General features: G+C 50.6%; 40 protein-coding genes (1 of these 40 running past the window's edge). 34 read left to right on the plus strand and 6 right to left on the minus strand.

Features of this window, described 5'->3' with window-relative positions:
* Both FCN15_RS14560 and FCN15_RS14565 read right to left on the minus strand, forming a co-directional pair.
* On the minus strand, window positions 1–247 hold the 5' portion of the coding sequence (locus FCN15_RS14560; protein ID WP_138495717.1) for a KGG domain-containing protein. Its footprint begins 11 nt before the window's first position; only the first 247 of its 258 coding nucleotides appear in the window; the start codon lies at window positions 245–247; its stop codon lies off the left edge, out of view.
* A 123-nt stretch (window positions 248–370) separates the two neighbouring features.
* Window positions 371–1,423, minus strand: coding sequence for an acyltransferase family protein (locus FCN15_RS14565; protein WP_138495718.1), 1,053 nt, complete (start codon window positions 1,421–1,423; stop codon window positions 371–373).
* A gap of 234 nt (window positions 1,424–1,657) precedes the next feature.
* Here FCN15_RS14565 and FCN15_RS14570 point away from each other — a divergent pair, with 234 nt between their 5' ends.
* The 3 genes from FCN15_RS14570 to mgrA all read left to right on the plus strand — a co-directional run bounded on the left by FCN15_RS14570 (window position 1,658) and on the right by mgrA (window position 4,365).
* Window positions 1,658–2,458: an HAD family hydrolase gene (locus tag FCN15_RS14570; protein WP_138495719.1), complete on the plus strand. Its 801-nt coding sequence runs from the start codon at window positions 1,658–1,660 to the stop codon at window positions 2,456–2,458.
* Window positions 2,455–3,216, plus strand: coding sequence for an NAD-dependent protein deacylase (locus FCN15_RS14575; protein WP_138495720.1), 762 nt, complete (start codon window positions 2,455–2,457; stop codon window positions 3,214–3,216). Before FCN15_RS14570 ends, FCN15_RS14575 begins: the two co-directional genes overlap by 4 nt.
* 132 nt (window positions 3,217–3,348) lie before the next feature.
* Window positions 3,349–4,365, plus strand: a complete 1,017-nt coding sequence (gene mgrA / locus FCN15_RS14580) for an L-glyceraldehyde 3-phosphate reductase (RefSeq protein ID WP_138495721.1) — start codon at window positions 3,349–3,351, stop codon at window positions 4,363–4,365.
* Between the two features lie 73 nt (window positions 4,366–4,438).
* Here the strand turns inward: mgrA and FCN15_RS14585 are convergent, their stop codons facing one another.
* Window positions 4,439–5,287: an AraC family transcriptional regulator gene (locus FCN15_RS14585; RefSeq protein ID WP_238996697.1), complete on the minus strand. Its 849-nt coding sequence runs from the start codon at window positions 5,285–5,287 to the stop codon at window positions 4,439–4,441.
* A 188-nt stretch (window positions 5,288–5,475) separates the two neighbouring features.
* Between FCN15_RS14585 and FCN15_RS14590 the strand changes: the two genes are divergently transcribed.
* From FCN15_RS14590 to FCN15_RS14655, 14 genes are all read left to right on the plus strand, one after another.
* Window positions 5,476–6,654, plus strand: a complete 1,179-nt coding sequence (locus FCN15_RS14590; protein WP_138495757.1) for a galactokinase — start codon at window positions 5,476–5,478, stop codon at window positions 6,652–6,654.
* A 1-nt stretch (window position 6,655) separates the two neighbouring features.
* On the plus strand, window positions 6,656–7,645 hold the full coding sequence (gene galE, locus FCN15_RS14595) for a UDP-glucose 4-epimerase GalE (protein WP_138495722.1): 990 nt from the start codon (window positions 6,656–6,658) through the stop codon (window positions 7,643–7,645).
* An 11-nt stretch (window positions 7,646–7,656) separates the two neighbouring features.
* On the plus strand, window positions 7,657–9,243 hold the full coding sequence (locus FCN15_RS14600; protein ID WP_138495758.1) for a UDP-glucose--hexose-1-phosphate uridylyltransferase: 1,587 nt from the start codon (window positions 7,657–7,659) through the stop codon (window positions 9,241–9,243).
* A 176-nt stretch (window positions 9,244–9,419) separates the two neighbouring features.
* Complete coding sequence (locus FCN15_RS14605; protein WP_138495723.1) at window positions 9,420–10,583, plus strand: iron-containing alcohol dehydrogenase; 1,164 nt, start codon at window positions 9,420–9,422, stop codon at window positions 10,581–10,583.
* A 143-nt stretch (window positions 10,584–10,726) separates the two neighbouring features.
* Window positions 10,727–11,281 carry an NfeD family membrane protein gene (locus FCN15_RS14610; protein ID WP_138495724.1) on the plus strand — a complete coding sequence of 185 codons (555 nt, stop codon included), beginning with the start codon at window positions 10,727–10,729 and terminating at the stop codon, window positions 11,279–11,281.
* A complete protein-coding gene (locus FCN15_RS14615; protein WP_138495725.1) occupies window positions 11,268–12,800 on the plus strand; it encodes a flotillin family protein in 1,533 nt (510 codons plus the stop codon). The genes FCN15_RS14610 and FCN15_RS14615 overlap by 14 nt, the downstream gene beginning before the upstream one ends.
* 144 nt (window positions 12,801–12,944) lie before the next feature.
* The gene (gene glcT / locus FCN15_RS14620) at window positions 12,945–13,790 is read left to right on the plus strand and encodes a glucose PTS transporter transcription antiterminator GlcT (RefSeq protein ID WP_138495726.1); all 846 of its coding nucleotides are present in this window, start codon (window positions 12,945–12,947) and stop codon (window positions 13,788–13,790) included.
* Window positions 13,791–14,084: 294 nt separating this feature from the next.
* Window positions 14,085–16,148, plus strand: coding sequence for a glucose-specific PTS transporter subunit IIBC (ptsG, locus tag FCN15_RS14625; protein ID WP_138495727.1), 2,064 nt, complete (start codon window positions 14,085–14,087; stop codon window positions 16,146–16,148).
* A gap of 95 nt (window positions 16,149–16,243) precedes the next feature.
* Entirely contained in the window at window positions 16,244–16,516 is a 273-nt protein-coding gene (locus FCN15_RS14630; protein WP_138495728.1) for an HPr family phosphocarrier protein, read from the plus strand.
* Complete coding sequence (gene ptsP / locus FCN15_RS14635) at window positions 16,513–18,225, plus strand: phosphoenolpyruvate--protein phosphotransferase (protein ID WP_138495729.1); 1,713 nt, start codon at window positions 16,513–16,515, stop codon at window positions 18,223–18,225. Before FCN15_RS14630 ends, ptsP begins: the two co-directional genes overlap by 4 nt.
* A gap of 257 nt (window positions 18,226–18,482) precedes the next feature.
* Window positions 18,483–19,136 (plus strand): 50S ribosomal protein L25, encoded by a 654-nt coding sequence (locus tag FCN15_RS14640; protein WP_138495730.1) that lies wholly within the window; start codon window positions 18,483–18,485, stop codon window positions 19,134–19,136.
* 269 nt (window positions 19,137–19,405) lie between these two features.
* Window positions 19,406–23,836 carry a WIAG-tail domain gene (locus FCN15_RS14645; protein ID WP_162515370.1) on the plus strand — a complete coding sequence of 1,477 codons (4,431 nt, stop codon included), beginning with the start codon at window positions 19,406–19,408 and terminating at the stop codon, window positions 23,834–23,836.
* A gap of 272 nt (window positions 23,837–24,108) precedes the next feature.
* Window positions 24,109–24,723, plus strand: a complete 615-nt coding sequence (locus FCN15_RS14650; RefSeq protein ID WP_162515371.1) for a DsbA family protein — start codon at window positions 24,109–24,111, stop codon at window positions 24,721–24,723.
* Window positions 24,724–24,728: 5 nt separating this feature from the next.
* Window positions 24,729–25,214 carry a disulfide oxidoreductase gene (locus FCN15_RS14655; RefSeq protein ID WP_138495733.1) on the plus strand — a complete coding sequence of 162 codons (486 nt, stop codon included), beginning with the start codon at window positions 24,729–24,731 and terminating at the stop codon, window positions 25,212–25,214.
* Window positions 25,215–25,258: 44 nt separating this feature from the next.
* Here the strand turns inward: FCN15_RS14655 and FCN15_RS14660 are convergent, their stop codons facing one another.
* Window positions 25,259–25,561 (minus strand): hypothetical protein, encoded by a 303-nt coding sequence (locus FCN15_RS14660; RefSeq protein WP_138495734.1) that lies wholly within the window; start codon window positions 25,559–25,561, stop codon window positions 25,259–25,261.
* 151 nt (window positions 25,562–25,712) lie between these two features.
* Here FCN15_RS14660 and FCN15_RS14665 point away from each other — a divergent pair, with 151 nt between their 5' ends.
* Window positions 25,713–26,609 carry a hypothetical protein gene (locus tag FCN15_RS14665; RefSeq protein ID WP_138495735.1) on the plus strand — a complete coding sequence of 299 codons (897 nt, stop codon included), beginning with the start codon at window positions 25,713–25,715 and terminating at the stop codon, window positions 26,607–26,609.
* 127 nt (window positions 26,610–26,736) lie between these two features.
* Here the strand turns inward: FCN15_RS14665 and FCN15_RS14670 are convergent, their stop codons facing one another.
* A complete protein-coding gene (locus FCN15_RS14670; protein ID WP_138495736.1) occupies window positions 26,737–27,384 on the minus strand; it encodes a metal-dependent hydrolase in 648 nt (215 codons plus the stop codon).
* A 232-nt stretch (window positions 27,385–27,616) separates the two neighbouring features.
* Between FCN15_RS14670 and FCN15_RS14675 the strand changes: the two genes are divergently transcribed.
* The 6 genes from FCN15_RS14675 to FCN15_RS14700 all read left to right on the plus strand — a co-directional run bounded on the left by FCN15_RS14675 (window position 27,617) and on the right by FCN15_RS14700 (window position 33,820).
* Window positions 27,617–27,919, plus strand: a complete 303-nt coding sequence (locus tag FCN15_RS14675; RefSeq protein ID WP_138495737.1) for a hypothetical protein — start codon at window positions 27,617–27,619, stop codon at window positions 27,917–27,919.
* 359 nt (window positions 27,920–28,278) lie between these two features.
* Window positions 28,279–29,679 carry a transcriptional regulator gene (locus FCN15_RS14680; protein WP_138495738.1) on the plus strand — a complete coding sequence of 467 codons (1,401 nt, stop codon included), beginning with the start codon at window positions 28,279–28,281 and terminating at the stop codon, window positions 29,677–29,679.
* Window positions 29,680–29,936: 257 nt separating this feature from the next.
* Window positions 29,937–30,107, plus strand: coding sequence for an aspartyl-phosphate phosphatase Spo0E family protein (locus tag FCN15_RS14685; RefSeq protein WP_138495739.1), 171 nt, complete (start codon window positions 29,937–29,939; stop codon window positions 30,105–30,107).
* Between the two features lie 135 nt (window positions 30,108–30,242).
* Entirely contained in the window at window positions 30,243–31,511 is a 1,269-nt protein-coding gene (locus FCN15_RS14690; RefSeq protein ID WP_203232161.1) for a DUF445 domain-containing protein, read from the plus strand.
* A 2-nt stretch (window positions 31,512–31,513) separates the two neighbouring features.
* Window positions 31,514–32,842: a DUF445 domain-containing protein gene (locus tag FCN15_RS14695; RefSeq protein WP_138495741.1), complete on the plus strand. Its 1,329-nt coding sequence runs from the start codon at window positions 31,514–31,516 to the stop codon at window positions 32,840–32,842.
* Window positions 32,843–32,863: 21 nt separating this feature from the next.
* Window positions 32,864–33,820, plus strand: coding sequence for a 3'-5' exoribonuclease YhaM family protein (locus FCN15_RS14700; protein ID WP_138495742.1), 957 nt, complete (start codon window positions 32,864–32,866; stop codon window positions 33,818–33,820).
* A 126-nt stretch (window positions 33,821–33,946) separates the two neighbouring features.
* Here FCN15_RS14700 and FCN15_RS14705 read toward each other — a convergent pair whose 3' ends face one another.
* The gene (locus FCN15_RS14705; protein ID WP_138495759.1) at window positions 33,947–34,870 is read right to left on the minus strand and encodes an AEC family transporter; all 924 of its coding nucleotides are present in this window, start codon (window positions 34,868–34,870) and stop codon (window positions 33,947–33,949) included.
* A 406-nt stretch (window positions 34,871–35,276) separates the two neighbouring features.
* Here FCN15_RS14705 and FCN15_RS14710 point away from each other — a divergent pair, with 406 nt between their 5' ends.
* The 10 genes from FCN15_RS14710 (at window position 35,277) to FCN15_RS14755 (ending at window position 50,948) form a co-directional block, all read left to right on the plus strand.
* Window positions 35,277–36,518 carry a sugar ABC transporter substrate-binding protein gene (locus FCN15_RS14710; RefSeq protein ID WP_138495743.1) on the plus strand — a complete coding sequence of 414 codons (1,242 nt, stop codon included), beginning with the start codon at window positions 35,277–35,279 and terminating at the stop codon, window positions 36,516–36,518.
* A 187-nt stretch (window positions 36,519–36,705) separates the two neighbouring features.
* Complete coding sequence (locus tag FCN15_RS14715) at window positions 36,706–37,605, plus strand: carbohydrate ABC transporter permease (protein ID WP_138495744.1); 900 nt, start codon at window positions 36,706–36,708, stop codon at window positions 37,603–37,605.
* A gap of 17 nt (window positions 37,606–37,622) precedes the next feature.
* A complete protein-coding gene (locus tag FCN15_RS14720) occupies window positions 37,623–38,441 on the plus strand; it encodes a carbohydrate ABC transporter permease (RefSeq protein WP_138495745.1) in 819 nt (272 codons plus the stop codon).
* Window positions 38,442–38,481: 40 nt separating this feature from the next.
* On the plus strand, window positions 38,482–39,471 hold the full coding sequence (locus FCN15_RS14725; RefSeq protein WP_138495746.1) for a LacI family DNA-binding transcriptional regulator: 990 nt from the start codon (window positions 38,482–38,484) through the stop codon (window positions 39,469–39,471).
* 221 nt (window positions 39,472–39,692) lie between these two features.
* Window positions 39,693–41,858 carry a beta-glucosidase BglX gene (gene bglX, locus FCN15_RS14730; RefSeq protein WP_138495747.1) on the plus strand — a complete coding sequence of 722 codons (2,166 nt, stop codon included), beginning with the start codon at window positions 39,693–39,695 and terminating at the stop codon, window positions 41,856–41,858.
* Window positions 41,859–42,004: 146 nt separating this feature from the next.
* Window positions 42,005–45,421: a GH36-type glycosyl hydrolase domain-containing protein gene (locus FCN15_RS14735; protein WP_138495748.1), complete on the plus strand. Its 3,417-nt coding sequence runs from the start codon at window positions 42,005–42,007 to the stop codon at window positions 45,419–45,421.
* Between the two features lie 401 nt (window positions 45,422–45,822).
* On the plus strand, window positions 45,823–46,827 hold the full coding sequence (locus FCN15_RS14740) for a Gfo/Idh/MocA family protein (protein ID WP_138495749.1): 1,005 nt from the start codon (window positions 45,823–45,825) through the stop codon (window positions 46,825–46,827).
* A gap of 120 nt (window positions 46,828–46,947) precedes the next feature.
* A complete protein-coding gene (gene moaA / locus FCN15_RS14745; RefSeq protein WP_138495750.1) occupies window positions 46,948–47,967 on the plus strand; it encodes a GTP 3',8-cyclase MoaA in 1,020 nt (339 codons plus the stop codon).
* Window positions 47,968–48,102: 135 nt separating this feature from the next.
* Window positions 48,103–48,450, plus strand: coding sequence for a hypothetical protein (locus FCN15_RS14750; protein WP_138495751.1), 348 nt, complete (start codon window positions 48,103–48,105; stop codon window positions 48,448–48,450).
* Window positions 48,451–48,746: 296 nt separating this feature from the next.
* Window positions 48,747–50,948: a sensor domain-containing protein gene (locus FCN15_RS14755; RefSeq protein WP_238996698.1), complete on the plus strand. Its 2,202-nt coding sequence runs from the start codon at window positions 48,747–48,749 to the stop codon at window positions 50,946–50,948.
* Window positions 50,949–51,406: the final 458 nt, after the last annotated feature.

A 51,406-nucleotide genomic window follows, 5' to 3' on the forward strand; every position in this document is an offset into this window, starting at 1 on the left:
TGCCGCGGGCTTGTCCGCCCTTGCGGCCAATTTCGCGATAGAACTCTTTATCGTGGGACTCGGCAGTGGCAGAGCCGCCCTTCTGGCCAATTTCCTGGTAGAATTCACGGTCATGTGACTTGGAGGTCGCCATTCCGCCTTTAGAACCAATCTCCTGGTAAAATTCTTTACCATGGTTTTTGGCAGTTGCTTGTCCGCCAAGGCGGCCTGCTTCTTCACGGCTCATTTTTCCATTCTTACGTGCCATAAAAATCACTCCTTGGTAGTAATGGTTTTTAAATGCGCGTACTGTTATATACCACAGGTCACTTGGTTGAATCATAAAAAAATGGAAATAGAAATCCAGTTTAGTTCATGCACTAAATTTTTATCATTTGGAGATCCGGATCTCCGCCGATGTCCGGGTTTTACGGCCGGCAGCAAGCATCCAGTCCACCGGAGGCTCAATAACCGGGGAGGCCATTTTTCGCACGGCAGGCTGACACAGCATTACGGTGAGCAGAACGGCCGAGACGAGCAGAGCAAGCACGCCCCAGGCTCCGTGGATGCTGGCATACAGCGGGGAAGCGGCAGCCAAGCGGACAATGAAGCCGTGCAGCAGGAAGACGTAGAGCGTCCGGCGGCCATAGTCGGTCAAACGTCCGGTGAACAGCGGGACGAAGGACAGGAAGGCGGCAGATGACACCAGCTGCAGCGCGTACATGCCTAAACGGCCCAAGCCGTCATACCATAAATAAGAACCTAACTGGCTGTAAGTCATGCTGCCGTATAGCCAGCCTAATGGCAGGCGTTCTCCCCAAAGATAAGCGGCTGCCAATACCAGGATAGAGGCCGCTCCGGCTAGTAGGCGGATTTTTGGCGTGAACACTTTCACAATCCATTCCGCGCGAAAATGATAACCAGCCACAAAGAAGGGCAGATAAACAAACGTTCTCGATAAGCTGAACCAGGTGCCGTCTACGGCCAGATACCCGACAGCAACGCCAAGCAGCAGGGAGGCTGCAAGCTGGGCGGATTTTTTCCATTTCAGCAGGGCGGCAGTGAAGATTCTCCACAGAAAATGACTGGCCAGAAACCAGAGCAGCAGATAAGGCGCAAAGAAAGAGTGGTGGATGTTCTGCACTTTAAATACGGCAGCATCAAGCAGCGAATACAGGCTTTGGAAGATGACATACTGCAGCGCAATTTGCGCCAGCACTTTGCGGCCTGCCGGCCCGTGAAGATTCGGCTTCGCAAAATAACCGGTCACAAAGACAAACAGAGGCATATGAAAGGTGAAAATCCATACATAAAGGCCATGGAGCCCCGGCATCCGGCTGATCAGCGGCTCAATCGCATTGCCGGCAAACACGCACACAATCAGCAGAAAGCGCAGGTTAAGAAAGTAATGATCCCCGTTCCAGCTCTTCAAATTGTTCTCCATCCTAAGCGGCTCCTTTATTTCAAGCAGGCCAAAGGCAAGCTGCTGGCGATGCTTTAATTTTTAGGTAATTCTTTACAGCTAAAGCGTAAGGTATTACGAAAGCGGCACCTGTGACAATGATCACTATTGGAAGCGTTATCTGTCCTGTCAATTATGGCGAACTGTTGAATTGTGAAAATCAGGAAAGGTACAATATAGAAAATGCGATAGAAAATAGGCAAGGAGGAATGAGGCATGCCTGTCTGCAGGGTGAACGGGAAGCGGATCAACATCAGAGGAATCCTGTTTGACAAGGACGGAACGCTGCTTGATTTTGTAAGCATGTGGGGGGCCTGGGCTCACGACGTTACGGAGCTGGTTAAACAGCGGGTGGAAGAAGCGGGGGCTGAGCTGCTGGTCGAACCGGGCCGTCTGCTGGGACTTTTGCGTGATGCAAACGGTCACCTCACAGGCTATGACCCTGCCGGGCCTGCCGCAATGGCCACCGAAGAGCAGACAACCGGACTGCTGACCTGGCAGCTATATGCCGCGGGGATGCCGTGGAACGACGCTTTGCGTGAGGTGAAGGCGATCCTGCATACCGCCATGGAACAGGTAAAAAGCCGGCGGACAGCCGAGCCGATGCCGGGCCTCGTCCGTTTTGCCGAGCAGTGCCGGGAGCTAGGGATCTCCATGGGAGTCGTTACGGCTGACCGCACATCTGAAGCCTGGGAGCATTTAAGCTGGATGAAGCTGGATGCCCATTTCGGGACAGTCGTCGGAACGGACCGGGTGAAGAACGGCAAGCCGGAGCCGGATATGGTGCTGCTTGCCTGCTCAGAGCTGGACTTGGCGCCCGGTGAAGTTCTCGTCATCGGAGACAGCAACGCAGATATGCAGATGGGCAAGGCAGCCGGAGCGGCACTGGCCATCGGGTACTGCCCGGATGGAGAATCTCGCCATTTGCGGGACGCCGATATCGTGATCCGAAGCTACGAAGAGCTGAAGCTGGATGCCGGCAGCTCATTAATTATCCAAGGAGCTGAAAGAGATTGAACAATACAGCGGATTACCCGGTTAATAAACTGGCGGAATGGATTTCCGAAAGTGAAAGAATCGTATTTTTCGGCGGGGCAGGGATTTCTACAGAGAGCGGGATTCCCGACTTCCGTTCGGCAGCGGGCTTGTACCAGACGGAGACGAATTCTCCTTATTCGCCGGAGGAGATTTTGAGCCGCTCCTTTTTTGATAAACATCCGGAAGTGTTCTTTGACTTTTACCGCACAAAAATGCTCCATCCCTCTGCCCAGCCCAACGCGGCGCACCGCCTTCTGGCTAAGCTGGAGGATGCGGGGAAGCTGGATGCGATCGTGACCCAAAATATAGACGGCCTTCATCAATCCGCCGGCAGCCGGAACGTTCTGGAGCTGCACGGTTCAGTTCACCGCAACTACTGTATGAAATGCCGAACCTTCCATTCGCTTCAGGAAGTAATTGACGCACCGGGGCCCGTACCGCTGTGCAGAAACTGCGGCGGGATCGTAAAGCCCGATGTTGTCCTGTATGGGGAGAATCTGCACGACGAGACGATTGCCGGCTCCATTCAGGCGATCCGCGGGGCGGATCTGCTAATCATTGGGGGGACATCTCTGACCGTATATCCGGCGGCGCAATTCGTCGATTATTTCCGGGGAAATCGAACGGTGCTGATTAACATCGCTCAAACCGGCTATGACAGCCGTGCCGGACTGCTCATTACGGAACCGATCGGTCAGGTTTGCGAGACGGTTTCGCGCAGGTTAAGCCTTGGTTAAGGATATCCTGTGATATCCTGTGCTTGGAAGGAAAAGATTTTGCTAAAGGACCGTTAACCGTCTAATATAAAATACAAGCTCCAATGATTTTATCCAATACTTTAAAACTGTTTAGAGAGGCAGGATGACGAGATGGTATATTCACCGAACGAAGAAAGATATGAATCCATGATCTACAACCGGGTTGGCCGTTCAGGACTGAAGCTCCCGGCGATTTCGCTCGGTTTATGGCACAATTTCGGCGGCGTCAATACCTTTGAGAACGGACGTGAAATGATCCGGAGATCGTTTGATCTCGGAATTACGCATTTTGATCTGGCCAACAATTACGGTCCGCCGCCGGGCTCTGCCGAGGAAATGTTCGGGCAGGTGCTCGACAAGGATTTCAGGCCGTTTCGTGATGAACTCGTCATTTCTACTAAAGCTGGATATACGATGTGGCCCGGCCCATACGGCGACTGGGGCTCACGCAAATATTTGATTTCAAGCCTCGACCAGAGCCTCAAACGGATGGGGCTGGATTACGTGGACATCTTCTATTCCCACCGTCCGGATCCGGAGACGCCGATTGAGGAGACCATGATGGCGCTGGATCAAATTGTCCGATCCGGTAAAGCCCTTTACGTTGGCATTTCCAATTATCCGGCTGACAAGACCGCTGAGGCGGCAAAAATCCTGAAGCAGCTTGGAACACCGCTTCTAATTCATCAGCCCCGCTACTCCCTGCTGGACAGATGGATTGAGAACGGGCTTCAGGATGTGCTGGAGGAACACGGCGTTGGTACAATTGCCTTTACACCGCTTGCCCAGGGCATGCTGACAAGCAAATATTTGAATGGAATTCCGGAGGATTCCCGTGCCGCCAGTCCGACAGGCTTCCTGAAGGAATCGGCGATCACGCCGGCCGTGCAGCGCAAGATCCGGGCGCTCAATCAAATGGCTGCGGCCCGCGGACAAAGTCTGGCCCAGTTTGCTCTGGCTTGGGTTCTGCGAGAAGGGCGCGTTACTTCTGCTCTTATCGGTGCCAGCCGGCCGGGTCAAATCGAGGAAAATGTTGCAGCGCTGAACAATCTGGACTTCTCTGCAGAAGAGCTCAGCCGGATTGAAGCCATTTTAAAGACGGACGAAGAAGGCAAAGACGAGGTATAAGAGAATAGAAGGAACTGTCCGGCACGCTGTTTGCGCGGGACAGTTCCTTTTTTAAGTTCAGCGGGCTGTTCAGCTATTCATCTGTGCCACGTTTGCCCGTTAAGGAATGGCGGTAGAGGCTCGGTGCTTCTCCATAAAACCGCTTGAACTGTCTGGAGAAATAGAGCGGGTCAGTAAGGCCCACCGAGGATGCAACTTGTTCGATGGACAAGTCCGGACGGTCCCGCAGCAGATGGCGCGCCTTGTCAATCCGCAGCTTCAGCAGATAGGTGACCGGGGACATCCCGGTGCCTTTTTTAAATACCCTCGATAAATAAGCACGGTTGTACCCGAGCCCGGAACACATCTCCTCAATGGAGATCGGATAGGCATACTGGCTGGCCATATAGTGAATCATCTGTTTGACGATACGCTGGGTATGGGCTTCCCCTTCTGCGCTTCCTGCTCCGGACACAAGGGAATGCTTGGCTTCGGCCATGATCAGATACAGGTAACCGAGTGCGGCGAGTCCGGCTCCTTCGCGCTGTTCCCGGAAGGCGGACAGAATGGAGCTTAATGCGTCGGGAATCGGACCATTTTCCGTGGAGTGAATGACGGGTGAATCGTCTGAAAAACCCGCCTGCCGCGCAAGCTCCTTGGCTCCGGCCCCGCTGAAGGCGAGCCAGCGGTAGCGCCATGGGTTGCTGCCGTCGGATTCATAGCTGACGAGATGATCCGGCTCAATCATAAACCCGCTGCCGGCACGCAGGCGGTAGGTGCCTTTTTCCGTGCGGAAGACGCCCCGTCCTTCTTCAATGTAATGAAACAGGTAGAAGTCGTAGATTTTAGGCCCCAGCCGGTGCACGGGCGCGGTCTGGCTCTCTCCAGCAAACAAAACGCGGAGCACATCCTGGCCGGAAAAGTCGGGATTAGCTGCTGACATATACGTAGGCTGGTTCACGTCGTTCAATCCTTCCTTCCTAAAAAGAATCTCCCCATCTATCATACCTCCAAAAGTCACATTAATCCATGTTTAAAGCGCATTCATACATTATCTTTCTTTGTCACAATCCTTTATAATTGGTTTAGAAGTTAAGCTTAAAAAATGATGGTAAGGACGGGTGACTCATGATGAACATGCAAGAGATGAAGCAGAAATTCGAATCCGCTTTTGGAACAGACGACAAGAACATATTGGCATATCAGGCGCCGGGGCGGGTTAATCTGATCGGCGAGCACATTGACTATAACGGAGGGTACGTGCTTCCGGCGGCGCTGGAATTCGGCACAACCCTGCTGCTGCGTGAACGCGGCGATAACAAGCTGGTATTTAAATCCGCCAACTTCCCTTACTCTGCTGAAATATCCATCCAGGAGATCGGCGCTTCCAAGACCGGCGAATGGGTAGACTATCCAATCGGCGTGCTGGTGGAATTGGCCAAACTGGACTGTAAGGTGAGCAGGGGCTATGACCTCTATTTTATCGGTGAAATTCCTAACGGAGCGGGCCTTTCTTCCTCGGCATCCATTGAAGTTGTGACGGCATATGCTTTTGCATCCGTAGAAGGCAAAGACATCAATACTGTAGAAATCGCCAAGCTTTCGCAGCGTGCAGAGAATCAATACGTAGGCGTGAACAGCGGCATCATGGACCAGTTTGCGGTAGCGAACGGGGCGAAAGACCATGCCATCCTGCTCATGTGCGACACGCTTGAGTACAAGAAGGTGCCTTTCGCTATCGGCTCCTGCAAGCTGGTTATCGGCAATACGAACAAACGCAGAGGCCTGGTGGATTCCAAATATAACGAACGCCGCAGCGAATGCGACGAGGCGCTTGCCCTGCTGAAGCCGCACGTTCCGGGTCTAGACTATCTGGCCCAGCTGACACCTGCGCAGTTTGCGGAGCTGGAAGATAAGCTGCCAAGCGATGTGCTGCGCCGCCGCGCCAAACACGTAGTCGAAGAGAACGCACGCGTGCTGGCATCTGTCGAAGCCTTGCAGAAGAGCGATCTTGCCGGTTTTGGCAGCCTCATGAATCAATCCCACGATTCCCTGCGCGACTTATACGAAGTAACGGGCGCTGAGCTGGATGCCATGGTAGAGGAAGCGCGCAAGATTGAAGGAACCCTGGGCTCCCGGATGACCGGTGCGGGCTTTGGCGGCTGCACGGTTTCACTGGTACATGAAGATTCCGTAGCTTCGTTTGTCCACAATGTCGGGGAAGCTTACAAGCAGCGCACCGGGCTTGAAGCAGAGTTCTATGTTTGTGAAGTGGGAGACGGCGTACACCAATTAAAGGAGGAAGCGTAACATGGCGATTTTAGTTACCGGCGGTGCCGGATACATTGGATCTCATACGGTTGCTGAACTGCTTGATAAAGGTGAAGAGGTAGTTGTTCTCGACAATCTGCAGACAGGTCACAGAGAGGCGCTGCTCGGCGGCAAGCTGTATGAAGGCGACCTCCGTGACAAAGAGCTGCTGAAGAAGCTTTTTTCCGAGAACAAGATTGATGCGGTGATTCACTTTGCTGCGAATTCCCTGGTCGGCGAAAGCATGCAGAATCCGGTAAAATACTACGACAACAACGTTTACGGCACACTCTGTCTGCTGGAAGCGATGCAGCAGGCCGGCGTTTCCAAAATTGTCTTCTCCTCCACGGCAGCAACCTACGGCGAACCGGAGAAGGTGCCGATTGAAGAGACGGACCGCACGGCTCCTACGAATGTATACGGCGAAACCAAACTCAGCATGGAGACCATGATGAGCTGGTTCGACCGCGTGCTTGGCATCAAATATGTGGCGCTGCGTTATTTCAATGCGGCCGGCGCTCATGCCAGCGGCAAGATCGGTGAGGACCACCAGCCGGAAACGCACCTGATCCCGCTGATTCTCCAAACCGCACTTGGCCAGCGTCCATCGATCGCCGTATTCGGTGACGACTATTCGACAGAAGACGGCACCTGCGTGCGCGACTATATCCATGTCAGCGATTTGGCAGACGCGCATCTGCGCGCTGTGGACTATCTTCGCGGCGGCGGAGAGAGCAATGTGTTTAACCTGGGCAGCGGCAACGGCTTCTCGGTCAATCAGGTGATCTCCAAGGTGAAAGAAGTTACCGGCGTTGACTTTGCTGTTGAAGTGAAACCGCGCCGTGCAGGCGACCCTGCCGTACTGATCGCTTCTTCCGCTAAAGCGCGCAGCGTGCTGGGCTGGAGCCCGAAACGCGAGAACCTGGACGACATTATCGCGAGCGCCTGGCAGTGGCACCAAAATCATCCGAACGGTTATGCAGGAAAGTGAGTGTGAAAGAGATGCAGCAGAGAACAGCAGAAGCTGAACAATTGCGGCCGCAGGCGCTTGAAGCGGTTGAGCGGCTGGTGCAGTTTGCCCTTCAGCGTGAGCTGATCGGCCATTATGACATCGACTATACCCGTAACCGGCTCCTTGAACTGTTTAAGGAAGCTGAGCCTTATCTCGGCGAGCTTCGGCAGGAGACCCTGGAAGGACCGCAGGTTCTGCTGAACACCTTGATTGATTACGGGTTCGCCATCGGGCTTATTCCGGAAAATACAGACACTTACCGCGACCTGCTGGACGCGGAGATCATGGGACGCGTAACGCCCCGCCCATCCGAGGTTATTGCTTCGTTTAAGGCGGCTGAGCAGGAGCACGGCATCGAGGCGGCAACCAGCCGCTTCGTCAAGCTGTGTGAGGATGTCAACTACATCCGCATGGACCGCGTTGCCAGCAATCTTTATTGGGAGCAGTCCACGCCTTACGGCACGATGGAGATTACAATCAACCTGTCGAAGCCGGAAAAATCCCCCGCGGAGATCGCAGCCGCCAAGCTGCTTCCTCCGCCGGTCTATCCAAAGTGCCAGCTGTGCCGTGAGAACGTAGGCTACGCAGGCCGGATCAATCATCCGGCCCGCCAGAACCTGCGGGTCATTCCGCTGGCGCTGAACGGAGAGCCTTGGTTCTTCCAATACTCTCCGTACGTCTACTACAACGAGCACTGCATCGTGTTCCATCAAGATCACGTGCCGATGAAGCTGACCAAGGACACCTTCCGCAGACTGCTCGATTTTGTCCGCCAGTTCCCGCATTATTTCATCGGCTCCAATGCGGACCTGCCGATTGTCGGCGGCTCGATTCTGACGCACGACCACTTCCAGGGCGGGAAGCACAAATTCCCGCTGGAGAAATCGCCGCTTGACGCCGTGTTCCAGTCGGCGAACCATGAGGGCGTAACACTCGGCATCGTCAACTGGCCGATGAGCGTGCTCCGCCTGAACGGCCAGGATCCGGCCGTGCTGCTGGAGGCTGCTAACGACCTGTATGAGCTGTGGAAGGGCTACAGCGATGCGGAGCTTGGCATCTTTGCACACTCAGAGATTGACGGAGCAATGGTGCCGCACAATACCGTTACGCCGATCGTCAGACGGAGCGCGGACGGCGCTTACGAAATCGACGTCGTGCTGCGCAACAACCGGACCAGCGAAGAGCATCCGGAAGGCATTTACCATCCGCACCGGGAGATGCACCATATCAAGAAAGAGAATATCGGTCTGATCGAGGTTATGGGGCTTGCTATTCTGCCGGGCCGCCTGAAGCATGAGCTTGACAGCATCGCGCGCATTTTGTCCGGAGATGAGGAGCTGCGTACTGCGGCTTCTAATGGACAAGCGCCGGAGCTTGCCGCCCATGCGGAATGGATTCATTCTCTTCTGGAGCAGCATGGCTCAGCGATGAGCAAGGAGCAGGCGGATGCGCTGCTCAGAAACGAAGTCGGCACCAAATTTGCCGAAATTCTTGGCCATGCCGGCGTTTATAAGAGAACGCCAGAGGGCCAGCAGGGGCTCCGCCGCTTTGTGGAAGCCGCTGGCTACAAAGCATAGAAGCATAATTGGTATTTGATTTTGATTTTCTTTAAGGGGGACTCTCTTGACTCAAGAGGGTCCCCCTGCTTGATTTTTGCTGAGAAATGCCGCCTGATTTGTTTCTGGAATCCAGGAGCAGTATAATAGACGCGGATTTATCAAAGAACTTAGACGACAGGAGGCAGACAAAATCCATGGAAAATTTTGTGTTTAAGAATCCGACCAAACTGATTTTCGGTAAAGATACAACCGAGGCATTAAGAACAGAGCTGCCTAAATATGGTACAAAAGTGCTGCTCGTATACGGCGGCGGAAGCATCAAGCGGACAGGGCTTTATGATAAGGTCCTTGGCTGCCTTAAGGAAATCGGCGCAGAAGTAACGGAGCTGGCCGGCGTAGAGCCAAATCCCCGTTTGACTACGGTACATAAAGGTGTTGAGCTCTGCAGAACCAATCAGATCGACATCATTCTTGCGGTTGGCGGCGGCAGCGTCATCGACTGCTCCAAAGCCATTGCGGCCGGTTCGAAATATGACGGGGATGTGTGGGATATCCTGACCCGCAAAGCCTCCGTGCAGGCAGCTCTTCCGCTTGCCGTTGTCCTGACCATGGCTGCTACCGGCTCTGAAATGAACGGGGGCGCCGTGATTTCCAACATGGAGACAGAAGAGAAGCTGAGCTTCGGCAGTGAATTCACCTACCCGGTGTTCTCTATTCTGGACCCTCAAAATACGTTCTCCCTGCCTAAGGATCAAACCGTTTACGGCATGGTAGACATGATGTCCCACGTATTGGAGCACTACTTCCATCTTGAGGAGAACACCCCGGTGCAGGACGGCTTCTGTGAAACGCTGCTCCGCACGGTCATCGAGACGGCTCCTAAGCTGATCAATGACCTGGAAAATTACGAGCTGCGTGCAAGCATCATGTACGTAGGCACACTTGCCCTGAATGGCATGGTATCCATGGGCTTCCGCGGCGACTGGGCAACGCACAACATTGAGCATGCGGTTTCCGCTGTTTATGATATCCCGCACGGCGGCGGTCTGGCCATCCTGTTCCCGAACTGGATGAAGTACAATCTGAAGGTTAAACCAGAGCGGTTCAAGAAATTGGCGGTTAATGTCTTTGGTATCGATCCAGCTGGAAAAAGCGACCTCCAGGCCGGCGAGGAAGGCATCGCCGCGCTGCGCGCCTTCTGGTCCTCCATTGGAGCGCCAAGCCGCCTGGCCGATTACGACATTGACGACAGCAAGCTGGAACTGATGGCGGAGAAAACAGTCAAGTTTGGTCCGTTCGGCAATTTCGCCAAGCTGGACAAAGAGGACGTTCTCGAAATTTACCGCCTCTCTCTGTAATAGAAGCATCATCCGTTTTACTCCAAGTGTTCCGGAAATCCGGAGCACTTTTTTATTTTCCTATGCAGGAAAATATTGCAACCTTATATAAATTTAGGCGTATTACATAGTATGTAAGGCAGGCACTGCTGCAGGAGGGTGACATGGAAGGATTGTATCTGGGATGCTTGATCGGCGGTGTATTATTTACGCTTGTAAGCGTGCTGGTCGGGGATCTTCTCGGTCAATGGCTGGACGGTATGTTCGATTTCTTGTCCGTCGATTTTCTGAAGCCGGTCGTTTTGGCAGGAGGGGTTACAGGCTTTGGGGGAGCAGGTCTATTGCTGGACCGCTACACCGGGCTTGGGCAGGCCGCTGTATTGCTGCTCGCGGTGTGTATTGCTCTGGTTCTATGCTTTATGGTTTATTTTGCTTATGTGGCACCAGCGGAACGGAGCGAGAACTCAACAGCATTTTCCGAGAAGGAGCTCCCCGGGCGGATCGGGAAAGTGAGCATTCCGATTCCGGAGCAAGGATTTGGCGAGGTCATGGTAAGAGGGGCAGGAGGAAATTCCCTGCACATCGCAGCAAGCTGGGAACACAGGCCGATTCCGGCGGAGGTTCAGGTTGTGATCATTGAATCCCGTGACGGCATTGTCTATGTATCCGAGCTGGAGCTAGATGAACGAAGAGGAGAGGGTCTGAATGGATTTATCTAGTGTACCTGAGTATTTGGTCATTCCTGTTGTTGTAGTTGCCGTCCTCGTTATTCTGGGGATTGCCTTCTGGGCGCGCTACAAGACGGTCAGCCCCGACGAGGCAATGATTGTTACAGGCTCTTTTCTCGGCAGCAAGAACATTTCAGAGGACGATTCCGGACGTAAAATGAAAATTGTCCGCGGCGGCGGCGCGTTTATCTGGCCGGTTTTTCAGCAGAAGGAGATTTTATCGCTGCTGTCCCACAAGCTGGATGTCTCTACGCCGGAGGTCTATACAGAGCAGGGCGTGCCGGTTCTGGCTGACGGGGTAGCGATCATCAAGATCGGCGGTTCTGTAGAAGACGTTGCCACAGCGGCAGAGCAGTTTCTCGGCAAACCGGTCGAGGCGCTGAGAGGGGAAGCCCAGGAGGTGCTGGAAGGGCACCTGCGTTCCATCCTTGGCTCAATGACCGTGGAAGAGGTATACCGGAACCGGGACCGTTTTGCGCAAGAAGTGCAAAGTGTGGCCGCCCGGGATTTGAAGAAGATGGGTCTGCAGATCGTGTCCTTCACCATTAAAGATGTCCGTGACAAGCACGGGTACCTCGACGCGCTCGGTAAGCCGCGCATTGCAGCCGTTAAACGGGATGCGGACATTGCCGAAGCGGAAGCGATGCGGGATTCCCGGATTCAGAAAGCCCGCGCTGAGGAAGAAGGGCAAAAGGCAGAGCTCCTAAGGGATACGAACATTGCCGAAGCCAGCAAGGAGAAGGAATTGAAGGTCGCCTCGTTTAAAAGGGAACAGGATACGGCCAAAGCCGAAGCGGACCAGGCATATCACATTCAGGAAGCCCGCGCGAAGCAGACGATGGTGGAAGAGCAGATGAAGGTTGAGCTTGTGCGCAAGGAGCGGGAAATTGACCTGCAGGAGAAAGAGATTCTCGTCCGTCAGAAGCAGTATGACGCAGAAGTGAAGAAGAAAGCCGACGCCGACCGCTATGCGGTAGAGCAGGCGGCTGAAGCAGATAAAGCCCGCAAGATGCGGGAAGCCGATGCCCTGCAGTATTCCATCGAAACGCAGGCGCGGGCATCAGCGGAGCAGAAACGCCTTGAAGGCCAGGCGGTTGCCGATGCCGAACGGGCGAAAGGTACGGCTGATGCGGAAATTATCCGCCTGCGCGGTTTAGCAGAAGCCGAAGCCAAGGAGAAGCTGGCCGAAGCGTTCCAGAAGTTCGGTGAGGCTGCGATCCTCGATATCGTTGTGAAAATGCTGCCCGAACTGGCCGGGAAAGTTGCGGCGCCTCTGTCCAGCATAGATAAGCTTACCGTCGTTGATACCGGGAAAGGGGAAGGTGCGGCACGGGTCAGCAGCTACGTAACGGAGCTGATGGCAACTGCTCCTGAAATGCTGAAGGGCGTATCGGGAATTGACCTCAATTCTTTAATTCAGGGATTAACCCGCAAAAATAATGCGGCCGTATCAGCCCCTCACGTGCGTGAAGCTGCGGCTGCTGCCGATTCCTTACCAAAGGCTGATTAACTAAACTTGCTTGTAGCGCTTTAAGAAGAAGACGGTTATAATGGATTATCAGTGTATCCCGCTGAGCATCGGATGCCTGCAAGCGCATGCAGCCAATGCCGGCGGGATTTGACATGTATTTTTTTCACAGAATGAGGTGTTAAAGTGGACGGCCTTCAGGTGGCTAAAGTGCTGAACAATAATGTGATCATTGGCGAACATCCCGAGCACGGCGAGGTCGTAGTCATCGGCAAAGGCATCGGCTTTAATCGAAAGCCCAAAGAAATGATACCGCTTAAATCAGCCGAGAAGCTGTTCATTTTGAAGAATGCAGTCGAACAGGAGCAGTACAAGCAGCTGGCTCAGCAAGTCGATGAGAAGCTTATTGAGGTCTTGAATGAAATTTTGCTGTACGTCGCCAAACACAGCCAAGCTCCTCTAAATGAACATATCCATATAGCGCTTACGGACCATATCGCCTTTGCAATCAAACGGGCCGAGCAAGATATTGCCATTCATAATCCTTTTCTTTATGAGACGAAGGAAATTTATCCGGAAGAATACCATCTGGCGGAATATGCCATTAATATGATTCGTGAGAGAATGGGTGTGGATCTGGGTCAGGATGAGACCGGGTTTGTAGCCCTTCATATTCACAGCGCCTTGACGAACCAGCATATTACCGAGGTCAAGGCCCATTCCCAGCTTATTTCGGATATGATTGATATGATCGAGAATCAGCTTCATGTTTCAATAGCCCGCAATTCTTTGGATTATGCTCGGCTGCTGACGCATCTGCGGTTTGCGATTGAACGAATCCGGCGGGGCGAACGCGTCCAGGAGCTGGGCAAGCTGGAGGAAGTGCTGAAGGATGAATACCCGGAGCTCTATGATCTGGCCTGGAAGCTGACAAAAGTCATGGAGAAACGTCTGCATAAACCGGTCTATCAGGCGGAAATCAGTTATTTGACAATGCATCTTAACCGGGTTGCTCCTCATCAAGAAATTTAGATCTTGCACAATTGTGATGAGGGTGCTATACTTCAAAACGTGGCTTTAACAAGAACTTCATAACTAAGCGTGTTACTGATTCGATCAGGCATGAGTTTTACAAAGTTTGTTGGTTGTACTTTTACTTAACGGGGTAAGATAACCTTGTAAAGGTACATAAGGCATAAACTTTGTTGGCTCATGCCTTTTTTGCTGTTCTTGAAGGCCCTTTCTTCGCACGCAGAACCTTCCGGCTGGAGATATTAAAACCTGGTCGGTGGCGGGATGCTTCATCACATTTTTAGGAGGATTTTTATGTTCAAACGTTTCTTTGGCGTCTTGCAAAGAGTCGGTAAAGCGCTTATGCTTCCGGTTGCGATTCTGCCTGCAGCAGGTTTGCTGCTCGGGATCGGGAACATGCTTGTTAACCCCGATTTCCTTAAATATGTGCCTGCTCTTGACGCACATTGGATTCAAACCCTTGCTAATATCCTGATGAACTCGGGTCAGGTTGTATTTGATAATCTTTCCCTTCTGTTCGCGGTAGGGGTAGCAGTCGGCTTGGCCGGCGGCGAGGGTGTAGCAGGACTTGCGGCAATCGTAGGTTTCCTTGTTATGAACATTACGATGGGTACAGTTATGGGCGTCAACGATTATGTACTGTCGCTGAATGATCCGGCTTATGCCCGCGTGCTTGGTATCCCTACCTTGGTTACCGGGGTATTCGGCGGTATCATCATCGGTGTGCTTGCGGCAAGCATGTACAACAAATACTTTAAGATCGAGCTTCCATCATACCTCGGTTTCTTTGCCGGCAAACGTTTTGTGCCGATTATGACCGCTGTATGGGCTCTGGTGGTCGGGATCATCATGTCCTTTGTTTGGCCGCCGATCCAAGATGGCTTGAACTATGTTTCGCACAGTATGATCGATACGAACCTGACGCTGTCAGCGTTTATCTTCGGGGTAATCGAACGTTCCCTGATTCCTTTCGGTCTGCACCATATTTTCTACTCGCCGTTCTGGTTCGAGTTTGGCGAATACACAAACAAAGCGGGCGAAATTATCCGCGGCGACCAGCACATCTTTATGGCTCAGCTGCGTGACGGCGTACCATTTACTGCAGGTACCTTCCAGGTTGGTAAGTTCCCGTTCATGATGTTTGGTCTTCCAGCAGCCGCTTTGGCAATGTATCACGAAGCCAAGCCGGAGAACAAAAGAATTGTCGGCGGTCTGATGCTGTCCGGTGCGCTGACTGCGTTCCTTACAGGGATTACCGAACCGCTTGAATTCTCATTCTTGTTCGTAGCTCCGCTTCTGTTCGCGGTGCATGCGATTTTTGCCGGTTTGTCCTTTATGATCATGGAAATTCTGAATGTCAAGATTGGTATGACCTTCTCCGGCGGTTTCATCGACTTCATGCTGTTCGGGGTGATTCCAAACCGTACTCACTGGTGGTGGGTCATCATCGTAGGTCTGTGCTTCTCCGTTGTGTATTACTTCGGATTCCGTTTCGTTATCCGCAAGTTCAACCTGAAGACGCCTGGACGTGAAGATGCAGCGGCAGATGCAGGCGATGGCGCTGCTGCCGGCCCTGTTTCGACGGACGACTTGCCGCATAACATCCTGGCTGCCTTCGGCGGCGCAGGCAACATCAAACATTTGGACGCTTGTATCACTCGTCTCCGTATTGAAGTTAACGACAAAACTAATGTTAATAAAAACCGCTTGAAGCAGCTTGGTGCTTCGGGTGTGCTTGAAGTCGGCAACAACGTACAAGCCATTTTTGGCACACGTTCCGATACTATTAAATCTCAGATTGCTGACATTATGAGCGGCAAAACGCCTGCTCCGGCGCCAATGAAAGCTGAAGAGAAACCGGCTGTTTCAGAGCAGGAAGCGGCGAAAGACGGCGACGTTCTCGTTAACGAGGATATCGTTGCTCCAGCGAACGGGGAACTGATGGATATTACCAAAGTTCCGGATCCTGTGTTCTCTGAAAAAATGACAGGCGACGGATTTGCCATCCTGCCGCAGGACGGAACGATCTGCTCTCCGGTATACGGTAAAGTGTTCAACGTATTCCCGAGCAAGCATGCCATCGGCATCATGTCTGACGGCGGCAAAGAGGTTCTTGTCCACATTGGCGTCAACACCGTTAAGCTGAAAGGCCAAGGCTTTGAAGTGCTTGTCAATGAAGGCGACCTGGTGTCTGCTGGACAGCCGATCATGAAAGTAGATCTGGAATATGTGAAGGCAAATGCGCCGTCCATTATTTCACCGATTATTTTCTCGAATCTGCCTGAAGGCGCAGCAGTAACGCTGAACAAGACAGGCGCAGTGAAAACAGGCGAACCAAACATCATCACCATTAAATAACCTTCTCCTGTTTCGAAATTTGAATTTCGGTTTTAAATGGCTTACTATGATATACATGAGATATTAACTAACTTATTGAAAGTGAGAGGATTATAATGGAAAAAACATTCAGAATTATTGATGAAGATGGTATTCACGCACGTCCAGCGACAGCATTGGTAAATACAGCCAACAAATTCAAAAGCGCTGAATCTTTCGCAGAAGCTAAAGGCAAAAAAGTAACTTTGAAATCCATCCTGGGCGTATTGTCCCTGGGTCTTGAAAAAGGCGACAGCATCACCCTTTCCGCAACTGGCGAAGGTGAAGCTGATGTGATCAAAGCGCTCACTGATGTCATGGTTAACGAAGGTCTCGGAGAAGTACAATGATTAAGATTGAAGGCATTGCAGCTTCGGCAGGTGTGGCAATCGCACCTGCCTTCAAGCTGGAGCATCCGGATTTTACGGTTCAGCAGCGCAGCGTCTCCGACGTGGCTGCTGAGGTTGCCAAACTGAATGCGGCTCTCGATCAATCGAAAGCCGAGCTTGAAGCGATTAAAGAGCGCACCCTTCAAGAGCTTGGAGCCAAGAAAGCCGAAATTTTCGAAGCTCACCTGCTTATTCTGAATGACCCTGAGCTGATCAGCCCGGTTGAAGATATGATCCGCAATGATATGGTCAATGCAGAATATGCATTGAACGAAACGGCGAATCAGTTTATCTCCATGTTCGAGAACATGAAGAGCGCCTATTTGCAGGAACGTGCTGCGGATATGAAAGACGTAACCAAACGCATTCTGATTCATTTGCTCGGACTGAACTATGTGAATCCGGCAGAAATCAGTGAAGAGGTAGTTGTGATTGCTGAGGATCTGACTCCTTCCGATACGGCTCAGCTGAACCGTAAATATGTCAAAGGCTTCACGACAAATATCGGAGGACGTACTTCCCACTCCGCTATCATGGCCCGTTCCCTGGAAATTCCGGCAGTTGTGGGCACCAAGGAAGTGCTTGCCAAAGTCAACAGCGGCGATCTCGTGATCGTGGACGGTTTGGACGGTAAAGTCATTATCAATCCAACCGATGAGCTGGTGGCTGAATACCGCAGCAAGCAGGAGAAGTACCAGCTTCAAATCGAAGAGTGGAAGAAGCTCCGCGATAAAGCTTCTGTATCCGCCGACGGTGTTCATGTTGAGCTTGCCGCCAACATCGGTACGCCAAATGATGTAGCGGGTGTGCTGGACAACGGCGGTGAAGGCGTTGGTCTTTACCGGACCGAATTCCTGTACATGGGCCGCGATAAGCTGCCAACAGAAGAGATTCAATTCAATGCTTATAAGACGGTATTGGAGAAAATGGAAGGCAAGCCGGTTGTTGTCCGCACGCTGGACATCGGCGGAGACAAGGAGCTTCCATACCTGGATCTTCCTAAGGAAATGAACCCTTTCCTCGGCTTCCGCGCCGTCCGTTTGTGCCTGGAACGTACGGATATTTTCCGCACGCAGCTCCGTGCACTGCTTCGTGCCAGCGTTTACGGCAATCTTCGTATTATGTTCCCGATGATTGCGACACTTGATGAGTTCCGTCAAGCTAAAGCGCTGCTGTTTGAAGAGAAGGAGAAACTGGTTGCCGAAGGCATTGAAGTTTCCAATGAAATCCAATTGGGGATCATGGTCGAAATTCCTTCTACAGCCATCATCGCAGATCAGTTTGCGAAAGAGGTTGATTTCTTCAGCATTGGCACCAACGATTTGATTCAATACACGATGGCAGCCGACCGTATGAACGAGCGTGTTTCTTACCTGTATCAGCCTTATAACCCTGCGATCCTTCGCCTGGTTAAAATGGTCATTGATGCAGCGCACAAAGAAGGCCGCTGGGTCGGAATGTGCGGCGAAATGGCTGGAGACTCTACGGCAATTCCGCTTCTGCTCGGACTTGGACTTGATGAGTTCAGCATGAGTGCAACTTCCATTCTGCCGGCTCGTTCGCAGATTTCGAAGCTGTCGAAGGCCGCTATGACTGAGCTTGCAGCTAAAGCGCTGGCGATGCAGACGGCAGCTGAAGTTGTTGAGCTTGTCAACAGCATTGAAGCTTAGGCAGCCTGTCATTTTCCGTTTCTTTCTTTAATTGGTTTTGGCTAACCCAACACACACACTTTTAAGGCTTAATAGCCGGCCGGTTCCTTCGGGAGCCGGTTTTTTTTGTGCCGATTAAGAGATTCCTGGCAAAACGGTTAGATCCTTTTGAAAAAGGGTATTAATTAGGATAAGGCTGAGCCAGACATCCAAGAATTAGAGCGGCAGCCCAAGCGATTCAACTCTATTTTTCAATACATTCAGGAGGTCGATGGAAGATGAGTTCTGGTCATAACGTTACTTTGCATGCACAACCAAGAACAGCGCTGACAGGGGCAGGGCTTCGTCAGCTTCGGCAGTCAGGGCGTGTCCCTGGAGTCGTATACGGTTCCCAATTTGAGAGTCAGCAGCTGCATGTGGATGAGAAAGAGCTTCTCAAAGTTGCCCGTACAGGCCGTTCGGAGTTCTTCCAATTAGAGCTGGAGGGCGGCGAGACGGTTCCGGCATTGATTAAAGATATCCAGCAGGCCAAAGGCCAGGTGGTTCATGTAGACTTCCAGCACGTATCCAGAAACAAGCCGATCCGGGTCAGCATCCCGGTTCATTATCAGGGTACAGCAGCCGGCTCCAAAGAAGGAGGCATCCTTCAGACGCTGGTTACGGAGCTTGATGTGGAAGGCCTTCCGGACAACCTTCCGGCTTCAATTGATGTCGATGTGACGAACCTTAATGTCGGCGACAAATTTACCGCAGCAGAAGTAGCATTGCCGCAGGGAGTTACACTGCATCTGCCGGAGGATACGCTGCTTGCTTCCATCGTTGTGCCGCGCGGCGCCGATCTGGATGATGAGGCAGAAGCAGAAGGTGCTGGTGACACACCGGCTGCTGAAGAACCTGCTGGCGAAGGGGACGCAGAAGAGGCCAATGCTTAACCTTTGCTGAATTTGGCATGGCAGAAAGGCGGTCCGGGACTCCCGGATCCGTCCTTGCCTTAATCGGGACCCTCAGAAGATCGGGTGAAGAAGATCGGGTGGAGTAAATTAGGTAGAGAAGATCGGGTAGAGAAGATCAGGCTGATCTTCTCTATTTTTTATGCGCCGAGCTGACTTCCAGGAGGTATTCTTTTGCGGGGCCGGATGTGACAGAAGCCCATAGCCCTGCATATGATGCAACCAGAAGAATGCTGAAAGGAGAGATCGGCTTGAAGAAAGGAAAAGCTTCCAAACCCCGTTTAGGGAAAACGACGGATTCCGGCTACCGGGCCTCTTTTAATGAGCTGGAGCTGATTGATAAGGTGAAGGTCAAAACAAGGGAACAGCGGCAGGTTGTGCTGCACCAGAGCGAAACTCCGGTGCTTGAAGTACCGGAGCAGCTAGCGGAACAGCTGCCGGAGCATCTGCCGGAGGAGACGGCGGAGTCCTCCGCTGAACCTTTTTCATCAAATCCGGAAGAAGATTCGGCAGAGAAGGAGCCTTTGGAGACGCCGCCCGGCTTGGCCGACATACGGGATGAACGCCAAACGGAAGCCGAACAGAAGATTAAAGAACAGCGGAAAATTGCAAAAGGCTCCGCCTTTATTTACGGAGATGACATTGCGGATTTCTCCATTACCAGAGATAAAATTGCGCCATACGCTATTGATTCAAGCAGACTGAAGCAAAATGTGATTGATACGGCATGGATTGCCGATTTTGCAGTGACCTCCATCAAGCTGGAGGACGGAGCTGTCACTTCGCCCAAAGTGGCTAAAGGCACGCTGACCGGCGACCATTTTTTGGAAGGCTCTGTGCAGGGAAGCAAGCTGGCAAACGGTTCAATTGACGGCTCTAAAATCCAGGACGGTTCTGTCACTCCTGAAAAATTGGCTGCCAAATCGATCAGCTCCGACCACTTGGCAGATGGTGTGATTGAGAACCGGCATCTCAGCAGTGCCATTATCTCGGCGGAAATGCTGCAGGAGCAATCAGTTGACGGGTCCAAAATCTGCAGCGGCTCCATTTCGGCTGTTCATCTCATGAACGGTTCCGTCGATACCTCCAAAATTGGAGATCAGATGGTCACAACCTCCAAAATCCGGGATGAGGCTGTAACTGCGGATAAAATCAGTGAGGGTGCCATTACAGGGGACCATCTCACAGCAGGCTCGATTTCAGCCAAACATCTGCAGCCTGCAATTATTACGAAAGAGCTGATGGCTAATCGAAGCGTAGGCTCCGGCCAGCTGGAGGAAAATGTAGTTGATTCCCAGCATCTTAAAGAATCAGCTATTTTATCCCGGCACCTTACAGAAGGGTCTGTGGAAGGCCGTCATATTCAAGAGTCGGGAATTGGGGAGCAGCACATCGGGACAGGGGAAATCAGCTCGCGCCATCTGGCGGACCACAGCATTTTGCAGACGAAACTGGCGGAGCATTCTGTAGGCACACTCCAGCTCGTCGACCAAGCGGTTACTTCCTCTAAAATTGCCGATCAGAGTATTTTGGCGGTCAAACTGGGCGATGAAGCCGTTATGAAGAGACATATATCGAAATCAGCCGTGCAGAGCAGCCATCTGGCGGAGCTGTCGGTTGCTTCGCAGCATCTCCAGCCGGACAGCGTATTAGGCAAACACCTTAGTACAGCTGCGGTGAGCGAAAGAAATTTGCAGCCGGGCTCGGTTAAAGGGCAAATTATTGCGGAGAACGCTGTTCAGCATACCCATATCGCCAAGGCGGCTGTAGGAAAAAATCAACTTCAGGCCGGAAGTGTTACTGAGGACAAAATTGCAGACGGGGCGATTTCAGCACGCAAGCTGGCTCCGGAAAGCGTGGAAAGCGCAGCACTTTCTGAATTTAGTGTAACAGATTATCATTTGGCTCCGAATGCGATCCATGATTATCATCTTGCGCCAGGTGCGGTTGATTCTGCTGCCATCCGTTCCGGGGCGGTAAATGCCGACCACATTAAATCCGGGGCCGTTTCGGCGGTTCATATGGGCAAAGGGAGCGTAGGACCAGAAGCGATTCAGGACCGCTCGGTGTCGTTCCGTTCCATCCAAAATGAAGCCGTTCAGAGCAGCCATATCGGCAAGCAGCAAATTTCCTCCTATCACCTGCAGGATTACGCCATAACCTCCCTTAAGCTGTCGCCGGAAAGTGTCTCCACAGACAAAATCGGTGAAGCTGCCGTTACCGAAGGCAAAATCGCAGATAAAACGATTGTTGCGCGTCATATGGGATTAAATGCGGTAGAGGGCAGTCACATTCAGGAAAAAGCAATCACGGCCCGCCATCTGAGCAATGGCGCCGTGAAAGGTGAGCATCTCGCGGATAAGTCCATCGCTGCCCGGCACATTGAAGCGTCCTCGGTAACAAGCGAGCACCTCACAGATCAGGCGATCAGCGCCCGCCATTTAAACGAAGGCATCATCGAAGGGGAGCATCTTGCGGAAGGTTCCGTCGGAGCCCGGCACATTGAAGCGTCTGCGATAACCAGCGAGCACATCACGAATCAGGCGATTAGCGCCCGGCATCTGAACGAAGGGATTGTTGAGGGCGAGCATCTGACGGAGGACTCCGTTGGCGCCCGGCATATTGAAGCGTCGGCGATAACAAGCGAGCACATCGCGGACCAGTCGATCAGCGCCCGGCATCTGAACGAAGGCATCGTGGAAGGTGCGCATCTTGCGGATGAGTCTGTCGGCGCCCGGCATATTGAAGCGTCGGCGATAACAAGCGAGCACATCACGAATCAGGCAATCAATGCCCAGCATTTGAACGAAGGGATCATCAAAGGCGAACATCTTGCGGAAGGCTCCGTTGGAGCTCGGCACATTGAAGCGTCCGCGATAACCAGCGAGCATATCACAGATCAGGCAATCAATGCCCGGCATTTGAACGAAGGGATCATCGAAGGTGAGCATCTTATAGATGCATCCGTCACAAGCCGCCATATTGCACCTTCCTCCGTAGTAAGCCGGCACATCTCTGAAAAAGCAATCAGCGCTCGCCATCTGAATGAAGGCATCATCGAAGGCATGCATCTCGCCGAAGAATCGATCGCAGCACGTCATATTGAACCTTTTGCCATCACAAACGAGCACATCACGAATCATGCAATCAGCGCCCGCCACCTGAACGAAGGGATTATCAAGGCTAACCATCTCGCAGATGGTTCCGTGTCCTCCAGCCACATCGAGCCGTCCGCCGTAACAAGCAAGCACCTAACTAACCAGGCGATCAGTGCCCGTCACTTAAACGAAGGCATCATCGAAGGCACTCATCTCGCCGAAGGCTCCGTCGCCGGTTACCACATCCAAGCGTCCTCCGTCACCAGCGATCACATCACAAATCAAGCAATCAGCGCCCGCCACCTGAACGAAGGCATCATCGAAAGCGCACATCTGGCTGAAGGTTCCATCGCCGCTCACCACATCCAAGCGTCCTCCGTCACCAGCGAGCACATCACAAATCAAGCGATCAACGCCCGCCACCTGAACGAAGGCATCATCGAAAGCGCACATCTGGCTGAAGGCTCCGTGACAGCTCATCACATCCAAACGTCCGCCGTCACCAGCGATCACATCACAGACCAAGCAATCAGCGCTCGGCACCTGAACGAAGGCATCATCGAAGGCGCCCATCTCGCTGAAGGTTCCATCGCCGGTCACCACATCCAAGAGTCCGCCGTTACCAGCGAGCACCTTACGGATCAGTCCATCACAGCTCGGCACCTGAACGAAGGCATCATCGAAAGCGCACATCTGGCTGAAGGCTCCGTGACAGCTCATCACATCCAAGAGTCCGCCGTCACCAGCGAGCACATCACGAATCAAGCAATCAGCGCCCGCCACCTGAACGAAGGCATCATAGAAGGCGCCCATCTCGCTGAAGGTTCCATCGCCGCTCACCACATCCAAGCGTCCTCCGTCACCAGCGATCACCTTACGGATCAGTCCATAACAGCCCGCCACTTGAACGAAGGCATCATCGAAAGCGCACATCTGGCTGAAGGCTCCGTCGCCGCTCATCACATCCAAACGTCCGCCGTCACCAGCGAGCACATCACAGACCAAGCAATCAGCGCCCGCCACCTGAACGAAGGCAGCGTCCGGGGCGAGCATCTCGCAGGCGGAGCGGTCAACGCTTCCCACATTGGCAGTGCAAGTATTCAGAACAACCATATCGCATTTGAAGCTGTAGGCTCGCTGCAGCTAAAAATGGGTGCAGTTGGAATACTGCATGTTTCTGAGCAGCTGCGTTCCGAGGGCCTGGTGCCAAGCCAAGGCATTAGCGGCAGCCAAATCAAGGACCAGTCTATTGATTCGCGCCACCTGAAGAAGGATACAGTGCAGCTGCAGCATTTGGCCTTTAATCCGGTCCAGAGCCTGCAAGGTGCGGTCATCCAGCAGTTTGGCCAGAAGGAATTCTCTTTTGAAGAAGGGGAGAACACAACCGAGTTTGCCGTCTTTTTTAAACATTTGTTTTCTGATGAGAACTATGTCATCGTAGGAATGAGCAGCTCATCCTGTGTTCAGGTTTCCTTAAAGAACAGGGAATGCGACTACGCTGTGTTTGAAGCTGTTAAGCATAACGGTATGGCGCAAGAAGGCGGCTTTATCACTTGGATTGCCATCGGGGCATGCGGTGAGTAGATAATTCACACAAAGGCAGACACAGGATCAGCAGTCAATGCTGGTGCCTGTGTTTGCCTTGTTTTTTACAGACTGGTCCAAAAAGATTGCGCCTAAACCGGAAATAAGGCAGAATAGAAGAAAGCAACTTACTATAAGTACATATGAAGGAAGTGATCGTACTGAAACCGAAAAAGCAAACCAACACGTACGCGGAGCGGAAAAGAAAAGAGCAAGAACGGCTGGCAAAGGAGAGGAAGAGCCGCCTAATCTTCTTTTCTGTAATTGGGGTAGTGCTTGTTGCCGTAATTGCTGCCCTTATCTTCCGCCCTGATCATACAGTCACAGCGGATTTTGATTACAGTTCAATGCCAGTGCTTGGCGATCCTGATGCTCCTGTAAAGATTGTAGAATACGGGGATTACCAATGCCCGGCATGCCGCAATTTTAGTGTGAACATTAAGCCGGATCTTGTGAAAAATGATATTGATACCGGGAAGGCGGCAATTTATTTTCAAGACCTGATCGTGCTTGATGGCAATGGAATTGAAGATTCTAACCGGTTGGCGCTTGCTGCCCATTCGATCTACCATCAGGATAAGGATTCGTTCTGGAAGTTTAATGAAGCTGTTTACCGGGAGCAGGGGGAAGAGAAGACTGGCTGGGCGACGACGGATTTTATCGTGAATCTGGCTAAGTCTGAAAATCTGTCGATTGATTATGATCTGCTCAGATCGGACATCGAGAACAAAACCTATCAAAGTGAAGTGGATGCAAGCAATGCTCAGGCGGACAAGCTTGGCGTCCAAAGCACGCCGTCTTTCTATATCAACGGCAAGCTCTACAATGGAAACTATACTTCTTCGGATATCCAGCAGGCCATTGAATCGGCAGGCAAAGGGGAATAATAAGGATGGATCAATTCCGCAGTCAATCCTTGTTTAAGGAATATGCGTTGTATATGGCATGGATCGTGGCGATTACTGCAACAGCAGGCAGCTTGTACTTAAGCGAAATTCTGCATTACGAACCGTGCCGTTTATGCTGGTTTCAGCGTATCTTTATGTACCCTCAGGTTATACTGCTTGGAATTGCGGCTTATCGTAATGATCGGAAAATAATTCCTTATGTGCTTCCGCTCTGCATCATCGGCGGCTGCATATCCATTTATCATTACTCGGAGCAGAAAATTCCGGCACTAGCCAAGGTGCTGCCTTGCCAGGTGGGCGTTCCCTGCAGCACCTCTTATATTAATTTTTGGGGTTTTATCACAATTCCTTTATTGGCGTTAATTGCTTTTATCTTAATCAGCCTATTTCTCTGGCTGGGCAGAGCAGGCACGTCTCATGCGGAAGAGGAGCTTGAGGCCGGAGATTCCTCGGCTGCCAGCCGCAGGTAAGGCCAGCCGTTAACCGTTCTCTGCTGCCGCAGAGAACGGTTAATTTATTCCAGACCAAACTTATGAATCTGATCCCATAATCCTTCTTTAGCCAAAATCTCTTTCTGCCTGGAGCCTATGAGGTCAAAATGGGGAAACGGCTGGCGGCGGTGGATGTATCGCGGATTTAGTCCATGGTCTGTGCACCATTGCTCCAGCTTTCTCAAGTCACTGCAGCCAACCTTGGTCACAGTCTTGGCATTCGGAAAACGGTCATCCAGCCAGTAGTGAGTCAGAAAGGCGATTTCACCGGCGGCGACGCGCTGCTTCCAAACGGTCAATTGTGTTCGATCAATACCGAAAGCCATACTCCTCATCCTGTCTTAGCGGTTAAACTCCGCCGTGTAGTCGTTCTCATTATAACAATTAAAGCTTCTAAGTAAACGTTAAAACGGGCAGACTGGATTAGAAATGAAACTTTTGGGTTATAAATCCGTATGTAAAGTGGGGGTGTACACAATGAGCAGACATAAACCTTATTTGCTGATAATTTTTGTACTGATGCTAACTTTAGCTTTAACGGCTTGCGGCAGCAATTCGCCGGAGGCAAACGATACGCAGCCTGCAGCAAGCGGCTTGGAGAACGTCTCTCAGTCCGTTGAACCTTCGGCTTCTGCTTCATCAGATGAAGCGGACGGAGTACTGAAAGGAACGGGCAAATATGTTGGCCTTGGAGATACGTCCTCCATTGAGATTGAAATGGATGGACAGCCGGTCGTTTTTCAATTAGGTACAGTCGATGAATCGGTAATTAACAGCTTGAATTCCGGGGATCAAGTAACCTTCCAATATAAGGAGCAGGAGGTGGAAGGCGATCCCGGCGTTAAACTGCGGACTTTAATTCAGCTCCAGCAGGGCGCAGGACAGAGCGGTTCCGAAGGTGCAGCTGAAGCGCTGCCTGAAACCAAAGATTTGAGCGTTACCCTTGAAGGAAATACAGAAGAACGCTCAGCCAAGCTGGTTCAGACGGATGACTACGCCTTATACCTTCCGGACGGATTCTCCTTCGATAAGGAGAACAACAAGCTGTATCTGACCGCTTATCCCGAGTATTTTGCTACCATTTACAAGCTGCCTTCCGATTATAATATGGACTATTTGAAGCTGGAGGCTGATCAGGAAATGTCGGATAACGGGCGGGTAAAAGAGATTACTGGAGACGACGTTGCCGAGCCGATGCGGGATGCCAAGCTTGTCGAAATTGTCAATGGTCCCGTCAGGGTCAAGCAATACATTGTTAAAGAGCTCGACGGCCAGGATTATGTACTGCGGCTGGAGATTCCAAACGGAGAGCCTTCAGAAGGCTTCCAGCCCCTTGCCTATGCCGCTCTCAATTCTTTGATCAACAAGAAGTAAAGAAGTAAGAAGCATGGCCTGCAGAACAACTTATAAGATCACTAATAAGATTTCTAATAAGATTTCTAATAAGATTTCTAAGTCAAAACCATCTTACCCGGCAAACTGCCGCTGTAAGGTGGTTTTTCTAACGGAAAGGCAATTTAAAAGTAAACTTAGTCAAAGGATACAGCCACTTCACGCCGCTGGCCGTCAGCGTATCAGCAAGCAGGTGGGAGGCATAACCGGCTCCGGCTGTCAATGCCAGCCCTTCAACCCCCAGCTGCATCTCCATACCCCGGCTTAATAGATACCAGATCCACAGCGCCCAGACCGTATGGGTTAAACCACGATGCTTCAGCCACGGTGCAATCGCAATAAAGAGACCGAAGCCCGATACCCAAAGCATTCCCCAGGTGAAGCCTGCACAGGAAAGACCAATGCCGATCAGGCTCACAAGGGCGTTTCGAATGAACCCTTCTTTCACAATCAAAGCAGGAAATAAAGAGAACAGGGCAGCAACGAACAGCTCTACGCGAACAAGATGATATTTGAGATACAGGAAAGCCACCAGCAGGCTTAACAGAACTGCCAGTGTGATCATAGAACGATAAAGTGCTTTGGAGACTTTGCTTATGCGCGAGCTCAGCATGCTGGGGCCGTCTAAATCAGGCACAAGCGACGAAACGGCCGCAGAGGTGATGTAGAAGACGGAATCCGTCAATTCGAACGAATGGTACCCTGCTGCCGCGGCACCAATGGCGCAGCCGATGGCCAGGTGGGTAGAACCTTTCATAACTCCTCCTTCTGACTGACTTCCTGATGTTGGAAGAACATATGTTTGCTTTAACATTATAACCGTCAGCGGACGCATGGGCAAGAGCAGCCATAGGCTGCGGAGAGATTAATTTTTTTTAATTGGCTTACCATTAATTTTAGAATTGCAATATAAATAATTACATATTACAATGGAGTTGTGAAAAATTTCTGAAATTTTCATTTGTAAATTTACACAAGAGGTGAGTATAATGACAACATTAGCAAAAGTACGGTATTTGAAAGCAGCATTGCCTAAAGAGCATCATTCAGTAACTTATTTTGTTGAGCATGCTTTGGAATCCATTGACGCTCTGGTTGAACAGCAGCGAAAGTATAATGCAGCACAGGCAATCTATGGCGAGAGAATCGTCGGGTCAGAGGTGCGCGTATTTAATGAGACGGTTGCGCAAATTAAAGCGACTCTGCTCCGCACGCTGGAGAAGACTGCCGAAGACATGTCCCACAAAGGGGATAAGAACTGGCAGGCCCACTACAGAGACGGCGTAGAATAAATTCTGCCGGTATTTCTTACGGATTTCGACGGTCTTTGACCGGCGTTATTCTTCAGAATCTGTCGGCATTTTTATTGGCGGTGATTGGACTTGATCCCTTTTATAAAATGGTAAGGCGGTTTCCGGCAGCATAGCTGAGGAGCCGCCTTTTTTCATGCACAGCCTGCTGTCCCAAAACGGCATATTTTCAAAGATTTTTAGAAGTTATGCAGGTTTTCAGAAGGAATTGTTGCAGAATCGGTGAATATATCAAAAAAAGATGTTGACTAACCTGCCACTGCTAAGTATTATTACTGATATAAGTAGATTTTCCTAAATTTTGGATGTTGATTCTTGGCAGTTATTGAAGGGGGGGTTACTTGAAGCCTGCAGCCACGATACGCACAGAACTTGAACACTATCTAAAAATTACTGGAAAGTCTATTCATTTTTTTGCGGAAATTTCCGGTGTAAATGCCGGGACCTTAAGCGCCATTATCAATGGTAATCGTCCGATCGCCATGGGGCAGCTGGATAGAATTACTGCTGGAATGGGACTTGGGGAAGGTTATTTTTACGAATTGTATGTAGATGAATGTTTTGTGCATGCTGCTCCAAATTGGCGGAGGCTGAAGCCATTTCTCTATCGCTGCGCGGAATTGGACAAACTGGACTGCATCAGGCAGACCGTGCGGCAGATGACGGATAACCTGTCTTATCTTCCTGCGATTTTTGAAACGGCTGAAGAGTTCTTTCGGCAGGGGAAGAGGAAAGCAGCAGAAATTCTGTACAAGGTTGTCGCAGAGAGCGAGAAATACCAGCACTCTGAACGCCTGGCTCTTGCCCAGTACCGCTTGTTCTCGATTACAATTGGACAAGATCAGCAGATGAATCACCGGATCGCCGTTCAATTTGAGCCTTACGTGGACCGCTTGACGGAGGAACAGCAGCTGGATGCTCTTAAAGATCTGGCGAATGTATATGCTTCCTTGCGGAACTGGAACAAGGTAAATGATTTGGCAACTGAGCTTGGGTACCGGGCAGCAATACAATACGACCATATTTATGACAATAAGAAATTTGCCGAACAGCCCGTCGGTACGGAATATCCTTTATTTCTCTACATTCTCTACGCTTATTTGCTGCAGTCTGCTGCTTGCGAAGAACGCGGTGAATATGTTGAGGCCATGCGTTTCGTTTCTTTATACAGCGACATGAGCTGGGTTAAGGAATCGGACGAGCAGTCTTTGAGGATTATGGAGCAGTACCGGGGACTGGCTAAAGTCAACACCTATTTGTACGAACTAATGATGGGCAATATTACGGTTTTAAAGGATTATGTCGAATACATCTTATCCAGAGAAGAAGAAATTCTCCCTGCTCTAGTCAAAATTGTCGAAGCAGCCAACCGGTTTGATATGAATGTAGACGACACCCTGGCCTTATTTGAAAAACATATTGAATCCTATAGCGATATCAATCAGGCTCTGGGAAGCTACACTCAGCAAATGGTAGCTGACCGGTACATGAATTTGATGACGGAGCTTGCCTATTATTATCTGTACAACAAGAGGTACGACAAAGGAATGGAATGCATTCTGAACAGCTTGTCCTCAGCAGTGTTAATTCGCAGTGACGCAGGCATTATTAAATGTGCCGGATTGTTCGAGCAATTTAGGGATTATGCAACTGTTCAAGCAGAAGAAACCTATAAATCACTTATAATAAAAGGAGCGAATTATAATGAAAAGAAAATTGGCTGTTCTGTTGTTCTCCGTTAGCACTGCTGCAGTTCTGACTCTTACTACAGTGGTAACTCCTTTGACTCACGGTGTAGGCGCATTTTAATTGACAGATTGCAATAGATGAAAGAGCAGGAGAAGCGTTCCTTAAACTAAGGGACGCTTCTTCGTTTGTATTGAAATTAATTCTGACATTAATTCTTAAATTAATTTTGAAATTAATTCGATTATGCACAAACTTGAATTCACTAGATTTTGGCAATACATCCTAAAATAGACCAACGGAGGTGAATACAATGAACAAGCCAACTATTATCCAATATAGAATAGAGAAGGCTCGTTTAAGGCTGAACAAAATGGAGAAGCGCTATAGTCTGACAGATTCTAAAGTTATTAAACTGTCAATGTACCTGGATGAACTGATTAACGAATATATGCAGCTGTCGCTGGGCAAATGCAGGAACTGAAATGGCAATTCTTTAGGACGGCCGGCCGATTAGGGATGAGTGGCTGCTTCATGTATAATGGGTAAGAGTATATATGAAGGCAATTCTCTTTACTTGAGGTGCGGCAGCATGAGAAGATCGAAAGTTAAAACAACAGTGGATACAGCGTTGATTGTATCGGCAGCGGGCGTTTTGGCCTCTTTTCCCTTCCGGGAGCATGTGCTCGGAGGTATTTTGTTCTCAGGTTTTAACGCTGCAACAATAGGCGGGCTTGCGGATTCTTTTGCCGTAGGGGCTTTATTTGGCAATCCGTTAAAGATCAAATGGCCGGCGTTTATGGGAACGAGAGTCATTGAACGGAACCGCTCCAGACTGATAAATGAACTGGGTGATATGGTCCAGCATGAGTTGCTTACAACAGCCAATATTCAACAGCGGCTTGAACAATACAGTATCTCTGCGATCTTGATCGGTTATTTGAAAGAGCGCGGAGGACAACAGCATATAACAGAAATTGCGCAGCGGCTGGCGGAAGAATTAGCTTCCAGGACGGACGAGCATGAACTGGGAGAGGGTCTGCGGAAAATGATATTCCGTGATGCCGGAATTTTCCGGCTGGCGGACCTGTTCGCCGATCTTGGGGAGTGGATGATCCGAAGCGGATATGATGAACCTATTCTTCATTTTCTGCTTGATGAGCTGGTTCGGATTGTCAATACGGAGCGCTTTCGGCTGGTTATCCAGAAGCTTGCCCGATCCGCTTTGGATTCTTATGAACACGGCAAATTCCGCCGGCAGTTTGTGAATCAGGCCGCAGGGCTGGAGCCGGAGCAGGTCAGCGGGAAGATTCAGGCGAAAATCGCGGACTTTTTAACAGACATGAAGTCTCCTTCCCATCCGGAACGTGCAAAATTAAAGGCCAAGCTGCAGCAGTACATATCCAATCTCAGATCGGATCCTGACTGGAGAGCCGCCCTTGAGAAGAGTGAAGCTAAGCTTCTTAAGATAGGAGAAGAACACATTCGTCTGGACCGGCTCATTCGTGAGGAACTGGATGCGTTGCTGCGTCCTTCTCTTGGCTCTGATGAAGCACCAAACCAAGCAGCTTCGGTGCTGCAAGGCTGGATAGGGCGAAAGGTCGGCCAGGGCATCTCCAAATTGGAATCTGATTCTGAATTGCAGAAGACCATCGACCATAAGGTCAAAGGTTATTTGCTGCAATGGGTTGAGCAAAGGCACAGCCTTATTGCCAAAGTAGTTACAGACAAACTAAATACATATTCTGAAGAGGAATTAATTGAGATGGTCCGGGATAAGGCCGGCAGAGATCTCCAGTATATCCGGCTGAACGGTCTGGCGATTGGCGGCGTGATCGGCGTATTGCTTTATTTGGTCTCTTTTTTAACGGGAGGAGTGTTCCGGTGAAAATGAGAAGAAGAGCAAATATCAGCCTGCTTCTGCTGGCCCTATTATTCGCTGCTGCACTGATCTGCGCCCACTTCTATCCTGGGCAGTGGTGGCCTCAGCTGCTGCTGTATTGCGCGGAAGCAGGGCTTGTTGGCGCACTGGCGGATTTGTTTGCGATTACGGCCTTGTTCAGGCATCCTCTTGGATTGAAGATGCTGCCTCACACAGCGATCATTCCTAGAAATCGTGACAAACTGGTTGACGGTGTTGTGATTATGGTAGAAGAGCAGCTGCTGAGCAAAAAGGTGTTGAAGGAGAAAGTACAGCAGTATCATTTGGTTGATATGGCTGTTAAACTGGTGGAACGCAGCGGGGAGTCATCCAAGCTGGGGGAGCAGGTCTGGAATCTGGTTCTGTCCCTGGCCAGACAAATGAATCTGGAAGAGCTTTCGTTGAAGCTCGATAAGCAGCTGAGAAACAGTCTGCAGCATGCTGATTTGTCGCCCTATGCGGGGCGGGGGCTGCGCTGGCTGCTGGACAATACGCAATTTCAAAGCCTGCTTACCCAGCTCGTGGAGCTGGCAGCCGGCCGGCTATCTAACGAAGAACAGACCAAACAGCAGATCAAGGATATGCTGAACAAAGAGAAAGAGCAGGTGCTGAATACAGGAGGCGCTTTTGCCAGATGGTTCAAGAAAAGTCTGTTCGAAATCGCGCAGTCCTCGGACGCTTTTAACCTTGATGATGCGGCACAGGTGCTGTATGATGATCTGCAGCGATTTATGGCGGGCCTGAAGGACCCTGAGCACGAGCTGCGCAAGCTCACGACAGAAATGCTGTATAAGCTGGCCTCCGAGCTGGAGGAACGCGAAGATCTGTCAGCTGTACTGAATACCTGGAAGAATGAGCTGCTCCAGAAGGTCTCCTTGCTGCCGTCCATTCAAGCTTTGTTAACTCATATCAGAGAACAGCTCTTGAACCAGAAACCGGAAGAGCATGTACAGGGGATTACAAGTCTTCAGATTAAAGAGTTTGTAATCGGGTTTGTTCAGAGCTATTGGGATTGGTTCAGGCAAGACCGTGAAATCAAGGACTGGCTGGAAGGCTATGTGCAGCCGTTTGTGCACAATCTGATTGAAACGGAGCATTCGCTTGTAGGCCAAATCGTGCGAACGACTTTAAATACATTCACAGAAGAACGATTGGCGGAATTTGTAGAGAGCAAAGTAGAAACGGATCTGCAGCGAATCCGGCTGAACGGCGCTTTGGTGGGCGCTGCTCTGGGAGCGGCTTTTTATATCCTGCTTTATGGAGTGTATCAACCGCTGCTGCACTGGTTCGGTGCCTGACAGGAGAGGGGAAATAGCAGCATGACATTAGTTAAAGATTTAGCCAGCGGGGATGAATTTACGGGATTTTATCTTATTAAGGAACTCGAAATCAAACAGACCAACGCAACGCCCCCCAAAGACTATTTGGATCTGGTGCTGTGCGATGCAACAGGGCAGCTGCCGGCCAAGCTTTGGGACGCCTCACAAGCGGACAAAGAGACTTTTTTCCCCATGGGGCTCGTCAAGGTCAGAGGGCTTGTGCAGACCTACCGGGAGCGGCTGCAGATCAAGATTATGCAGATTCGCCCTGCGTCTGATGCGGATGGAGTCAATTTAACCGATTTTATCCGCTCGGCTCCGATCCGCCCCGTGGATCTGGTGCATACGATCAAGCAGGCAGCCTCCAGCATTCAGGATGACGAGATCCGGTCGATCGTTTCTTTCTGTGTGGGGAAAGTGGAAGAGAGGCTGATGCATTACCCGGCGGCGAAAACTCATCACCATGCCTATTTTGCAGGATTGGCTTACCATATGGTCCGGATGCTGGAGATCGGGGAGTTTCTGTGCAGACAGCGCCCTTTTCTAAATCCGGATTTCATTAAGTCGGGCATTATTCTGCATGACATCGCTAAGCCTGAGGAGATGATCGCCCAGCTGGGCATCGTGTCGGATTACAGCGTCAAAGGGAAGCTTGTCGGGCATATTTCCATGGCCTCCAACTGGATTACGGAAGCCGCGGTCCGGCTGGATATTGATCTGGACTCGGAGAAAGTGATCGCGCTGCAGCATCTGGTGCTGTCGCATCACAATTTAGGGGAATGGGGCAGCCCGGTTCAGCCGCAAATTCCGGAGGCGGTCGCACTGCATCATATTGATGCGCTGGATGCGAAGCTTCAAATGGTGGAGGATGCGCTTGATACGACGCCGGAGCATGAGCCCTGGACGCCGTTTATCCGCGGTTTGGAGAACAAAGCGGTGTACCGCGTAAAAATTTGACGTTTAGACGTGTATAAGTTAATACGAAGCTAAAACAGCACCCGAGGTGTAAGGACCGTTTGTCCTGAACCGCCGGGTGCTTTTTGGTATCTTTATCTCCACTATTCGCACGGTTTGCAGCCGGGCTCATGCTACGTAATCTGACAAGGAGATCAGCCCGGTAATTGTTATGACATTCAGAATGGTCGAAACCAAAATCGTTTGGGCGGCGAAATCCGGTTCATTTTGATACTCTTCAGCGAGAATGGAGGTGTTCACGCCAACGGGCATCCCCGATGCGATCAGCAGCGCTTGAGCCGGAATGCCCTTAAGATCAAGCAGGAGAATTAGCAAGAAGCCGACAGCCGGCGCAAACAGCAGGCGCAGCCCCACGCTCAGGTAAACATCAATCCGTTCCAGCCGAAGCGGGTATTTAACAATTTGCGCGCCAAGCGTCAGCAGGGCTACAGCCACCATAGACTTATCTCCATACAGCAGAGGCTGATAAATAAAATCCGGGACAGGCAGGTCAAGCAGATGCCAGATCAAACCAAGCACAAGCGCGTAAGGGACAGGCATTTTGAGGAACCCTTTAATCGCTTCCCGGTACAATCCGTTGCTCTTGGCGCCCTGGATGGAAATAACGCCGTAGGTAAAGGTCAGCAGGCTTTGGAAGGCCATGATGAGCGCTTGAACAGACCCTGCCATCGGATCGCCCCTGAAGGCCAGATTGTTGACCGGCAGACCATAGTTCCCCGAGTTATCTAAGATAAGACTGTTCACGAAGGCCGCCTTCATGCCTCTTGAAAATTTGCGCTGGCGCGAAACCAGGCTCCCTGCCAAATACAGAATCAGCACATAAAGGGAATAAAATAAAGCGACGCTGCCGAGCAGCGAAGGCGACATCTCCGATTCATACATGCTGATAAACACGGCAGCAGGAGTAATGAAATAAAAGTTGATCTTGGTCAAAGTGTACAGGTCAAGCCTAAAAATGTACTGCATGATCGAACCGATTCCGATCAGTACAAAGATGGGCAGGACCACCTGAAGCAAAATATCGGCAACCATGGGGCTCAATTCATCTCTTTTCTGAAAAAGGTTCTTGTTTACAAGGCTTTGTCATTATATCACGCTAATCAGGTGATGCGGCTTAACAAAATTAAAATTTTATCCAAAATTCAACTTGAAATCGCTACCAAAGCAGATTATAATGTGGTTGTTGAAACGTTTCGAATTTACAGAAGAGTCGAAAGGATCTTGCCTCGATGTTTTTATGGGGACGATTTACAAAGGGACTATTCGGACCTGATTTCGACTGCTTTTACAGCCTGATTCGATTGATTGGTCTTTGTTTAGCCATTTTACAATCGAAAATAGCGGACATTTTTTTTGAAATTAAATCGAAACGTTTCGAAGAAAGGGCATTCATTTTTTGGTTGATCAGGTTTTTCAAACTAAAAACGGGGTGAAAAGGATGAAGAAAAAAACTTGGGGCACGATGCTTGCTGCAGTATTGACTTTCTCATTGGTATTGGCAGGCTGCGGCTCAAACAATTCCAATTCCGGATCGGGAAGCAGCAAAACGCTGAAGGTCTGGTTTATGGGCACCACAGATACGGTAGAACCGCTTGCCGAAATGTATGAGAAGGAGAACCCGGGGATTAAGGTAGAGGTTCAGGCGATTCCTTGGGATTCTGCCCATGACAAGCTTCTGACAGCCGTTGCTTCGAAAAATGGACCGGACGTTGTCCAAATGGGTACTACTTGGATACCTGAGTTTGCCGCTGCAGGCGCGCTTGCCGATATGGCGCCTTACATCGAGAAATATCCGAATTTGAAAGCAGAGAACTTCTACGACGGTGCCGTGCAGACAGGTCAATTCGACGGTAAGACAGTAGGGATTCCTTGGTACGTAGAGACACGCTCCTTGTTCTACCGCACGGACCTGCTGGGTGAAGTAGGTTATCCGGAAGGGCCTAAAACCTGGGATGAGCTGAAGGACGCCTCACAGCAACTGGTGGCTAAAGGAGGTGCCGGACACTATGGCATTACCATTGACGGCAAAGACCAGATTACGGCTGCAATCTTTGCCTGGCAGAACGGCAGCGATTTTATCGACGACCAGGGCCAGCCGCATTTCAATGAACCTAAATATGTGGAAACGATCAATTACTTGAAGAGCTTCTTTGATGAAAAGCTGACGCCTTCAGGCACGGATCTGGATACCACTACAGCGTTTAAAGACGGAACAATTCCTATGTTCATCAGCGGACCTTGGATGATTCAAACAATTAAAGAGAAAGACCCTGAAATTGACGGCAAATGGACGGTAACGACCCTCCCGGCGAAAGAAAATAACGATTCTTCGATTGGCGGCTCCGATCTCTCGATCTTTAACTACAGCAATAACAAAGACGAAGCAGCCAAGTTTATTTCCTTCTTGTCGGATACGGAAGCTCAGCTGAAGTACTATGAAACGTCGAACTCGCTGCCTGCCCTCAAAACGGCATGGGATGATCAGGCTTTCAGCGATCCGATGATCGCAGCGTTCGGCAAACAGCTTGAAACGGCCCGTCCAGCTCCGCAAATCAAGGAATGGGAAACGATTGCCCAGGCCGTTATCGCATCCTTTGAGCAAATCACGGTCGGCGGTGCAGATACGCAGACCGAGATGGATAAGCTGAACGATAAAGCGAAGGAAATTCTCGGCAAATAAGAAGCAGAGAATTGGCTTGGAAGCACACAGACGGCTCAGTCCGGAGGTGTGGGCACCAGAGGATTTTCCTCGGGGTGTATGATTAGCTGCGCCGGGGCAACGCCGCAAGAAGGAGCGGGTCCCGGCTGTATGCTTTTGCTGCTGCAAAGGCAGTATTCCTTGGGAAGAAACCAAAGGGGTGAAGAGGATGAGGGAATTTGCGAAACAGTGGAACAAAAATAAATATCCATATCTGTTTATAGCTCCGGCCGTGCTGCTGCTTGTTGTATTCTCGATTGTTCCGATTATCATTGCGCTGGTCATCAGTTTTACGAATATGGACCTGATCGGTCTGGCCGACTACTCCAATATCCGCGGGGTCGGTTTTGACAACTATATCAATATTTTTAAAGATCCTGTGTTTCTGAAAGCGTTATTCAACACGCTTATTTATGTGGTTGTCGGGGTACCGCTGGTGGTTATATGCGCGATGGCGGTAGCTCTGCTGCTCAATTACGGCACAAGCTGGCTGTTTAAGACATTCCGTGTTATCTATTACATGCCTTCCATTACGAATATTGTGGCTGTTGCCGTTGTGTGGGGTTATTTATATAACGGCAGTTACGGCCTTTTTAACTATATACTGTCATGGTTCGGTCTCCCGGCGCAGCAGTGGCTGCAGGATCCGGCGCTTGCGAAATATTCCTTGATTCTGCTTGCGCTTTGGAAAGCCATCGGCCTGAACATGATTATTTTCTTGGCGGCCCTGCAGGGGATTCCGCGTTCTTATTATGAAGCAGCCGAAATTGACGGGGCTACGGGCTGGAAGAAGCTGCGTTACATTACGATTCCGCTCCTGAGCTTTGCGACTTTCTTCGTTACGATTACAACGCTGATCGGCTGGATTCAATTCTTCGAAGAACCGTTTGTGATGACAAAAGGCGGACCGCTGAACGCGACCATGTCGCTGGCGCTGTTCATTTACAATAACGGCTTTAAGCTGAGCAATTTCGGTTATGCCGCTTCGGGTTCGTTTGTCCTGTTTGTCATCATTATTCTGGCAACGATCGTGCAGTTTGCGGTGAGAAGGAAAGAAGTCGAGTATTAAGAAGGAGGAGAACCGGCATGGCCGTCAAAAAGATTGAAAAAGGCGTTATGGTAACGCTGCTGATTCTGGGCGGCATTCTGATGATGGTTCCGTTCATCTGGATGCTCGGCTCGTCATTTAAGCCGGAGAATGAATTTACGGTGATTCCGCCGACCATTATTCCGCATCACCCGACCTGGAACAATTACAGCCGGTTGTTTACGGAGATGGATTTCTTCGTGTATTTAAAGAATACACTAATTATTGTGATCTGCTCGTTTGTCGGGCTGTTTCTGAATGCACTCGCCGGTTACGCGTTTGCGAAGTTTCATTTTCCGGGGAAAAATGGATTCTTCTATCTCATTCTCGCTACCATGATGATTCCGGGGCAGGTGACGATGATTCCGACCTACCTGATTATCAACAAAATGGGATTGGTTAATACGATGGCGGGGATTGTACTGCCCGGACTGGTCGGCGCTTTCGGGATCTTCCTGTTCCGCCAGTTTATGGCGACAATTCCGACAGACTTGATTGAAGCCGCCCGGCTAGACGGGTCAGGGGAATTCCGGATTTTCTTCACCTTGATTCTTCCGGTAGTTAAACCTGTGTTTGCGGTTCAAGCGATTCTGACCTTTATCGGTGCGTGGAACAGCTTCCTCTGGCCGCTGATTATTGCCAATGATGAGAAGCTGTATACCTTATCAGTTGGCCTGTCACTGCTCAAAGGGCAGTACGGAACTGAATTCGGCTTGCAGATGGCGGGTGCGGCATTTATGGTTGTACCGATTATTATCATTTTTACTTTCTTCCAGAAGCATATTATTGAAGGATATACGATCTCAGGGATGAAATAAAAGAAGTAGACTATGCAAGGATTGGGAAGGATTGGATGAAATGGCTACGATTAAAGATGTGGCAAAATTGGCGGGAGTCGCCTTATCTACAGCTTCATACGCTTTGAGCGGGGACAGCAAGGTGAGTCCGAAGACACGGGAGAAGGTCCTGGAGGCAGCACGACAGCTCAACTATCGGAAAAATGGTTTTGCCATGGATCTAAAGCGCAGCCGTACAAATACAATTGCTTTGATTCTTACGGATCTGTCCGGTCCTTACTATTCTGAATTAATCCGCAGTGTGCAGGACGTGGCCCTATCGAACGGGTACGATCTGATTGCCTGCAGCTCCATGGGGGGCAAAGACTCGACGGCCGTCCGTTTCTTAAGGGAAAAAAGGGTTGACGGAGCTATTGTGCTGGCGCACAACATCACCGATGAAATTCTGCTGAGCTCGGCCAATGCTGCTTTCCCGATTGTGGTCATGGACCGGAATACAAACGGCGATGGATTGATCAGCGTCGTTGTTGACGGAGAACAGGGCGGATATGATGCCACCCGGTTCCTGATTGAGCAGGGCCATCGCCAGATTGCTTATATCAGCGGCCCGTCAAACTCATTTGACAACGCCCTGCGCTACCAGGGGTTTCTTCGTGCCATGCGCGAAGCTGGGCTTGAGGAGAAAGCCAAATGGAGGCTCAGCGGTAACTTTATCCGCGAAGGCGGCTATAAGGCGACCAAAATGATGATGATGCAGGGTGAACTGCCTTCGGCTATATTTTACGCTAATGATGAAATGGCGGTTGGGGGCATGAAGGCGCTGGAGGAGGGCGGAATTTCAATCCCGGAGGAGCTATCGGTTATTGGTTTTGACGATATCCAGCTTGCGGAATATGTTCATCCTCCCCTTACGACAATTCATCAGCCCATGTACGAATCCGGATCGCTGGCCGGCCATCTGCTGTTTCAAATGTTAAACGGGGAAGAAGTCAACAATGCTTATAAGCTGAAAGTGGAGCTTGTCCGGCGGAATTCGGTAAAGCAGACTTAAACGTCGCCATTCCGACTCCGCCGGTAGGCGGTGCTTGTCAGATGCTTGATCGGCGCCGCTTGCTTCATGAATGAAGAGAAATCGGAGAAGGTATGAAAAAAATTTGGAAACAAATAGAAACGTTTCGATATTTAGAAGAATACTTAGAATTAAATCCCTTTATTTTACTTTAAATTTATAGTTAGAAACGTTTCGAATACTGCCTGTATGGAGGGACAAGGATGAGGAGCCGACTAGTTACAGAATATCTAAACAAAATGACCCTTGAAGAGAAAACCGCTCAGCTGCTGCAGCTTGCCGTGCCTTTCTTCAAAGGGGCCAAGGACAGCGGGCAGATTACAGGGCCGATGAAAAGTCTGGGTATCACCGAAGCGCAGGTGGACAATGCCGGCTCTGTGCTGGGGCTGGCTGGAGCCGAGGAAGTGCTGGCTGTCCAGCAGGCTCATCTGGAGAACAACCGACTTGGCATTCCGCTGCTGATCATGGCGGATATTGTTCACGGGTTCAAGACCATTTTCCCGGTGCCGCTTGCTATCGGCTGCTCCTGGGATCTGGAGCTTGCCCGGAAAAGTGCAGAAATTGCAGCGAGAGAAGCTGCCGTCTCCGGCGTTCATGTCACCTTTGCTCCTATGGTTGATCTGGTGCGCGATCCCCGCTGGGGGCGGGTAATGGAGTCGACAGGAGAAGACCCTTGCCTCAACTCGCTTTTCGCTAAGGCTTTTGTCCAGGGTTTTCAAGGAGATGATTTGCGGAATGAGACGGACCGGGTGGCGGCGTGTGTCAAACATTTTGCTGCTTATGGACTTGCAGAAGGCGGCCGGGACTATAACACGGTTGATCTATCGGAGCTGAAGCTGCGTGAATCCTACTTGCCGGGGTATAAGGCCGCTTTAGATGCAGGGGCGGAAATGGTGATGACATCCTTTAATACGCTGGACGGTATTCCAGCCACCGGCAACCGCAAGCTGATGCGGCAGCTGCTCCGGGAAGAATGGGGATTTAACGGCGTATTAATCTCCGATTGGGGGGCAGTGAAGGAACTGATCCCGCATGGCGTGGCGGAAGATGAGCGGGAAGCGGCGCTGAAGGCGCTGCAGGCCGGAGTGGATATTGAAATGATGACCTCCTGTTATGTGCATTATCTGCCCCAGCTGGTTGCCGAAGGGCTCATCGAGGAGAAGCTGATTGATGAAGCGGTGCTCCGGATTCTGGAGCTGAAGGAGAAGCTCGGATTGTTTGAGCGTCCGGCCCGCGGCGCGGATCCCGAGCTGGAGCGGAAGCTGGTTTACAGCAGCGAGCACCGCGCCGTTTCACGCGAGCTGGCGGCGAAGTCGTGCGTGCTGCTGAAGAACGACGGGCTGCTGCCGCTTGACCGGCAGCAGCGTGTGGCGCTGATCGGCCCGTTTGCCGACAGCGGCGATATTCTCGGTCCGTGGTCCTGGACCGGATCGCAGGAGACGGCGGCGCGGCTGGGCGCCGCCATGCAGGCTGCCAGCGCTGACGCGGCATCCGTGACGATTGCCGCAGGCTGCGGCATCGACACGTTTGAGGAAGCGCTGGCGCAGGAGGCCGCCGCTGCAGCGGAAGCGGCGGACGTGATTGTGCTCGCGCTCGGCGAGGCCTCCGAGATGAGCGGGGAAGCGGGCAGCCGGGGGGATATCCGGCTGCCGCAGGCCCAGCTTGAGCTGCTTAAGCGTATGAAGCAGCTCGGCAAACCGCTGGCGGTCGTGCTCTTTAACGGACGACCGCTGGATCTGAGCGGCGTCCTGGATGAAGCCGGCGCCGTCCTTGAGGCCTGGTTCCCGGGCAGTGAAGGCGGTCTGGCTATTGCCGATCTGCTGTATGGAGCCGTGAATCCGTCCGGCAAACTCACGATGTCGTTCCCGTATTCCACCGGACAAATTCCGGTTTATTATAACCATTTCAATACCGGCCGTCCGCAGGGCGCACCGGATGCCCAGATTCGTTATGTGTCACAGTATTTGGACCTTCCGAATGAAGCGCTGCTGCCATTCGGGTACGGGCTAAGCTACACCACATTTGCTTACGGCAAACCGGAGCTGTCTTCCAATTCGTTGACATCCCAGCAGCCGCTGCAGGTGTCCGTGACGGTTACCAATACGGGCAGCATGGCAGGAACCGAAACGGTACAGCTCTATATCCGGGACATGGCGGGTGAAGTCGTACGGCCATTGAAGGAACTCAAAGCATTCCAGCAGGTGGAGCTGGCTCCTGGCGAAAGCCGGGAAGTCTCGTTTGAAATCGACGAAAGTATGCTGCGGTACCACCACAGCGACTTGTCCTTCCGCAGTGATCCCGGCGCTTTCAAGCTGTTTATCGGAACCAGCAGCCGGGACGTACAGGAGGCCGATTTCCGGCTGCTTTAAACGTTCAGCTTAGCCCTATTTCTTGTTTCTTAACTCTTAACTCTTATCTCTATACTTATTTCTATATGTAATGACTGCATGTCAGATAACGAATACTGCCACACACGGCTCTGGACCGAAAGAGAGAATAAAAGGACGTGAGAAGAATGACAACTGTAACCGAATCCAAGCTTTCACTTCGAAAGGGTGAACTCCAATTCGATTTTCTAAGCAGCGGTGACCTCCGGCAGGCCAGCGGTGGAGAATTTCTGATCAATCAATTGACGGGCAATCCGGTGGATGGGGCTGCCGGCAATTTGTTTCTCAGACTTCACGGAGAACGCGGGATTGAAGCTTATCCGCTGCTCGGTGTGCAGTCTGCAAGCCGTTTCCGCCGCCTTGGTAACAACCGGATGATCTGGTCCGGCCGGATTCAGTCCGAGGCAGCAGGTGCTGAAGGTGTGAGATACGAAGTTGTTTTTACGCTGACTGGCTATGAGGTCTGGTTCTGGGATGTGCGCGTGCAAGGCACCGGTGTTCCTGTAGATCTGATTTATGGACAGGATGTTGGCTTGGCTCATCCGGGAGCTGTCCGCGGCAATGAAGCCTATTTGTCCCAATATATCGACCACGCTGTGTTTAAGGATGAAACCGGAAATTATGCCGTTTGTTCCAGACAAAATCAGCCGCAGGGAGGCAAATTTCCCTATCTTCAGCAGGGCTCATTGACCCGTGCAGCGGGTTTCTCTACCGATGGCTTTCAATTCTTCGGCTTGTCCTACAAGGAAACCAACCTTCCGGAAAGTTTATACAAAGCCAATCTGGCCAACGAAGTTTATCAATACGAATTTGCGTACACGGCGCTGCAATCGGCCAAAAGCGAACTGAACGGGCAAAGCCGTTATGTGTTTTACGGCCTGTTCAAGGACGATCATCCGGAAGCCATTTCCGAACTGGAATTTGGAGATGTTATCAAACAGGCATGGAGAGAGGCCAAAGCGGATGAGCCTTCTCCGTTCACGGCTGAGGATTCCGGGGAGCAAGATAGAGCCGATACGGACTGGCAGCCGCTGATCTCCCGAGCTGCGGCGATCGGGGAGCCGCTGCAAACCCTCTCCATGCTGCCGGAAGAGCTTGACCGGTTGTTTCCTGAGCGGAAACAGGAGGAGTTTGAAGGCGGGCAGCTGGTGTCTTTTTTCACGGAGACTTATGAGCATGTAGTTCTGAAAGAGAAGGAGCTTCGCGTAGAGCGGCCGCACGGGCATATCCTGATGAGCGGGGATAACGCAAGGATGAATCCCGAGGTTATAACCACTAATACCTATATGTACGGTCTGTTTAACTCTCAGCTGTCCGTGGGAAATACGAATTTTAACAAAATGATGAGCAACGCGCGGAACGCTCTGAATGTTTCTAAAACATCGGGCCAGCGGCTGTATGTAGAAGTGAACGGCAAATACCGTCTGCTCACCATGCCTTCGCTGTTTGAAATGGGTTTTAACTATACCCGCTGGTATTATAAAACGACATCCGAGACCTTTATCATTACAAATTACACAACAGTGGATTCACCTGAAGTCCGTCTGCAGGTCTCTGCCGTAAGCGGCGCTGCTTACCGCTATCTGATCAGCAATCAAATTACGATGAACGTGAATGAATATGAAGTGCCCTTTCATCTGAAAAAGGATGCAGCATCCGGTGTGTTGACCTTCCGGGCGGACGAGAGTTCTTTGAGCGCCGGTGTCTATCCAAATCTGCAGTACCGGATGAGTGTGGAAGGAACGGGTTACAAACTTGGAAACGAGGAGCTTCTAGTTCAAGGGGCGGAGCCGGGCAGCGCTTCACTGGTTGTGCTGGAGCTTGCGCCCGCTTCCGAATGGACGCTGACCATGCAGGGCCTGCTGAATGGAGGAGACCTTCCGGTGCAGGAGCGTCCGGCAGCGGAGGAAATACGCAGATACAGGGAGTTTTACGCCGGGGTAATGAACGGTTTCCGTCTGAAGTCTGCTTCCGGGCAGGAAGAAGAGCTGTTTAAAGTAAACGCCCTCGCGTGGTGGTATACGCATAACATGCTTGTCCATTATTCTGTACCGCATGGATTGGAGCAGTACGGAGGTGCCGCTTGGGGGACACGCGATGTTTGCCAGGGGCCGGTTGAATATTTCATGGCTACGCATAACTATCAACAGGTTCGTGATATATTGAAGACTTTGTTTGCCCACCAATATGAAGAAGACGGCAACTGGCCGCAGTGGTTTATGTTTGATCAATATGCCTCAATACAGCAGGAAGAAAGCCACGGGGACATCATTGTCTGGCCGCTGAAGGTGGTCAGCGACTATTTGGCGGCGACCCGCGATTTTGCGATATTGGACGAGCAAATTCCATATACCCGTAAGCATGGCTTTGAGTTCACAGAGGCAGCACCGCTGCGGGAGCACTTGAAGAAGGAGATCGGCTATATCCGGGAGCATTTCCTGCACGATACGTTCCTGTCCTCTTATGGAGATGGAGATTGGGACGACACGTTACAGCCGGCTAATGCGCAGCTGAAGCAGTTTATGGTCAGCAGCTGGACGGTGGCGTTAACTTACCAGGCAGTAACCCAGCTTTCAAATATACTTAAGGATACGGATTCGGAATGGTCCGGAGAGTTGTCTAGGCTTGCTGAAGGGATTAAACGTGATTTCAACCGTTATATGCTGGATACGGAGGTCATTCCGGGTTTTCTGTATTTTGAGAATCCGGAGGAAGCCAAGCGGATGCTGCATCCGACGGATGAGGAGACAGGGATTCAATTCAGGCTGCTGCCGATGACCCGCAGTATGATCAGCGAACTGCTGTCGCCTGAGCAAATGAAAGCTCATTATGAGCTTATTCAGGAGAAGCTGCTTTGCCCTGACGGCGTGCGTCTCATGAATCGTCCGGCGCAATATGTCGGGGGCGTCAGTGTTCACTTTAAACGAGCCGAACAGGCGGCCAACTTTGGCCGTGAAATCGGTCTGCAGTATGTGCATGCGCACATCCGGTATGTGGAGGCGATGGCGAAGATCGGTAAAGCCGAGCAGGCCTGGAACGGCCTGGCTGTTATCAACCCTATTGGCATTCGGGATGTAGTCCCAAATGCACAGCGGCGCCAGAGCAACGCTTATTTCAGCAGCTCCGACGGGGAGTTCAGCACCCGGTATGAAGCGCAGGAGCGTTTTGGCGAGCTGCGGGAAGGAAAGGTGCAGGTCAAAGGAGGCTGGCGCATTTATTCCAGCGGTCCGGGAATCTATATGAACCAGCTGATCTCCAGAGTCCTTGGCATCCGGGAGGAAGGCGGCGACCTGATTGTTGATCCGGTACTGCCGGAGGGGCTCGATGGTACTGCTTTCGACTTCGAGTATGCGGGAGCCCCGGTAACCTTTGTTTACCGGATTAAGACAGGTGAGGTCAGCGGAGTAACGATTAACGGCACGCAAGCGGCCGCTGAGCGGATTCCAAATCCTTATCGGCCAGGTGGCCTGCGCATCAAACGGACGGAATTTGACCAGCACATCCGGGAGCCGGAAGGACGTGCGATGATCGAGATTCTTATGTAAAACCTGCACCAAAAGCCCTCTCCTTAGAAGCCTAAAATGCTTTGGGAGAGGGCTTTTTCTCTTATACCTATCGTCATATCTTTAACTCCTGATGCAAAATTATTTCGGCACGTATGTCCATCTCAAATCACATTCAGGTTAGGTAGGTAAGGTATATGTACCGGATTTAGATATTGTCTTTTCTGAGATGCTATACTCTATCTGATTTCAGCAAGGAACGAACCGGCTTTCTGAAAGGCGATTGAATATATGAAAGCGTCTGGATCTGCGGCACCGCGTATTGTGACCGGGTTCTGCATTTGCAGGACGGCAAATTAGGGTAAGTTTAGTATGGAAGCGTTTCAGTTTATGCTATTTTAGAGGTGGCTGTCAGAATAATGAATACCGGAGGGGACAAGGAAATGAGCATAAGAGTCGGAATGGTCAGCTTTTGGCATGTGCATGCCTGGGATTATGCCAAGCAGGCGCAGGAGCATCCGGATACCATCATAACAGCGGTTTGGGACGAAGATGCCCGGCGCGGCCGTGAGGCGGCTGAACGTCTGGGCGTTCCCTATATGGATTCGCTCGGTGAGCTGCTGAACCGTAATGACATCGACGGCGTGATCGTAGATACACCCACAAATATGCACCGCGAAGTGATGCTGGCTGCCGCGCAGGCCGGTAAACATATTTTTACGGAAAAAGTACTTGCCGCCACGCGTCAGGACGCAGACGACATTCTGCAGGAAGTGAACAAGCAGCACCTCAAGCTCACTGTTTCGCTGCCTCGCTTAAATGACGGCTATACGTTAACGATTCAGGATATTCTGGACCGGAAATGGCTGGGGAAGATTACCACTGTCCGAGTCCGTTTGTCGCATAATGGAGCAACCGCTGGCTGGCTTCCGGAGCATTTTTATAAGCTGGACCAGTGCCAAGGCGGGGCCTTAATCGATTTGGGCTGCCATCCGATGTATTTGACGAATCTGTTTCTCGGCGAGCCTGTCACGGGAGTCAGCGCTAATTTTGGGTATGTGACCGGCAGGGAAGTAGAGGATAATGCGGTCGTCACCCTTTTTACAGCTTCGGGAGCTATTGGGGTGGTGGAGGCCGGGTTTGTCAACAGCCATTCGCCTTTCTCAATTGAAGTACACGGGACTGACGGGACGCTGCTTTACGGAACGCCGGAGGCGAAGCTGCTGCTGAGAACCAGTGCAGAGGCAGAAGGTCTTGATCCGCTGCCTGAGCAGGCATGGGCAGAGCTCCCCTTGAAGCCGAACCGGGAAAGCGCCTTTGAACAGTGGATCGATCATATTCAGTCAGGTACAGCCGCCGAAACCAATATCATGATTGCCGCCCAGCTCACTTCACTAATGGAAGCCGCTAACCGTTCGGCAGCGGAGAAACAGGTGGTTTGGCTTTAGGAATTCTGTCATAATTATTGAAGATACAAATGTTTACAGTCCAAATAACTTGTCGTGCTTTAACCGTTTGTGCTTTTAACGTATCATAGGTTAATAAACAGACGTAATGAGGTGAGGATAATGGGCAGGCCCGTTCATGACTTATATAACCGCCCCTTACGAGACCTAAGGATATCCGTAACGGACCGGTGTAACTTCCGCTGCCGTTACTGCATGCCGGCTGAGATTTTCGGGCCGGATTATCCCTTTTTACCAAAGGATAAAGTGCTGAGTTTTGAAGAGATCGCCAGAACGGCAGCCATATTTGCTGAGCTTGGTGTAACCAAACTTAGAATTACCGGCGGTGAACCGCTGCTCCGCAAAGATCTTCCAGCCCTGATCCAAATGCTCAAGCCCATTCCCGGAATCAAGGATATCGCCTTGACGACAAACGGGGTGCTGCTGCCCAAATTTGCGGCAGAGCTCAAAGAGGCCGGAATAGGACGGGTTAACGTCAGCCTGGATTCTTTGAATGACAAGACCTTTCGATATATGAACGGGAACAGAAGCAGTGTCCAGGCGGTGCTGGACGGCATTGAAGCGGCGGCGGAAGCCGGATTGCAGGTTAAGGTGAACATGGTTGTGCAAAAGGGAGTCAATGACCAGGATATTCTGGACATGGCCGCCTATTTCCGCGCACGCAGGCATATTCTGCGTTTTATCGAATTTATGGATGTTGGCAACTCCAATGGCTGGAGACTTGATGATGTAGTTACGAAGCAGCAGATTCTGGAGCTGATCCATAAAGAGACACCTATAGAACCGGCAGAGCCTTTGTACAAAGGAGAAGTCGCCTCCAGATTCCGTTACACAGATACGGGAGAGGAGCTTGGCGTCATTTCTTCGGTCAGCGATGCTTTCTGCTCGAACTGCACCAGAGCCCGGATTTCGGCGGAAGGCATGCTTTATACCTGCCTGTTCGCTGCCAAAGGCTACGATCTGCGAGACAAGCTAAGATCGGACATGACAGATAAAGAGATTCTGCAGTATGCAGCTGATATTTGGCAGGGCAGAAATGACCGCTATTCGGATGAAAGACGCAACTCTACTTCCAATTCTTCCAACCCGCCTAAAGTGGAGATGTCCCATATCGGGGGTTAGACTGAACAAGCTGCCTGAACGGGCCGGCTATTAGAGCCGTATCGTTTGCGGGCGGCTTTTTTTTGCATGCTGCTGACTTTCTTTTAGTCTATAAAGCTAGCTTTGCGCATAGTCTATTTGCAAAGGAGTGAGCTTATGGAGAAGATGGTTAAACGCTATTTCGAACTGAAGCAGCAGCAGAAGGAAATTGAACAGGAATTGAGTGAACTGCGCGCCGGGATTATGGGCAGCTGCTCTGACCAGGCGCTTGAGGCATGCGACTTTGGGGCCTTTCATGTAAAAATCGTCAAGCAGGAACGAAAAGAGTACGATGATCAGCGGCTTTATCAAGCGCTGCCTGACCCGGACGTCTGGAGAATGATGTCCAAAGCCGATCCTGCAAAAATAACGAGCCTCCTCAAGCTTAAGGTGATCTCGGAGGATATTTTGAAAGATACATTTACAATTAAACGTATTGAATCCCTTTTAGTGGACAAGAAGTAAGCTTTGCAATGCTTAAAATATTTGCGTTCCATCTTTAAAGAATTATATAAAAGACCGATATAGAAGAATGCAAGATAGACTCTATTTCAAACTTCGGTTCCAGCCTTAGCAGAGAGGTGACGGCTTACATGATGACCGGCTGGCTGTATTTACTTTCTTTTCTTTGTTATCTTGTCCCTATCTTTTTTTTCTTCTATATAGCTGTTGAGGTTGGGATCCGCGACCGTACGGTGCTGAACAAGCTTGCTTCTTATCTTTTTTACTCGATCATGCTGTTGTTTTTCTCTGACTTTCTTGTGAATGTAGTTTTAGAAGCTTATATCGGGGTTATTACGGTCTGGCTGAAGCTTATTCCGACCTTTTTTCTCATGTCTTTCGCTATACATATCACCATTCGCATGACGGAACGATTCGCGGATTGGTCACGTAAACGCACGATTATCTGCAGTTACCTGCCTGTCTTTTTTTCGATTTTCTATATTGTTCCTTCTAAATTTGTATATATAACCTTTACTGAAAGAGGAGCCTGGAAAGATACACTCCTTAGTCCGGCGGCGTTTCTGATCGAGATCCTTCCGGCCTTTTATACGCTGGCTGCCTGTGTTTATTTTCTGTACTGCGGAATGCGGTATGTCAATAACAACAGCCTGCCTCAAAAGCGCAAACAAATTTACCTGATCCTGAGAGCTTTCATATGCGGCGGGGTTCTGTGCATCAGTCTGGCGTATTTTAATCATTATTTGGTTACATCAGATAGATTCGATATGCCCGAGCCTAGTACGCTTGGACTGCTTTTATTTGCGATAATGATCCGGTATGCAATGACCCGATATGAATTCCTGCCTTCCATTGAGCGAAAATATAAGGTTCTATATGACCGCTCGCCGGTTTCCATTGTGCTTCTGAATCAGCAGAGAGAAATCGTTGAGGCGAATTCAGCCTCCCTGGCCTTGTTCGGGATGACTAAATCTCAATTTATTCACACCCGCTTTGAGGAGCTTGTCAGTCCCTGTAAGGAGACAGCTTCAACAGCCGGAGATACCAAGGAAGAAATTTGGGCAACTGCAGTCCCGGGGAGAGAACAGCGGATTCTCCAAGTCGTACGGGAACGGATCGTGAATGCGGGAGAGCAGTTCGAGTATGTCCTCATGTGGGATATAACCAGCGGCGTTAAGGCCAGTGAACGTATCACTTATATGGCTTATCATGACTCGCTTACGGGACTGGCCAACCGGAGAAAGTTTCAAGAAGCTCTTTCCGAGCTCGTGCTGTCAGCGGATATGGACGGGGAGAACGTCAGCCTGCTGCTCATGGACCTGGACGGCTTCAAAGAGATTAATGATACACACGGTCACCCTGTCGGGGATGCGCTTCTGGTGCATGTCGGCCGGATTCTGACGAGCAAAGCGTTATCGGCACAAGTAATATCCCGCTTGGGCGGGGATGAATTTGCCCTGCTGTATAAGGGCACCGACACCGAAACATCAATTGCTGCGGCGGCTTCGGCTATCCTTGAGGGTTTAAGAGAGCCGTTCATTCATATGGAGGAATCCTTTGTGATTTCGGCCAGTATTGGAATCTGCATCTTCCCGCAGTATGGTTCTAACCCCGAACAGCTGCTGCAGTTCGCTGATTTAGCGATGTATGAGGCAAAACGGAACGGGCGGAACCAGTTCTTCATTTTTAACGATAAGCTGCAGAAGAAGGCGGAACACGCCTATTATATGGAAAAGGAAATCTCAGCTGCACTCAAACAGAACGATTTTGTTCTCTATTTCCAGCCGCAAATCCATCTCAAGACCGGCAAAGTCTGGGGAGTGGAGGCCTTGATTCGCTGGATTGATCCGAATGGAGCAGTCATTCCTCCTTCTGAATTTATTCCGATTGCCGAGGAAACAGGCTTGATTGTACCTTTGGGAAAATGGGTCCTGGAACAGGCCTGCCGTACAGGCCGGTTATGGCTGGATTCGGGAAGGCAAACCTTTCCGATATCCATTAATGTGTCCAATAAGGAATTAGCGGTATGTGATTATCTGCGGAGTCTTGAAGCGGTTCTTTCAAAGACGGGGTATCCGCCCGGCATGCTTCAGCTGGAAATGACGGAGACGGTAGATATTGAGCAGCAGGAAGACCAGCAGTTAAAGCTCTTTATGGCGATAGAACAAATGGGAATCCAAATCGCCATTGACGATTTTGGCACCGGATATGCCACCTTCTCAATGATTCAAAATTTACCGTTTCAGATCTTTAAGATCGATAAATCTTTAATTGATGGAATTGGCGTCAATCCCAAGGTCCGCAGTATTGTTGAAGCTATAATTGCTATGGCACACAGCCTGGATCAGGAGGTTGTGGCTGAAGGAGTGGAAACCAAAGAACAGATTGATATCCTTCGTTCTCTAGGGTGTGATGTCGTTCAAGGTTACTATTATAGTCAGCCTTTGCCTGCGAACCGGCTGTTAGCCTGGATCGACAGCCGATCAGTTAGAAGCCATTGAGCGGCCTGAATGCCAACACATTCCGGCCACAAAGCTCAGCCTTATAAAGTCAAACTAATCCTTGCACTCTTGGACTTTTGTTTAAGTCTAAGAGTTTTTTTGTTAAGTTTTATTATTAAGTACACCTTATTAGTCCTCATTAGTCTTCTCCAGTATTGTTAAAGAAAAAAATTATCGCTTGCATGTATGCTTAAAAAAGGGTATAGTAATAGTCCGGTCGCTGAATCAAATAAATGACTGGCTGTCTGGTAAAAGTTTCAACTTGCAAATAGGACAGGAAGTATGTTATATTATAAAAGTCGCCGCTGAGATGCGGTGAAGAACAAAAGTGAACTTGATCTTTGAAAACTGAACAACGAGTGAGAAATAAACAACGAGTAACAACTCGTCAGATTCAAAATGAGCTACAAACTTTACTTTTATGGAGAGTTTGATCCTGGCTCAGGACGAACGCTGGC

It is taken from the genome of Paenibacillus pinistramenti (assembly GCF_005869875.1).
GTDB lineage: Bacteria > Bacillota > Bacilli > Paenibacillales > Paenibacillaceae > Fontibacillus > Fontibacillus pinistramenti.

Coding starts and splice junctions, on each gene's coding strand:
- FCN15_RS14565 (WP_138495718.1), bottom strand. CDS start 1,423: ATGGAGAACAATTTGAAGAGCTGGAACGGGGATCATTACTTTCTTAAC.
- FCN15_RS14605 (WP_138495723.1), top strand. CDS start 9,420: ATGGAAAATTTTGTGTTTAAGAATCCGACCAAACTGATTTTCGGTAAA.
- FCN15_RS14640 (WP_138495730.1), top strand. CDS start 18,483: ATGAGTTCTGGTCATAACGTTACTTTGCATGCACAACCAAGAACAGCG.
- FCN15_RS14705 (WP_138495759.1), bottom strand. CDS start 34,870: ATGGTTGCCGATATTTTGCTTCAGGTGGTCCTGCCCATCTTTGTACTG.
- FCN15_RS14590 (WP_138495757.1), top strand. CDS start 5,476: ATGAACATGCAAGAGATGAAGCAGAAATTCGAATCCGCTTTTGGAACA.
- FCN15_RS14750 (WP_138495751.1), top strand. CDS start 48,103: ATGGAGAAGATGGTTAAACGCTATTTCGAACTGAAGCAGCAGCAGAAG.
- FCN15_RS14695 (WP_138495741.1), top strand. CDS start 31,514: ATGAGAAGAAGAGCAAATATCAGCCTGCTTCTGCTGGCCCTATTATTC.
- FCN15_RS14715 (WP_138495744.1), top strand. CDS start 36,706: ATGAGGGAATTTGCGAAACAGTGGAACAAAAATAAATATCCATATCTG.
- FCN15_RS14700 (WP_138495742.1), top strand. CDS start 32,864: ATGACATTAGTTAAAGATTTAGCCAGCGGGGATGAATTTACGGGATTT.
- FCN15_RS14655 (WP_138495733.1), top strand. CDS start 24,729: ATGGATCAATTCCGCAGTCAATCCTTGTTTAAGGAATATGCGTTGTAT.
- moaA (WP_138495750.1), top strand. CDS start 46,948: ATGGGCAGGCCCGTTCATGACTTATATAACCGCCCCTTACGAGACCTA.
- FCN15_RS14615 (WP_138495725.1), top strand. CDS start 11,268: ATGGATTTATCTAGTGTACCTGAGTATTTGGTCATTCCTGTTGTTGTA.
- FCN15_RS14670 (WP_138495736.1), bottom strand. CDS start 27,384: ATGAAAGGTTCTACCCACCTGGCCATCGGCTGCGCCATTGGTGCCGCG.
- FCN15_RS14740 (WP_138495749.1), top strand. CDS start 45,823: ATGAGCATAAGAGTCGGAATGGTCAGCTTTTGGCATGTGCATGCCTGG.
- ptsG (WP_138495727.1), top strand. CDS start 14,085: ATGTTCAAACGTTTCTTTGGCGTCTTGCAAAGAGTCGGTAAAGCGCTT.
- FCN15_RS14735 (WP_138495748.1), top strand. CDS start 42,005: ATGACAACTGTAACCGAATCCAAGCTTTCACTTCGAAAGGGTGAACTC.
- mgrA (WP_138495721.1), top strand. CDS start 3,349: ATGGTATATTCACCGAACGAAGAAAGATATGAATCCATGATCTACAAC.
- ptsP (WP_138495729.1), top strand. CDS start 16,513: ATGATTAAGATTGAAGGCATTGCAGCTTCGGCAGGTGTGGCAATCGCA.
- FCN15_RS14720 (WP_138495745.1), top strand. CDS start 37,623: ATGGCCGTCAAAAAGATTGAAAAAGGCGTTATGGTAACGCTGCTGATT.
- FCN15_RS14600 (WP_138495758.1), top strand. CDS start 7,657: ATGCAGCAGAGAACAGCAGAAGCTGAACAATTGCGGCCGCAGGCGCTT.
- FCN15_RS14570 (WP_138495719.1), top strand. CDS start 1,658: ATGCCTGTCTGCAGGGTGAACGGGAAGCGGATCAACATCAGAGGAATC.
- FCN15_RS14585 (WP_238996697.1), bottom strand. CDS start 5,287: ATGTCAGCAGCTAATCCCGACTTTTCCGGCCAGGATGTGCTCCGCGTT.
- FCN15_RS14675 (WP_138495737.1), top strand. CDS start 27,617: ATGACAACATTAGCAAAAGTACGGTATTTGAAAGCAGCATTGCCTAAA.
- FCN15_RS14685 (WP_138495739.1), top strand. CDS start 29,937: ATGAACAAGCCAACTATTATCCAATATAGAATAGAGAAGGCTCGTTTA.
- FCN15_RS14725 (WP_138495746.1), top strand. CDS start 38,482: ATGGCTACGATTAAAGATGTGGCAAAATTGGCGGGAGTCGCCTTATCT.
- FCN15_RS14660 (WP_138495734.1), bottom strand. CDS start 25,561: ATGGCTTTCGGTATTGATCGAACACAATTGACCGTTTGGAAGCAGCGC.
- FCN15_RS14710 (WP_138495743.1), top strand. CDS start 35,277: ATGAAGAAAAAAACTTGGGGCACGATGCTTGCTGCAGTATTGACTTTC.
- FCN15_RS14665 (WP_138495735.1), top strand. CDS start 25,713: ATGAGCAGACATAAACCTTATTTGCTGATAATTTTTGTACTGATGCTA.
- bglX (WP_138495747.1), top strand. CDS start 39,693: ATGAGGAGCCGACTAGTTACAGAATATCTAAACAAAATGACCCTTGAA.
- galE (WP_138495722.1), top strand. CDS start 6,656: ATGGCGATTTTAGTTACCGGCGGTGCCGGATACATTGGATCTCATACG.
- FCN15_RS14610 (WP_138495724.1), top strand. CDS start 10,727: ATGGAAGGATTGTATCTGGGATGCTTGATCGGCGGTGTATTATTTACG.
- FCN15_RS14630 (WP_138495728.1), top strand. CDS start 16,244: ATGGAAAAAACATTCAGAATTATTGATGAAGATGGTATTCACGCACGT.